This window comes from Kluyvera ascorbata (assembly GCF_023195735.1).
Taxonomy (GTDB): domain Bacteria; phylum Pseudomonadota; class Gammaproteobacteria; order Enterobacterales; family Enterobacteriaceae; genus Kluyvera; species Kluyvera ascorbata.
The window spans coordinates 4,652,054-4,709,375 of the sequence record NZ_CP096201.1; the positions used below are offsets into that span (position 1 = coordinate 4,652,054).

54 protein-coding genes and 1 pseudogene (2 of these 55 cut by a window edge) are annotated in these 57,322 nt (G+C 56.1%); 23 read left to right on the plus strand and 32 right to left on the minus strand.

Translation table 11 applies throughout. The features are described from left to right. The 4 genes in view from phnM to phnP are tightly spaced (at most 9 nt apart) and all read left to right on the plus strand, a layout consistent with a single transcriptional unit that may run on beyond the window. Positions 1-160: the final stretch of an alpha-D-ribose 1-methylphosphonate 5-triphosphate diphosphatase gene (gene phnM, locus MY052_RS22255; RefSeq protein ID WP_248537879.1), read on the plus strand. It extends 977 nt beyond the left edge of the window; only the last 160 of its 1,137 coding nucleotides appear in the window; its start codon lies off the left edge, out of view; the stop codon is at positions 158-160. Beyond that, positions 160-717, plus strand: coding sequence for a ribose 1,5-bisphosphokinase (gene phnN / locus MY052_RS22260; RefSeq protein WP_035896841.1), 558 nt, complete (start codon positions 160-162; stop codon positions 715-717). Before phnM ends, phnN begins: the two co-directional genes overlap by 1 nt. Beyond that, positions 704-1,138: an aminoalkylphosphonate N-acetyltransferase gene (phnO, locus tag MY052_RS22265; RefSeq protein ID WP_035896843.1), complete on the plus strand. Its 435-nt coding sequence runs from the start codon at positions 704-706 to the stop codon at positions 1,136-1,138. The genes phnN and phnO overlap by 14 nt, the downstream gene beginning before the upstream one ends. A 9-nt stretch (positions 1,139-1,147) precedes the next feature. Continuing rightward, on the plus strand, positions 1,148-1,906 hold the full coding sequence (gene phnP, locus MY052_RS22270) for a phosphonate metabolism protein PhnP (protein WP_248537880.1): 759 nt from the start codon (positions 1,148-1,150) through the stop codon (positions 1,904-1,906). Here phnP and yjdP read toward each other — a convergent pair. Then, positions 1,903-2,241: a DDRRRQL repeat protein YjdP gene (yjdP, locus tag MY052_RS22275; RefSeq protein ID WP_202216738.1), complete on the minus strand. Its 339-nt coding sequence runs from the start codon at positions 2,239-2,241 to the stop codon at positions 1,903-1,905. The two genes, phnP and yjdP, sit on opposite strands and share 4 nt — an antisense overlap. Before the next feature lie 278 nt (positions 2,242-2,519). Here yjdP and fdhF point away from each other — a divergent pair, with 278 nt between their 5' ends. Both fdhF and MY052_RS22285 read left to right on the plus strand, forming a co-directional pair. After that, positions 2,520-4,667, plus strand: coding sequence for a formate dehydrogenase subunit alpha (gene fdhF / locus MY052_RS22280; RefSeq protein WP_081918588.1), 2,148 nt, complete (start codon positions 2,520-2,522; stop codon positions 4,665-4,667). Positions 4,668-4,759: 92 nt separating this feature from the next. After that, positions 4,760-5,449 carry a tetratricopeptide repeat protein gene (locus MY052_RS22285; RefSeq protein ID WP_123652253.1) on the plus strand — a complete coding sequence of 230 codons (690 nt, stop codon included), beginning with the start codon at positions 4,760-4,762 and terminating at the stop codon, positions 5,447-5,449. Between the two features lie 96 nt (positions 5,450-5,545). Here the strand turns inward: MY052_RS22285 and gltP are convergent, their stop codons facing one another. Continuing rightward, the gene (gene gltP, locus MY052_RS22290; protein WP_035896852.1) at positions 5,546-6,859 is read right to left on the minus strand and encodes a glutamate/aspartate:proton symporter GltP; all 1,314 of its coding nucleotides are present in this window, start codon (positions 6,857-6,859) and stop codon (positions 5,546-5,548) included. Positions 6,860-7,273: 414 nt separating this feature from the next. Between gltP and acs the strand changes: the two genes are divergently transcribed. From acs to actP, 3 genes are all read left to right on the plus strand, one after another. Next, the gene (gene acs / locus MY052_RS22295; protein ID WP_035895959.1) at positions 7,274-9,232 is read left to right on the plus strand and encodes an acetate--CoA ligase; all 1,959 of its coding nucleotides are present in this window, start codon (positions 7,274-7,276) and stop codon (positions 9,230-9,232) included. Positions 9,233-9,405: 173 nt separating this feature from the next. Next, positions 9,406-9,720 (plus strand): DUF485 domain-containing protein, encoded by a 315-nt coding sequence (locus MY052_RS22300; RefSeq protein WP_035895957.1) that lies wholly within the window; start codon positions 9,406-9,408, stop codon positions 9,718-9,720. Next, positions 9,717-11,366, plus strand: coding sequence for a cation/acetate symporter ActP (gene actP, locus MY052_RS22305; protein WP_035895955.1), 1,650 nt, complete (start codon positions 9,717-9,719; stop codon positions 11,364-11,366). The genes MY052_RS22300 and actP overlap by 4 nt, the downstream gene beginning before the upstream one ends. A 206-nt stretch (positions 11,367-11,572) precedes the next feature. On the opposite strand, the gene MY052_RS22310 is transcribed toward actP, so the two are convergent. Next, complete coding sequence (locus MY052_RS22310; RefSeq protein ID WP_248537881.1) at positions 11,573-13,138, minus strand: hypothetical protein; 1,566 nt, start codon at positions 13,136-13,138, stop codon at positions 11,573-11,575. A 47-nt stretch (positions 13,139-13,185) separates the two neighbouring features. Here MY052_RS22310 and MY052_RS22315 point away from each other — a divergent pair, with 47 nt between their 5' ends. Then, complete coding sequence (locus MY052_RS22315; protein WP_123652249.1) at positions 13,186-14,481, plus strand: Gfo/Idh/MocA family protein; 1,296 nt, start codon at positions 13,186-13,188, stop codon at positions 14,479-14,481. Between the two features lie 108 nt (positions 14,482-14,589). Next, positions 14,590-15,873 carry an ABC transporter substrate-binding protein gene (locus MY052_RS22320; protein WP_420828649.1) on the plus strand — a complete coding sequence of 428 codons (1,284 nt, stop codon included), beginning with the start codon at positions 14,590-14,592 and terminating at the stop codon, positions 15,871-15,873. Positions 15,874-15,958: 85 nt separating this feature from the next. Here the strand turns inward: MY052_RS22320 and MY052_RS22325 are convergent, their stop codons facing one another. Both MY052_RS22325 and MY052_RS22330 read right to left on the minus strand, forming a co-directional pair. Further along, entirely contained in the window at positions 15,959-16,648 is a 690-nt protein-coding gene (locus MY052_RS22325; protein ID WP_035895947.1) for an LrgB family protein, read from the minus strand. Next, positions 16,641-17,051 (minus strand): CidA/LrgA family protein, encoded by a 411-nt coding sequence (locus MY052_RS22330; protein ID WP_035895946.1) that lies wholly within the window; start codon positions 17,049-17,051, stop codon positions 16,641-16,643. Before MY052_RS22330 ends, MY052_RS22325 begins: the two co-directional genes overlap by 8 nt. A 102-nt stretch (positions 17,052-17,153) precedes the next feature. Between MY052_RS22330 and MY052_RS22335 the strand changes: the two genes are divergently transcribed. Continuing rightward, positions 17,154-18,038, plus strand: a complete 885-nt coding sequence (locus tag MY052_RS22335) for a LysR family transcriptional regulator (RefSeq protein ID WP_035895944.1) — start codon at positions 17,154-17,156, stop codon at positions 18,036-18,038. 103 nt (positions 18,039-18,141) lie between these two features. Here the strand turns inward: MY052_RS22335 and MY052_RS22340 are convergent, their stop codons facing one another. From MY052_RS22340 to soxR, 3 genes are all read right to left on the minus strand, one after another. Further along, on the minus strand, positions 18,142-19,788 hold the full coding sequence (locus tag MY052_RS22340) for a Na+/H+ antiporter (RefSeq protein WP_035895943.1): 1,647 nt from the start codon (positions 19,786-19,788) through the stop codon (positions 18,142-18,144). Between the two features lie 193 nt (positions 19,789-19,981). Next, complete coding sequence (locus MY052_RS22345; RefSeq protein WP_248537883.1) at positions 19,982-21,331, minus strand: NCS2 family permease; 1,350 nt, start codon at positions 21,329-21,331, stop codon at positions 19,982-19,984. A 409-nt stretch (positions 21,332-21,740) separates the two neighbouring features. Then, positions 21,741-22,199, minus strand: coding sequence for a redox-sensitive transcriptional activator SoxR (gene soxR, locus MY052_RS22350; protein WP_035895941.1), 459 nt, complete (start codon positions 22,197-22,199; stop codon positions 21,741-21,743). 87 nt (positions 22,200-22,286) lie between these two features. On the opposite strand from soxR, the gene soxS reads away from it, so the two are divergent. Both soxS and MY052_RS22360 read left to right on the plus strand, forming a co-directional pair. Beyond that, complete coding sequence (gene soxS / locus MY052_RS22355; RefSeq protein ID WP_035895940.1) at positions 22,287-22,616, plus strand: superoxide response transcriptional regulator SoxS; 330 nt, start codon at positions 22,287-22,289, stop codon at positions 22,614-22,616. A gap of 251 nt (positions 22,617-22,867) precedes the next feature. After that, entirely contained in the window at positions 22,868-23,149 is a 282-nt protein-coding gene (locus MY052_RS22360; protein WP_035895939.1) for a YjcB family protein, read from the plus strand. Positions 23,150-23,196: 47 nt separating this feature from the next. On the opposite strand, the gene MY052_RS22365 is transcribed toward MY052_RS22360, so the two are convergent. The 5 genes from MY052_RS22365 to ssb1 form a co-directional block, all read right to left on the minus strand. Further along, entirely contained in the window at positions 23,197-23,940 is a 744-nt protein-coding gene (locus MY052_RS22365) for an IclR family transcriptional regulator (RefSeq protein ID WP_035895938.1), read from the minus strand. Between the two features lie 267 nt (positions 23,941-24,207). Beyond that, positions 24,208-24,912: a GntR family transcriptional regulator gene (locus MY052_RS22370; protein WP_248537884.1), complete on the minus strand. Its 705-nt coding sequence runs from the start codon at positions 24,910-24,912 to the stop codon at positions 24,208-24,210. Positions 24,913-24,926: 14 nt separating this feature from the next. After that, positions 24,927-26,243, minus strand: a complete 1,317-nt coding sequence (gene oxlT, locus MY052_RS22375) for an oxalate/formate MFS antiporter (RefSeq protein WP_416337396.1) — start codon at positions 26,241-26,243, stop codon at positions 24,927-24,929. A gap of 34 nt (positions 26,244-26,277) precedes the next feature. Next, complete coding sequence (locus MY052_RS22380; RefSeq protein WP_248537886.1) at positions 26,278-27,885, minus strand: gamma-glutamyltransferase family protein; 1,608 nt, start codon at positions 27,883-27,885, stop codon at positions 26,278-26,280. Positions 27,886-28,123: 238 nt separating this feature from the next. After that, positions 28,124-28,651 carry a single-stranded DNA-binding protein SSB1 gene (gene ssb1, locus MY052_RS22385; protein WP_035896752.1) on the minus strand — a complete coding sequence of 176 codons (528 nt, stop codon included), beginning with the start codon at positions 28,649-28,651 and terminating at the stop codon, positions 28,124-28,126. Positions 28,652-28,905: 254 nt separating this feature from the next. On the opposite strand from ssb1, the gene uvrA reads away from it, so the two are divergent. Next, entirely contained in the window at positions 28,906-31,731 is a 2,826-nt protein-coding gene (gene uvrA / locus MY052_RS22390) for an excinuclease ABC subunit UvrA (RefSeq protein ID WP_123652245.1), read from the plus strand. Here the strand turns inward: uvrA and MY052_RS22395 are convergent, their stop codons facing one another. The 5 genes from MY052_RS22395 to dnaB all read right to left on the minus strand — a co-directional run bounded on the left by MY052_RS22395 (position 31,732) and on the right by dnaB (position 37,026). Further along, the gene (locus MY052_RS22395; RefSeq protein ID WP_123652258.1) at positions 31,732-32,085 is read right to left on the minus strand and encodes an MmcQ/YjbR family DNA-binding protein; all 354 of its coding nucleotides are present in this window, start codon (positions 32,083-32,085) and stop codon (positions 31,732-31,734) included. Between the two features lie 132 nt (positions 32,086-32,217). After that, positions 32,218-32,931, minus strand: a complete 714-nt coding sequence (aphA, locus tag MY052_RS22400; RefSeq protein WP_035896755.1) for an acid phosphatase AphA — start codon at positions 32,929-32,931, stop codon at positions 32,218-32,220. A gap of 199 nt (positions 32,932-33,130) precedes the next feature. Continuing rightward, positions 33,131-34,324 carry an amino acid aminotransferase gene (tyrB, locus tag MY052_RS22405; protein ID WP_248537887.1) on the minus strand — a complete coding sequence of 398 codons (1,194 nt, stop codon included), beginning with the start codon at positions 34,322-34,324 and terminating at the stop codon, positions 33,131-33,133. 169 nt (positions 34,325-34,493) lie between these two features. Beyond that, on the minus strand, positions 34,494-35,573 hold the full coding sequence (gene alr, locus MY052_RS22410; protein ID WP_248537888.1) for an alanine racemase: 1,080 nt from the start codon (positions 35,571-35,573) through the stop codon (positions 34,494-34,496). 37 nt (positions 35,574-35,610) lie between these two features. Beyond that, positions 35,611-37,026 carry a replicative DNA helicase gene (gene dnaB / locus MY052_RS22415; protein ID WP_035896759.1) on the minus strand — a complete coding sequence of 472 codons (1,416 nt, stop codon included), beginning with the start codon at positions 37,024-37,026 and terminating at the stop codon, positions 35,611-35,613. Between the two features lie 66 nt (positions 37,027-37,092). On the opposite strand from dnaB, the gene MY052_RS22420 reads away from it, so the two are divergent. Next, positions 37,093-38,076: a quinone oxidoreductase gene (locus MY052_RS22420; RefSeq protein ID WP_202216745.1), complete on the plus strand. Its 984-nt coding sequence runs from the start codon at positions 37,093-37,095 to the stop codon at positions 38,074-38,076. A gap of 172 nt (positions 38,077-38,248) precedes the next feature. Here the strand turns inward: MY052_RS22420 and pspG are convergent, their stop codons facing one another. Continuing rightward, a complete protein-coding gene (pspG, locus tag MY052_RS22425; RefSeq protein WP_035896763.1) occupies positions 38,249-38,488 on the minus strand; it encodes an envelope stress response protein PspG in 240 nt (79 codons plus the stop codon). Between the two features lie 139 nt (positions 38,489-38,627). Further along, entirely contained in the window at positions 38,628-39,623 is a 996-nt protein-coding gene (gene dusA / locus MY052_RS22430) for a tRNA dihydrouridine(20/20a) synthase DusA (RefSeq protein WP_248537889.1), read from the minus strand. A gap of 144 nt (positions 39,624-39,767) precedes the next feature. Between dusA and MY052_RS22435 the strand changes: the two genes are divergently transcribed. The 3 genes from MY052_RS22435 (at position 39,768) to MY052_RS22445 (ending at position 41,627) form a co-directional block, all read left to right on the plus strand. Then, positions 39,768-40,031 carry a type II toxin-antitoxin system HicA family toxin gene (locus MY052_RS22435; RefSeq protein ID WP_202216747.1) on the plus strand — a complete coding sequence of 88 codons (264 nt, stop codon included), beginning with the start codon at positions 39,768-39,770 and terminating at the stop codon, positions 40,029-40,031. Then, positions 40,028-40,363: a type II toxin-antitoxin system HicB family antitoxin gene (locus tag MY052_RS22440; protein WP_248537890.1), complete on the plus strand. Its 336-nt coding sequence runs from the start codon at positions 40,028-40,030 to the stop codon at positions 40,361-40,363. Before MY052_RS22435 ends, MY052_RS22440 begins: the two co-directional genes overlap by 4 nt. A 112-nt stretch (positions 40,364-40,475) precedes the next feature. Further along, positions 40,476-41,627, plus strand: coding sequence for an integrase core domain-containing protein (locus tag MY052_RS22445; RefSeq protein ID WP_202215917.1), 1,152 nt, complete (start codon positions 40,476-40,478; stop codon positions 41,625-41,627). Between the two features lie 136 nt (positions 41,628-41,763). Here the strand turns inward: MY052_RS22445 and MY052_RS22450 are convergent, their stop codons facing one another. Next, the gene (locus MY052_RS22450; protein WP_248537891.1) at positions 41,764-43,011 is read right to left on the minus strand and encodes a conjugal transfer protein TraF; all 1,248 of its coding nucleotides are present in this window, start codon (positions 43,009-43,011) and stop codon (positions 41,764-41,766) included. Positions 43,012-43,183: 172 nt separating this feature from the next. Beyond that, a complete protein-coding gene (locus MY052_RS22455; RefSeq protein ID WP_035897345.1) occupies positions 43,184-43,672 on the minus strand; it encodes a cupin domain-containing protein in 489 nt (162 codons plus the stop codon). Positions 43,673-43,798: 126 nt separating this feature from the next. Here MY052_RS22455 and zur point away from each other — a divergent pair, with 126 nt between their 5' ends. Further along, positions 43,799-44,314, plus strand: coding sequence for a zinc uptake transcriptional repressor Zur (gene zur / locus MY052_RS22460; RefSeq protein WP_035897338.1), 516 nt, complete (start codon positions 43,799-43,801; stop codon positions 44,312-44,314). 55 nt (positions 44,315-44,369) lie between these two features. On the opposite strand, the gene MY052_RS22465 is transcribed toward zur, so the two are convergent. The 4 genes from MY052_RS22465 to MY052_RS22480 all read right to left on the minus strand — a co-directional run bounded on the left by MY052_RS22465 (position 44,370) and on the right by MY052_RS22480 (position 47,180). Further along, positions 44,370-44,579: a CsbD family protein gene (locus MY052_RS22465; protein ID WP_035897337.1), complete on the minus strand. Its 210-nt coding sequence runs from the start codon at positions 44,577-44,579 to the stop codon at positions 44,370-44,372. Between the two features lie 136 nt (positions 44,580-44,715). Beyond that, entirely contained in the window at positions 44,716-46,035 is a 1,320-nt protein-coding gene (dinF, locus tag MY052_RS22470; RefSeq protein ID WP_248537892.1) for an MATE family efflux transporter DinF, read from the minus strand. Between the two features lie 68 nt (positions 46,036-46,103). Beyond that, positions 46,104-46,712, minus strand: coding sequence for a transcriptional repressor LexA (lexA, locus tag MY052_RS22475; protein WP_035897335.1), 609 nt, complete (start codon positions 46,710-46,712; stop codon positions 46,104-46,106). A gap of 99 nt (positions 46,713-46,811) precedes the next feature. Then, on the minus strand, positions 46,812-47,180 hold the full coding sequence (locus MY052_RS22480; RefSeq protein ID WP_035897343.1) for a diacylglycerol kinase: 369 nt from the start codon (positions 47,178-47,180) through the stop codon (positions 46,812-46,814). Positions 47,181-47,308: 128 nt separating this feature from the next. Here MY052_RS22480 and plsB point away from each other — a divergent pair, with 128 nt between their 5' ends. Continuing rightward, on the plus strand, positions 47,309-49,738 hold the full coding sequence (gene plsB, locus MY052_RS22485) for a glycerol-3-phosphate 1-O-acyltransferase PlsB (protein WP_115074758.1): 2,430 nt from the start codon (positions 47,309-47,311) through the stop codon (positions 49,736-49,738). Positions 49,739-49,837: 99 nt separating this feature from the next. Here plsB and ubiA read toward each other — a convergent pair whose 3' ends face one another. The 5 genes from ubiA to malK form a co-directional block, all read right to left on the minus strand. Next, positions 49,838-50,710 carry a 4-hydroxybenzoate octaprenyltransferase gene (gene ubiA, locus MY052_RS22490; RefSeq protein ID WP_248537893.1) on the minus strand — a complete coding sequence of 291 codons (873 nt, stop codon included), beginning with the start codon at positions 50,708-50,710 and terminating at the stop codon, positions 49,838-49,840. 14 nt (positions 50,711-50,724) lie between these two features. Beyond that, a complete protein-coding gene (ubiC, locus tag MY052_RS22495) occupies positions 50,725-51,222 on the minus strand; it encodes a chorismate lyase (RefSeq protein WP_123652237.1) in 498 nt (165 codons plus the stop codon). A 198-nt stretch (positions 51,223-51,420) separates the two neighbouring features. Next, the gene (gene malM / locus MY052_RS22500) at positions 51,421-52,365 is read right to left on the minus strand and encodes a maltose operon protein MalM (protein WP_248537894.1); all 945 of its coding nucleotides are present in this window, start codon (positions 52,363-52,365) and stop codon (positions 51,421-51,423) included. 115 nt (positions 52,366-52,480) lie between these two features. Continuing rightward, a complete protein-coding gene (locus MY052_RS22505) occupies positions 52,481-53,839 on the minus strand; it encodes a maltoporin (RefSeq protein WP_248537895.1) in 1,359 nt (452 codons plus the stop codon). A gap of 101 nt (positions 53,840-53,940) precedes the next feature. Beyond that, entirely contained in the window at positions 53,941-55,050 is a 1,110-nt protein-coding gene (gene malK, locus MY052_RS22510; RefSeq protein ID WP_248537896.1) for a maltose/maltodextrin ABC transporter ATP-binding protein MalK, read from the minus strand. Between the two features lie 371 nt (positions 55,051-55,421). Between malK and malE the strand changes: the two genes are divergently transcribed. Then, positions 55,422-56,612, plus strand: a complete 1,191-nt coding sequence (malE, locus tag MY052_RS22515; RefSeq protein ID WP_035896867.1) for a maltose/maltodextrin ABC transporter substrate-binding protein MalE — start codon at positions 55,422-55,424, stop codon at positions 56,610-56,612. Between the two features lie 15 nt (positions 56,613-56,627). Here malE and MY052_RS24360 read toward each other — a convergent pair. Beyond that, positions 56,628-56,702, minus strand: a pseudogene (locus MY052_RS24360) (hypothetical protein); the annotation flags it as partial. Positions 56,703-56,744: 42 nt separating this feature from the next. Between MY052_RS24360 and malF the strand changes: the two are divergent. Further along, positions 56,745-57,322, plus strand: the beginning of a protein-coding gene (gene malF / locus MY052_RS22520; RefSeq protein ID WP_035896865.1) for a maltose ABC transporter permease MalF. The gene runs 967 nt beyond the window's last position; 578 of the gene's 1,545 nt are visible here — the first part of the coding sequence; its start codon is at positions 56,745-56,747; the stop codon falls past the right edge of the window.

The following is a 57,322-nucleotide window of genomic DNA, read 5'->3' on the forward strand; positions in this document are numbered from 1 at the left end:
GGCCATCACGCTGGTGACGAAAAATCCGGCACGAGCGCTGAATCTGCACGACCGCGGGGTGATTGGTGAAGGGAAACGGGCCGACCTGGTGCTGGCGCACCGTAAAGGCGAGCACATTCATATCGACCACGTCTGGCGTCAGGGGAAAAGGGTGTTCTGATGAAAGGAAAACTGGTCTGGTTAATGGGGCCCTCCGGCTCCGGTAAAGACAGCCTGCTGGAAGTGCTTCGCCAGCAGGAGCTTTCGCAACTGTTAGTGGCTCACCGCTATATCACTCGCCCGGCCAACGCCGGGTGTGAAAACCATATCTCGCTGAGCGAACAGGAATTTTTCACCCGCGCCGGGCACAATCTGCTGGCATTAAGCTGGCACGCTAACGGCCTGTATTACGGTGTGGGCGTAGAGATTGACCTCTGGCTGCACGCCGGGTTTGACGTGGTGGTGAACGGTTCCCGCGCGCACATGGCGCAGGCCAAAGCCCGCTACGCCGATGCGCTGCTGCCGGTCTGTTTGCAGGTTTCACCAGAGATCCTTCGACAGCGGCTGCACGCCCGCGGGCGGGAGAATGGCGTCGAAATTGCCGCCCGGCTGGAACGCGCCGCGCGCTATACGCCCTCGGAATGCCATACGCTCAATAATGACGGCAGTCTGCTACAGTCGGTAGAGAAGCTCCTCACGCTGATGGGGAGAAAGGAGCCACGCTATGCTTGTCTGTGAACTACGCCATGCCACCTTCGAGGACATCGAGGACGTTTACGCGCTCATGTGCGAGCTGAAGCAGGCCGAATACGACAGAGACGCCTTTTATACCGGCTTCGCCGCCAATCTTCAGGATAGGAACCTGCACTATCAGCTGGCCGTGCTCGACGACGAGGTGGTGGGTATGGTGAGTTTGCATTTGCAGTTTCATCTGCATCACGCCAACTGGATTGGCGAGATTCAGGAACTGGTGGTGATGCCACAGGTGCGCAGCACCGGGATTGGCAGCCAGCTGCTGGCATGGGCGGAAGAGACCGCACGCGAAGCAGGCGCAGAGATGACCGAGCTTTCCACCAGCACGAAGCGCCTTCATGCCCATCGTTTTTACCAGCGTGAGGGCTATGCCCCAAGCCACGTTCGTTTCACCAAAGCGTTATGAAGATGCTGTATGAGTTTGAGCCTCACCCTCAGCGGTACCGGCGGCGCACAGGGCGTGCCCGCCTGGGGCTGCGACTGTCTGGCCTGTACGCGGGCCCGTCGCGCCCCGAAGTATCGGCGTAAACCCTGTAGCGGCGTGGTCCGCTTTAACGACGCCATCACCCTGATCGACGCCGGGCTGCACGATCTCACCGATCGCTGGCCCGCCGGATCTTTCCAGCAGTTTTTGCTCACCCACTACCATATGGATCACGTGCAGGGGCTGTTTCCGCTGCGTTGGGGCGTGGGCGACACCGTTCCGGTTTACGGCCCGCCGGATGAACAGGGCTGCGACGATCTGTTCAAACATCCCGGCCTGCTGGATTTCAGCCACACCGTGGAACCGTTCGTGGTCTTTGATTTGCAGGGATTACAAGTGACGCCCGTGCCGCTCGAACACTCGAAGCTCACCTTTGGCTACCTGCTGGAAACGCCGCACAGCCGCGTCGCCTGGCTCTCGGATACCGCCGGGCTGCCGGAGAAAACGCTGACCTTTTTAAGCAATAATCGCCCGCAGGTGATGGTGATTGATTGCAGCCACGCTCCGCGGGATCAAACGCCGCGCAACCATAGCGACCTGGCGACGATTCAGGTCCTTAACGACGAGATCCGCTGCCCGCGCGTTATCCTGACCCATATCAGCCACCAGTTTGATGAATGGATGATGACCCACCTGCTGCCACCCGGCATTGAGGCAGGCTACGACGGCATGGAAATCCGTCTGGATTAACGGTCGTAATCGTCGTCGAGACGCTGTTCGTCGTCCGATAGCTGACGGCGCTCCTGGTCTAACTGACGCTGGCGATCGTCAAGCTGGCGGCGGCGGTCATCAAGCTGCCGACGACGATCGTTATATTGCTGACTGCTCTGCGTGCTGCGGCGATCGTTATAGGATCGATCGTCGTCATCACGATCGCGGCTGGAACGATCGCTGCTGCCTGGGTTATAGGCATCGTTGATCGCCTGCTGAATGTTGCCGATGGCGTCATCAATAATGTCGGCGTGGGCGAGCTGGCTGGTCAGCGACAGCGCGCAGAAGAACACGGCGGTGAGGTAGCGTTTCATAGGGCCAGTCTCGTCAGGGGGCTGGCTGTAGGTTATGCAAGTATCTCCTACCGATGTAGCGGAGGAATCCCAATCCTGCCCGATAAAAATCGCGTGATAAATGTCACCCCGTTTTTCCCATCGACACGTCAAATATGACGACAGCCTGTTTTTCGTCAGCGTTTTGTCCAAAAATCAGCCGTATTATCAGGGAATGTCCACAATAAAAAAGTGGCATAAAAGATGCATACTGAGGGCGACAGCGCGTATGCGCGATTTGATTAACTGGAGCGAGACCGATGAAAAAAGTCGTCACGGTTTGCCCGTATTGCGCATCAGGTTGCAAAATCAACCTGGTGGTCGATAACGGAAAAATCGTCCGGGCAGAGGCGGCTCAGGGGAAAACCAACCAGGGTACCCTGTGTCTGAAAGGCTATTACGGCTGGGATTTCATTAACGATACCCAGATCCTGACGCCACGCCTGAAAACCCCAATGATCCGTCGCCAACGTGGCGGCAAGCTGGAATCCGTCTCCTGGGACGAAGCGCTGAATTACGTGGCTGACCGCCTGAGCGCTATCAAAGCGAAATACGGCCCGGATGCCATTCAGACTACCGGTTCCTCACGCGGAACGGGTAACGAAACAAACTACGTCATGCAGAAATTTGCGCGTGCGGCGATTGGTACTAACAACGTCGACTGCTGCGCACGCGTCTGACACGGCCCTTCGGTTGCAGGTCTGCACCAATCGGTCGGTAACGGCGCCATGAGCAATGCCATCAACGAAATTGATGACACTGACTTAGTGTTTATTTTCGGGTACAACCCGGCAGACTCCCACCCTATCGTGGCGAATCACGTGATTAACGCCAAACGTAAAGGGGCGAAAATCATCGTCTGCGATCCGCGTAAAATTGAAACCGCGCGTATTGCTGATATGCATATTGCATTGAGAAACGGCTCGAACATCGCGCTGCTCAACGCCATAGGTCATGTCATTATTGAAGAAGATCTGTACGACAAAGCGTTCGTCGCTACCCGTACCGACGGTTTTGAAGAGTATCGTAAGATTGTCGAAGGCTACACGCCGGAGTCCGTCGAAGATATTACCGGCGTCAGCGCACAGGAAATTCGTCAGTGTGCGCGTATGTATGCCGGTGCGAAAAGCGCGGCCATCCTGTGGGGCATGGGTGTCACCCAGTTCTATCAGGGCGTGGAAACCGTACGTTCACTGACCAGCCTCGCAATGCTGACCGGTAACCTCGGTAAGCCACACGTGGGCGTGAACCCGGTTCGCGGTCAGAACAACGTTCAGGGCGCCTGCGATATGGGCGCATTGCCGGATACCTATCCGGGCTATCAGTACGTGAGCAACCCGGCTAACCGCGAGAAATTCGCCAAAGCCTGGGGCGTGGAAAGCCTGCCAGCACATACCGGCTATCGCATCAGCGAGCTGCCGCACCGTGCCGCGCATGGCGAAGTTCGCGCCGCGTACATTATGGGTGAAGATCCATTACAGACCGATGCAGAGCTCTCTGCGGTCCGTAAAGGCTTTGAAGATCTGGAGCTGGTCATCGTCCAGGATATCTTCATGACCAAAACCGCTGCTGCCGCAGACGTCATTCTGCCGTCTACGTCATGGGGCGAGCATGAAGGGGTGTTCACGGCCGCAGACCGTGGTTTCCAGCGCTTCTTTAAAGCCGTTGAACCGAAGTGGGATCTGAAAACGGACTGGCAGATCATCAGCGAAATCGCCACCCGTATGGGCTACAAAATGCACTACAACAACACCCAGGAAATCTGGGATGAGTTGCGCGGCCTGTGCCCTGATTTCTACGGTGCCACCTATGAGAAAATGGGTGAGCTTGGCTACGTCATGTGGCCATGCCGCGATGAGTCCGACGCTGACCAGGGGACGTCTTACCTCTTCAAAGAGAAGTTCGATACCCCGAATGGTATGGCGCAGTTCTTCACCTGCGACTGGGTAGCGCCAATCGACAAGCTCACCGACGAGTTCCCAATGGTACTGTCGACGGTGCGTGAAGTTGGCCACTACTCTTGCCGTTCGATGACCGGTAACTGTGCGGCGCTGGCAGCACTGGCGGATGAACCGGGCTATGCCCAGATCAACACCGCAGATGCCGCGCGTTTAGGCATTGAAGATGAAGCGCTGGTGTGGGTGAACTCCCGCAAAGGCCGCGTCATCACCCGTGCCGCGGTGAGCGATCGTCCAAACAAAGGCGCGATTTACATGACCTACCAGTGGTGGATTGGGGCATGTAATGAACTGGTAACCGAGAACTTAAGCCCGATTACCAAAACGCCTGAGTATAAATACTGCGCCGTAAACGTTGAGCCGATTGCCGACCAGCGTGCCGCAGAGCAGTATGTTATTGATGAGTATACGAAGCTGAAGGCCGGACTGCGCGAAAGCGCAATGGGCTAAGCGGACTCGTTTCAACGCCTCCATTCGGGGGCGTTTTTTTATCCTGCCGATCTCTTTATACTGCCCCCTTCCTCGACAACCTACATAATAAGATGAAACGAATTTTTGCATTGTTATGGTTATGCCTGACGGCGCTATTCGCACATGCCGATGAGCCGGGCAGTCAATACCTGGAAGCCGCCGAAGCGGGAGACGCACGGGCGCAATACTATCTGGCCGATACCTGGTTTAGCTCCGGCGACCTGAGTAAAGCCGAATTCTGGGCGCAAAAATCTGCCGATAGCGGCGATGCCGATGCCTGCGCGCTGCTGGCACAGATTAAAATCACTAACCCGGTAAGCCTCGACTATACCGAAGCCAAAGCGCTGGCTGAGAAAGCTGCGAAAGCGGGAAGCCGGGCCGGTGAAGTTATCCTGGCGCGCATTCTTATCAACAGCCAGGCGGGCCAGACCGACTACCCGCGGGCGATTACGCTGCTCCAGCAAGCGTCGATGAACGCCGAGAGCGATTTCGCGGTAGACGCGCAAATGCTGCTGGGGTTGATTTATGCCAACGGCGTAGGCGTGAAGGAAGATGACGAGAAGGCGACGGACTACTTCAAAAACAGTTCCGCGCTCTCCCGCACCGGCTACGCCGAGTACTGGGCCGGGATGATGTTCCTGAGCGGCGAGAAAGGGTTTATCCCGCAGAACAAGCAGAAAGCATTGCAGTGGTTGAACCTGAGCTGTACGGAAGGGTTTGATACCGGGTGTGAAGAGTTTGATAAGGTGAGCGCGGAGTAGCTTTTTCCCATGGTCGCCCGGCCAAGCGAAGCGCCGCCGGGATCTGCACCTAAACCAAAAAAATAATGCCGGGCAAGCCCGGCATTATTGTTCTATTTATTGATCGGCAGTTTTATCAAACCTGCCCAGCACCTCGCGCTCATACGCCAGCGCTTTCTTGCGGTCAAACTTGTGTTCCCACTTAGCAATAACCAGCACCGCCAGCGCGTTACCCACCACGTTCAGCGCGGTACGCGCCATATCGAGGATACGGTCAACGCCGGCAATAAATGCCAGGCCTTCCAGCGGAATACCAACGCTGCCGAGCGTCGCCAGCAGTACTACGAACGATACGCCCGGCACGCCCGCGATCCCTTTTGAGGTCACCATTAGCGTCAGCACCAGCACGATTTCCTGCCAGATAGAGAGGTCGATACCGTAAAGCTGCGCGATAAAGATAGCCGCGATGCTCTGGTACAGCGTTGAACCGTCGAGGTTAAATGAATAACCGGTCGGCACCACGAAGCTGGTGATAGACGCCGGTGCGCCATAGGCTTCCATCTTCTCAATAATACGCGGCAGCACGCTCTCGGAGCTGGCGGTGGAGTACGCCAGAATCAGCTCGTCTTTCAGGATACGAATCAGGATCCAGATGCTCAGCCCGCAGATGCGCGCCACGATGCCCAGCACCACCAGCGCGAAGAACAGAATCGCGAAGTGCACCAGCAGCACCAGCTTCGCCAGCGGCCACAGCGAAGCGAAGCCGAAGTTAGCGACCGTCACCGCGATCAGCGCAAACACACCCACCGGCGCGTAACGCATCACCATATGGGTGACTTTAAACATGGTTTCAGAGATAGAACGGAACACCGTAACCAGCGGTTCGCGGTGAGCAGCAGGCAGCGAGGAGAGCCCCAGACCAAACAGCACCGAGAAGAAGATAATCGGCAGCATGTCGCCTTTCGCCATCGACGCAATGATATTGGTTGGTACCAACGACAGAATAGTACCCATCAAGCCATGCGCGTGGCTTTGTACTTCCGCGGTGGTGCTCTGATATTTCGAAATGTCCACCGTCGCCAGCTGCGACATGTCGATCCCGGACCCTGGCTGGAAGACATTCGCCATGGTAATACCGATGATAATCGCTATCGTGGTGATCACTTCAAAATAAATGATGGTTTTTGCGCCAATACGCCCTAACTGTTTTGCATCGCCCACACCGGCTATTCCAACGACCAGCGTGGAAATAACGATCGGCACAACAATCATTTTAATCAGGTGGATGAATATATCGCCAGCGGGAGATAACAGATTCATAACCAGCCAGTCGCGGCTATCGCTATGATAATGCAGGTAACTACCGAGAATAATACCTAGCACGAGGGCAATGAGAATTTGCCACGCCAGGCTGATTCGTGTTTTCTTCATAACTGCAGACTTCCTCAATGAAAAATACCATGCCAAACAGGAATGGTATCCATTTGAAAGGGGGTGATTTGTGTTGCGTTTACTTTTAGAGGTTTTTAACGCGCATTATCAGTACCATCTGCACGGTGTCTCGCGCAAGCCTTTCAGAACAGGGCTTTTCACTAAGAAATTCCATATTACTACTGATTTCTACCAGTAATTATTTATAAGTTTTTGTTATAAAAAAAGAAAAAACCCGTCTTTTTCTATAAATCCCTCTCCGTAATTATTTTTGTTCAAAGATTCAAATGAACGTTATTTGAACAATTCCAATATTGCGTGATCTGCCGCGCAAATAGTAAACAAAGCGTCTTCTCCCTCTGTTATTAACTTTTATGAGACATATTATTAACATCTTACAAGGAGAAAAAAAGCATGAGCCAAATTCACAAACACCCTATTCCTGCAAATATTGCAGAACGCTGCCTGATAAACCCGGAGCAATACCAGACCAAATATCACCAGTCAGTCACTAACCCGGATGCATTCTGGGGTGAAGAGGGAAAAATCCTCGACTGGATGCAGCCTTACACCAAAGTGAAAAACACCTCCTTTGCGCCTGGCAATGTCTCCATCAAATGGTATGAAGACGGCACCCTGAACCTGGCAGCAAACTGCCTGGACCGTCATTTAGACACCCGCGGCGACCAGACCGCAATCATCTGGGAAGGCGACGATGCGTCCCAAAGCAAACATATTACCTACCGCGAACTGCACCGCGACGTTTGTCGCTTCGCCAATACCCTGCTGTCACTGGGCGTGAAAAAAGGCGACGTGGTGGCTATCTATATGCCGATGGTGCCGGAAGCGGCGGTAGCGATGCTGGCCTGTGCCCGTATCGGCGCCATTCATTCCGTTATCTTTGGCGGCTTCTCACCGGAAGCGGTCGCGGGTCGTATCATCGACTCAAATTCCCGTCTGGTGATCACCTCTGACGAAGGCGTTCGCGCCGGGCGCAGCATTCCGCTGAAGAAAAACGTCGACGATGCGCTGAAAAACCCGAACGTTAAAACCATCGAAAACGTGGTCGTATTGAAGCGCACCGGCGGTAACGTCGAATGGCACGAAGGCCGCGACCTGTGGTGGCACGACCTGATGGAAAAAGCCAGCGACCAGCACCAGCCAGCCGAGATGAACGCGGAAGACCCGCTGTTTATCCTTTATACCTCCGGTTCCACCGGTAAGCCTAAGGGCGTGCTGCACACCACCGGCGGTTATCTGGTGTATGCCGCGACCACCTTTAAATACGTCTTCGACTACCATCAGGGCGACATCTACTGGTGTACCGCCGACGTGGGCTGGGTCACCGGTCATAGCTATCTGCTGTACGGCCCGCTGGCCTGCGGCGCGACGACGCTGATGTTCGAAGGCGTACCAAACTGGCCAACCCCGGCGCGTATGTGCCAGGTGGTGGACAAGCACAAGGTCAACATTCTCTATACTGCACCGACGGCGATTCGTGCGTTGATGGCGGAAGGCGATAAAGCCACCGCGGGCACTGACCGCTCTTCCCTGCGCATTCTGGGCTCCGTCGGCGAGCCGATTAACCCGGAAGCCTGGGAGTGGTACTGGAAGCAGATCGGCAACGAGAAGTGCCCGGTGATGGACACCTGGTGGCAGACCGAAACCGGCGGCTTTATGATCACCCCGCTGCCGGGCGCTATTGAGCTGAAAGCGGGCTCCGCCAGCCGTCCGTTCTTCGGCGTACAGCCCGCGCTGGTGGATAACGAAGGCCATCCACAGGAAGGGGCGACCGAAGGCAACCTGGTTATCACCGACTCCTGGCCGGGTCAGGCGCGTACGCTGTTCGGCGACCACGAGCGCTTTGAGCAAACCTACTTCTCCACCTTCAAAAACATGTACTTCAGCGGCGATGGCGCGCGTCGTGATGAAGATGGCTACTACTGGATCACCGGCCGCGTCGATGACGTGCTGAACGTCTCCGGCCACCGCTTGGGTACCGCAGAAATCGAGTCGGCGCTGGTATCACACCCGAAAATTGCCGAAGCGGCCGTAGTTGGTATTCCGCACAACATTAAAGGCCAGGCGATTTACGCCTACGTCACGCTGAACCACGGCGAAGAGCCGACGCCAGCGCTGTATACCGAGGTGCGCAACTGGGTCCGTAAAGAGATTGGCCCACTGGCAACCCCGGATGTGCTGCACTGGACCGACTCGCTGCCGAAAACCCGCTCAGGCAAGATCATGCGCCGCATTCTGCGCAAGATTGCCGCTGGTGACACCAGCAACCTGGGCGATACCTCTACGCTCGCCGATCCGGGCGTGGTGGACAAACTGCTGGAAGAGAAGCAGGCCATCACGATGCCGTCATAAGAGCAGGCTTTCCCCTCTCCTGTTCACCGGGAGAGGGCCGGGGTGAGGGTGCACCGCCGTACACCGCCCCTCGCCCGATCCTTTTTCCGCTCGGAGAAAGGAACAGTACGGTGTTCTGGTTCTGATTTGCACAACAAAAAACACTACGTAAGAAAACCTCTGGAGACTCTGTGATGAATGATCAAATTTGTCAGCAGATAGAAGATAGTGCGCATTTCAGGGAGCTCGTCCAAAAACGGCAACGGTTTGCCACCTTCTTATCGCTGATTATGTTAGTGGTGTACGTCGGTTTTATTTTACTCATCGCTTTTGCCCCTGGCTGGCTCGGCACGCCGCTGCATCCGGGCACCAGCGTCACGCGCGGTATCCCGATTGGGATCGGCATTATCGTCATTTCCTTTTTGTTGACCGGCATCTACGTCTGGCGGGCCAACAGTGAATTCGATCGCCTGAACAAGGCCGTACTGCGTGAGGTAAAAGCATCATGAAGAAAGTCCTGACGGCGCTTGCCGCCACACTTCCTTTCGCAGCCAACGCGGCCGACGCGATCAGCGGGCACGTGGAACGTCAGCCAACCAACTGGCAGGCGATTATCATGTTCCTGATTTTCGTCATGCTGACGCTGTATATCACCTACTGGGCCTCGAAGCGCGTGCGTTCGCGCAGCGATTACTACACCGCTGGCGGCAACATCACCGGTTTCCAGAACGGGCTGGCGATTGCCGGTGACTTTATGTCAGCGGCCTCGTTCCTCGGTATCTCCGCGCTGGTGTACACCTCCGGCTACGACGGCCTTATCTACTCACTCGGCTTCCTCGTCGGCTGGCCAATCATTCTGTTCCTGATTGCCGAACGCCTGCGTAACCTCGGCCGCTACACCTTTGCTGACGTCGCGTCATACCGACTAAAGCAGGGGCCAATCCGCATGCTTTCCGCCTGCGGCTCACTGGTGGTGGTAGCGCTGTACCTGATAGCCCAGATGGTCGGTGCCGGTAAGCTTATCGAACTGCTGTTCGGCCTCAACTACCACGTCGCCGTGGTGCTGGTTGGCGTGCTGATGGTGATGTACGTGCTGTTCGGCGGCATGCTCGCCACCACGTGGGTACAAATCATCAAAGCGGTACTGCTGCTGTTCGGCGCCAGCTTCATGGCCTTTATGGTGATGAAACACGTCGGCTTTAGCTTCAATAACCTGTTCACCGAAGCGATGGCGGTACACCCGAAAGGCGCAGCCATCATGAGCCCTGGCGGGCTGGTGAAAGACCCGATATCGGCGCTGTCGTTGGGTCTCGGCCTGATGTTTGGTACCGCTGGTCTGCCGCACATCCTGATGCGTTTCTTCACCGTAAGCGACGCCAGCGAAGCGCGTAAGAGCGTGTTCTACGCCACCGGCTTTATGGGTTACTTCTACATTCTGACCTTTATCATCGGCTTTGGCGCGATCATGCTGGTGGGGGCGAACCCGGCGTTTAAAGACGCAGCGGGCGCGCTGATTGGTGGCAACAACATGGCGGCGGTTCACCTGGCCGATGCCGTGGGCGGTAACCTGTTCCTGGGCTTTATCTCTGCGGTTGCTTTCGCCACCATTCTGGCGGTGGTCGCCGGTCTGACGCTGGCCGGGGCTTCAGCGGTCTCTCACGACCTGTACGCCAACGTCTTTAAGAAGGGCGCAACCGAACGTGAAGAGCTGAAGGTCTCGAAAATCACCGTACTGGTACTGGGCGTGGTGGCGATCCTGCTGGGCATTCTGTTCGAGAATCAGAACATCGCGTTCATGGTGGGCCTGGCGTTCTCCATCGCGGCAAGCTGCAACTTCCCTATCATCCTGCTCTCCATGTACTGGTCGAAGCTGACCACCCGTGGCGCGATGATTGGCGGCTGGTTGGGCCTGCTGACGGCGGTCGTGCTGATGATCCTCGGCCCAACCATTTGGGTGACGATCCTCGGTCACGAGAAAGCTATCTTCCCGTATGAATACCCGGCGCTGTTCTCTATTGCCATCGCCTTTATCGGTATCTGGTTCTTCTCTGCCACCGATAACTCTGCCGAAGGTAATCTCGAACGCGAGCAGTTCCGCGCGCAGTTCATCCGTTCGCAGACCGGTCTCGGCATCGACCAGGGCCGCGCGCACTAAAATCCCCTCCCCGGCCTCTGGTCGGGGATCACATTTTTTCCCCCTTCAGGTGACGTTTATCACGTCGCCAAAACGAAAAAAGCCGATGCGCATCACAAGCTTTATCTACGATTCGCAAAGGCCATCACACTTTTCCCGTTTTCACGCCTATCCCCGGTTTTACCTCTACGACGTTTACAGACAACCCGCGCCGCGCTTTTTATTCTTTACTCAAGGCTTCTGGCAAAACGAGTTAAGCGCTCCGGGCTTAACAGCAGCGGCAGAAACAGCGGGCCGCTGACGGGCGGATTCACAAGCCAGCGTTCCAGCGTATCGGCATAGCGAAGCAACTGCTGTTGATGCTTTTGCAACGAGCCAGCAGGCAGGCTTTGCGGGCCGTAGTGATCAAGCCACAGGGCATCGGTCACCGCCGCCGCCACGCGAGAGAACATCTGGCTGTAGATTTCCGCGCTGCGCCAGGCGGCCAGCAGCACCTCCAGCGTGTCATCCGGGCAGGTAATCCGCGGCATCAACTCCCGCAGGTTTTGTACCGTGCGAGTGGCAAGGAAGCAGGCGGCCTCTTTTTCCAGCGTGACCCGCTCGCGCTGCTCTTTGCCAAGCACCGGGTCGTCGGTCGGCATTAAGGGCTGCCAGGCGTGCATCCAGTTGGCACTGCGGGTGTCCATGTGCAGCAGCTGCTGCGCCTGGGAGAGGCTCTCTGGGATCTGGCTTTGGTAGTGCAGCCGTCGCCCGAGAAAGTTTGGCGTTTTACACAGCCAGTCGTAGCTGGCGTGAACGATAGTAGAAAGCCGGTGTTTATCCTGCGTCGAGCGAAAGCCAAGCTGCTGATGCTCGGCCCAGCGTTCAAAGGCCGACGGCGCGGAATCGTCGACCTGATTAGCGGCGGAAAGGCCAAAGAGATTAATGGCGTTGGCGGAGTCCATGACCCGGCTATCGGGCAACCACTGCCAGCTAACGCGAGAGGTAATGGCCTCAATTTCGTTTTCGGCGGCGCTCAGCGCCCAGCTCAGACGGCCGCTGATTTCATCGGCCAGATAGCACGGCAGCGCGGTCCAGCCGTAGCCGGTGCCGAAGAGGTCGTACTCGATCCATTTTTTATGCCCCGGCAGCGTTGCGATGTGCGGGTGGTTGGCAAAACCGGGGTGATAGTCCAGCTCGGTGGCTTTGATAGAGGCGCGAACGTCGTCCGAGAGCCGAGCAAGGATGTTGGAAAGCTGCTGGCGCGGCCAGCTGTCATCAATAAAGTCGCGCGGCACCAGCTTTTTCCCCTGGGCGCGCAGCAGGCTCCAGACATCGTGCAGGCTCTGCTGCCAGCGAACAGTCTGAAAGTCCGGCGTGGTCAGGCTCAGAATCATGCCGCTGAGGTGCGGCAACGACGGCAATAACGAGTGCAGTATTGCGGCATAAAACTGCTGCCAGAAATCCGGCGCGCTTTTTTCGTCGAAGGTCAGCTCGGGAAATTTACGCTTAATAATATCGTCATTAGGCGCCGCTTCCCCCTGAAGCCAGAACGAAAGGTTATTTTCCGCCAGATAACGGTCAACGCGTTTTAAATACTGCAACGCGTAGTTTTGCTGATGAATTAAGTTCTCGACGTGGAGTTTCTGACTTAACGGCGAGGGCGTCGCAAGAATAGAAAGCAGTTCCTGCTGGTGCAGGATGATGCCGGTGAAACCGTGCTGTTTCGCGCTTTTAACACCCTGAATAAACCAGGGCCAGTGCCAGATAAAAGTGCTGTTCAGCTCCATCAATTGATGCGGAATACGTTTCATTGCGTCGCCTTGCGGATTTTGGTGTTGATATATTAATCGAGGATGTCATGAAAAAATATGCGTTGGTCGGAACTGGGGGTCGTGCAGGTTTATATATTTCCGCTATTGGTGGCACCTGGCGTAATAACGCCAGAATGGTCGCCTTTTGCGATACCAACCAGACGCGAATGAACTACGCCAATACGCTGCTGCAAAAAGAGGGAGCCGAGCCGGTCTCCACCTGGAAAGCGGCGCAGTTTGAAGAGATGATCCGCGAAACGCGTCCGGATATCGTCATCGTTACCACCATGGACCGCACCCACGACGACTATATCGTGCGGGCACTGCACGCGGGCTGCGATGTGATCACCGAAAAGCCGATGACCATCGACGAAAAGCGCGCGCTGCGTATTCTGGACGCCATCGAAGAGACCGGGCACACCGTGCGCGTGGCCTTCAATTACCGTTATGCGCCGCACCACAGCAAGGTGCGTGAACTGCTGATGCAGGGCGTGATAGGCAACGTCACCTCCGTTCACTTCGAGTGGCTGCTCAACACCGAACACGGCGCAGATTATTTCCGTCGCTGGCACCGCGAAAAACGTAACAGCGGCGGCCTGCTGGTGCATAAATCCACCCACCATTTCGACCTGATGAACTTCTGGCTGGCGAGCTATCCGGAGCGCGTGTACGCCGAAGGCAGCCTGCAATTCTACGGCAAAGAGAACGCCGAGAAGCGCGGCGTCAGCCAGTTCTACCCGCGTACCCATGGTTATGCCGAAGCCAAAGACGATCCGTTCGCGTTGAATATGGCGGACAACGAACAGCTGAAAGCGCTGTATCTGGACGCCGAGCATGAAGATAACTACTTCCGCGACCAGAGCGTGTTCAGCGATGGCATCACCATCGAAGACACCATGTCAGTGCTGGTGAAATATCAGAACCAGGTGCAACTCACCTACTCGCTTAACGCCTATCTGCCGTGGGAAGGGCTGAACGTGGTGTTTAACGGCACCGAAGGCCGCCTGGAGATGAAAATCGTTGAGAAATCCTACGTTAACGCCGGTGGCAAGCGCGAAAACGAAGGCAGCCTGGAGCAGTGCGATATCACCGTCTTCCCGATGTTTGCCGAACCGTGGAAAGCCGAATTTAATCTCGGCGAAGGCGGCCACGGCGGCGGCGATAACGCCATGCTGGCGGATCTGTTTGGCGAACCGGGCAACGACCCGCTGCAGCGCGCCGCCGACCACCGCGCGGGGGCAATGTCTATCCTCACCGGCATTGCGGGCAACATTTCGATGCAGCAGCAGCGCCCGGTGAACTTTAAGGAGTTTGAACTGGTTTCCCGTCTGACAAAACGTTAAGCCGCACGCCTTCCGGTGCGGCAGGAGGCTGCGCCGGAGCGAATGGTCAGTATTTTGCTGTTACTCACCTGTTTAATAACGCTATTTATGCCTCTATCCTGGAGACAAATAATGAATAAACTCGTTTCAGGTGTCATCGCATCGCTGTTATTTTCCTGTGCCTCTGCCTGGGCGCAGCAGCCCGTTGAATTACGCATGTCGTGGTGGGGCGGCAATAGCCGTCACCAGGCCACGCTCAAGGCGCTGGAAGCCTTCGAGAAAAAGTATCCCGATATCAAAGTGAAAGCCGAATACACCGGCTGGGACGGGCACCTTTCGCGCCTGACAACCCAGATGGCAAGCGGCACCGAGCCGGATGTGATGCAGACCAACTGGCCGTGGCTTATCATTTTCTCCAAAAACGGCGAAGGCTATTACGATCTCAATAAGCTCAAGAGCGAGCTCGATTTCAGCCAGTATCAGGCCAAAGATTTGCAGTCCACCACCGTCAAAGGCAAGCTCAACGGCCTGCCTATCTCGGTTAACGCGCCGGTCTTTTACTACAACGATGTCACCTGGCAGAAAGCCGGGCTGGCCTATCCTAAAACCTGGGACGAATTCTTTGCCGCCGGGAAGGTGTTCCAGCAGAAGCTCGGCAACAACTACTACCCGTACACCATGGTCGATCAGGATGTGATTCTGCTGCTTAACGCCTACATGATGCAGAAACACCAGAAGCCAATGTTCAACAGCGACGGCAAGTTTGCCTGGAACGACGCGCAGTGGATTGAAGCCTTCAACTTTGTGAAGCGGCTGAGCGATGACCACGTGCTGCCGTCACCGAAAACGCTCTCCGCCTACGGCAAGGGCAATCTGTATGAGATGAAACCGTGGATTAACGGCGAATGGGGTGGCCTGTTCACCTGGAACATTACCATCCGGATGTTTGCCAACAACATGACGCCACCGGCGAAGCTGGTGCTCGGCGACTACGTAATGCAGCCGGGAACGGACGAGTCCGGCGTTTACTTTAAAACGTCACAGATGTTCTCGATAGCGAAGTCCACCAGGCATCCGAAAGAGGCGGCGATACTGCTGAACTTCCTGGTCAGCGACCCGCAGTCGGTCGAGGCATTAGGGCTGGAGCGCGGTATTCCGCTGAACAAGGCGGCAGAAACGCTGCTGACCGAAAAAGGGGTGATTGATCCGAATGACCCGGTCGTCGCCGGATTGCGTCAGGCGCAGTCGCTGCACACTACCGCTATCGCCACGCCGTATATTGAGGATTTGCAGGTTATCGATCAGTTTACCTCGGCCCGCGAGAAGCTGGACCTCGGTAAGCAGACGACCGCTGAAGTGGTCGCCGATTTCCGCCAGCAGGTGGAACGCATTGTGCGGCGGTTGAATCGCTAATGTTGCCTGACGGCGCTTTGCTTATCCGGCCTACGGGATTGCACCCTTGTAGGCCGGGTAAACGCTGCGCCACCCGGCAACGGCGTCAAAACATAATCCAGCCCACTAACGGTGCCACCAGCACCATCACCACACCGGACAGCATCATCACCAGGCTTGCCACCACACCTTCCTGCGGCCCTAGCTCATAGGAGCGCGCCGTCCCGGCACCGTGCGAGGCCGCACCAAAGCCCGCGCCCTTCGCCATCCCTTCACGGATCGCTAAGCGCAGGAACAGCACGTCGCCAATCGCCATACCGAATACGCCGGTCACCACCACAAACAGCGCCACCAGCTCAGGCTGGCCGCCGAGGGATTTCGCCGCCGCGAGGGCAAACGGCGTGGTGATGGAACGTACCGCCAGGCTACGCTGAATTTCATCCGACAGCGTAAACAGACGCGCCAGCCATACTGAACTGGTTACCGCCACCACCGTCGCCGTGATCACGCCCGCGGAGAGCGACATCCAGTGGCGCTTGATGATCGCCAGGTTGTCGTACACCGGCACCGCAAACGCGATAGTCGCCGGGCCAAGCAGCCACAGCAGCCAGTGCGCTTCGCCCATGTAGTTCTGATAGGAGATATGGCCGAACACCAGCATCAGCACCAGCAGCACCGGGGTCAACACCAGCGGCATCAGCGGCAGCTTGCGAAAGCGGCGATACAGGCGTTTGTTGGCAAAGTAGAGCACCAGCGTAATCGCCAGGCACAGCACGCTCAGCTGAAAGTTACTCATGACGCATCCGCTTTAGCTCGTAACGATAGACCTTATCGACCACCCACGCGGTCGCCGCCAGCACCATCATCGTGCTCAACGCAATTACCACAAAAATCCGCCAGCCGTCGACCATCAGCAGTTGGGCATAGTTCACCACCGCCACCACCGCAGGCACAAAGAACAGCAGCATTTCCGCAAGCAGCCAGCGAGACCCGGCGCGTACCCACTTCAGCGGCACAATATGGCAGACGATCAGCGCCAACAGCAGCACCATGCCAACCAGGTTAGCGGGAAGCGGCAAATGCCACCAGCTCACCAGATATTCAGCAAAAACAAACAGTCCCGCGTACAGCACGACCTGTACTGGAACCTGGAGACGGTTTAAAACGGAGGGCACAACGCGCCCTAAGGCCTCAGCCATGGAGGGATGTCCAGAAAAAATGAGAGAGGCACAGTATAGTGAGACAACGATGATGACAAAAATGAATTAAACTCATCGGTAGCATAGTTTAGAGGCATAATCATGGACATCAGAACGCTGCGCTACTTCGTCGAAGTTGTTCGTCAGCAGAGCTTTACCCGCGCGGCGGAGAAGCTCTTCGTGACGCAACCCACCATCAGTAAAATGCTCAAAAACCTGGAAGATGAGCTGAACTGCACCCTGCTTATTCGCGACGGCCGCAAGCTGTTAATGACCGATACCGGGCAGGTCGTGTTCGACCGCGGGCTGGCTATCCTCGACGAATTCCGCCAGCTAGAAGCGGAGCTCAGCGATATTAACCATCTCAATAAAGGCGTACTGCGACTCGGCATTCCCCCGATGGTCGGCATGCTGATGGCCGGGCCCATTAGTCTGTTTCGCCAGCGCTACCCCGGCGTAGAGCTGAAAATCTCCGAGGGCGGCGGGCTAACCGTGCAGCAGGCGGTCATGAACGGCGAGTTGGATCTGGCGATGACGGCGCTGCCGGTGGAAGAAGAAAGCGCGCTGACCACCCGGCTCTTGTTCAGCCACCCACTTTGCGTGCTGGTGCCGCGTTCCGGCGACTGGCTGGAGCAAACGTCGGTATCTCCACAGCAGCTTGCCGCGCATCCTTTGCTTATCTACAACGAAGATTTCGCCCTTAGCCGCCAGCTGATGCAGCTGTTTACGCGCCATCACGTGAAGCCGCGTATTGCGGTGCGCAGCGGGCAATGGGATTTTCTCGCCGCAATGGTCCAGGCGGGCGTCGGCGTGGCGATTCTGCCGGAGCCGATTTGCCGCAGGCTCGATGAGAAAACCCTGCGCTGGCTGCCGCTGGAGAGCGATTTGCGCTGGCAGTTGGGGATGATTTGGCGGGAAGGGGTTTATTTGTCTCACAGCGCTCAAGCGTGGCTGAAGTGCTGTGAGGGGTTTACGCTGCCAGAGTAGATATGGTGCCATTCCCGGGGTCGGCGTAAACGCCTCGCCCGGGCTACGATACACGACCGTAGCCCGGCCAAGCGCAGCGCCGCCGGGGCAGCACCGGACTTAACTACGCATCCTCAATCAACAGCGCTTCCAACAGGTCGAGGTCATGCAGCAGCTTCTGCAAGGTCTCGTTGCTTATCTGACGCGTCGCGCGCAGGTGATACAACTCCCCACGCTCAGAGCGCAGCGCCGCGAGGCGGAAGCGGCGTTCAAGCTGCTCTTCCAGCATCGAGGTCTCTACGTCGTTACGCCCATCGACGCGGCGACGCAGGTTACCAATCACGCGCGAACTGACCTCGGTCAGCAGCTGATTATCGATGTTCTCGGTGGTATCCGCGGCAAGACGCTCCTCCATTTTCTGAATAGCGACAATCGCCACGTCCGCCGTCGCAGCCCGCGCCAGGCGCTCTTCTTTACGCTGCTGCACGTTATCGGTTGATTCGATATGACGCAGCAAAATCGGCAGCGCAATCACCCCGACAAACAGCGAGAACAGAATCACGCCCGCGGCCAGGAAGATAAGCTCATAACGCGCCGGGAAGGCATCACCAGAAGGCAGCAGCAGCGGAATGGAGAGCACACCGGCCAGGGTAATCGCCCCGCGCACGCCGGCAACGGAGGAGATCAGCAGCTCACGAGTGGTCCATGAGCCAAACTCCATCGGTTTCTTTTTCAGGAAGCGCTGGCTCAGCTTACGCATCGTCCACAGCCAGCCAAAACGCACCAGCATCAGCGCCGCGTAAATCAGGATGATATCGGTAAACAGCATCCAGGTTTCGACGTTCGGGTCAGCCTCTGCCGCCACCAGCGAGCTTTCGAGAATATCCGGCAGCTGTAGACCTAACAGCAGGAACACCATGCCGTTAAACACAAACTCCAGCATCGCCCAGGTGCTGTTGGCACGCAGACGCATCGCCAGCGGCGCGGTGCGCATCACGCCGGAACGGGTGATGGTCATCCCGGCCGCTACCGCCGCGAGGATACCGGACACCCCGATATGTTCGGCAATGAGATAAGAAGCGAACGGCAGCAGGAACAGCAGCACAATCTGCGTGGCCGGTTCATCACCACCCCAGCGGCTCAGGAAACGCATCGAGCGACCGTACGACCAGCTGACCACAAAACCTGCCAGAATGCCGCCGATTGCCACTTTGAGGAATTCCATCGTCGCACCGCCGACGGTAAAGACCATCGTGCCCATCGCCACCGCGACGGCAAACTTCAGCGACACCAGGCCAGAGGCGTCGTTCATCAGCGCCTCGCCTTGCAGAATCCCCATGATTTTTTTCGGAATGCGCCCCTCACCGACAATCCCGGATAGCGCCACGGCATCGGTCGGCGAGAGTACAGCCGCCAGCGCAAAGGCTGGAATCAGCGGTATACCTGGCACAATCCAGTAGATCAGGAAGCCAATCCCTACGACCGTCACCAGCACTAATGCCAGCGCCAGCCCGAGGATCTCTCGCCCGTGCTCAATAAACTCGCGCGTCGGCGTTTTCCAGCCGTCGGCAAACAGCAGCGGCGGAATGAACAGAACGAGGAACAGTTCCGGGTCAAATTCAACGTGCAAACCAAACGTTGGCCACGCCAGCAGCGCGCCGATGGCGATTTGCATTAAAGGTAGTGGGATCTGGAAGGGCATTACGCGCGTAACCACCCCGGAGAGCGAAACCACGAGGGTCATGATGAGTATAGTGAAGAATATTTCCATGCGTTCCCTGTTTACAGCGTTGTCTTATTATTCAAAACATGAAGCGTCGTGCTTCCGAGTTTACGTTACCCAGATTAACGCAAAAGGAAACGAGAGGTGGCTGAAAATAGAAAAAAAGTCCAGACCTGTAGCCCGGCCAAGCGACAAACAAAAAACCCGCCATCAGGCGGGTTTTTTCTGCGAGGGTAGGAGATTAAATCGCCCAGCCGCCCGCATAGAAGATAACCAACGCCGCCGCAATCACTACGGTGCCGATGTTCAGCTTGCGCCATTCGCCTGAAACCACGCGGCCAACCACCAGCGTCGCGAAGCCAATCATGATGCCGGTAACGATGTTACAGGTCAGCACGATCATCACCGCGGTGATAAGACCAGACATCGCGTCAACGAAGTCGTTGAAGTCGATACGCGCCACGTTGCTCAGCATCAGCAGGCCGACGTACATCAGCGCAGGTGCGGTCGCATAGCCTGGAACCAGGTAAGAGAGCGGAGAGAGGAACAGAATCAGCAGGAACAGGATGCCAACGGTGATTGCCGTTAAGCCGGTTTTACCACCTGCCGCCGTACCCGCTGCGGACTCGATGTACACCGCCGCCGGGGATGCACCCACAACCGCAGAGAACACGCTGCTCAGGGAGTCAGTGGTCAGCGCTTTGCCGCCGTTAATGATCTGGCCGTCTTTATCCAGCAGGTTTGCCTGACCGGCTACCGCGCGGATAGTACCGGTGGCGTCAAACACGGCGGTCATCACCAGCGCCAGTACGCTTGGCAGTACAACCGGGTTCAGCGCGCCCATAATATCGAGGCTACCAATCAGCGAGTTGCCCTGGTCATCGCTCAGCGATGGCATGGCGAACACGCCGGAGAAGTGCACGTTTGGATCGAAAATCAGACCCACGATGGAGACACCAATGATGGTCAGCAGAATGCCGCCCGGTACCTTCAGTTTCTCCAGACCGATAATCATCGCCAGACCGACCAGCGTCATGATAACCGGGAAGCTATCGAACTGACCCAGCGCAACCGGCAGGCCGTCCAGTGGGTTTTTCACCACCATGCCAACGCCGTTCGCGGCGATCAGCAGCAGGAACAGGCCGATACCAATGCCCGTACCGTGCGCAATGCCCTGCGGCAGATTGCGCAAAATCCAGCTACGAATACCGGAAGCAGAGATGATGGTAAACAGTACACCCATCAGGAATACCGCGCCCAGCGCAACCGGAATGCTGATGTGCTGGCCCAGCACCAGGCTAAAGGCGGTAAAGGCGGTCAGTGAAATCGCACAGCCGATAGCCAGCGGCAGGTTTGCCCACAGGCCCATCACGATAGAACCGACACCGGCCACCAGACAGGTTGCCACGAAGACCGCAGCCGGTGGGAAACCGGCTTTACCCAGCATGCCCGGCACCACGATCACCGAGTAAACCATCGCCAGGAAGGTAGTAAGACCGGCGACAATCTCCTGACGAACGGAGCTACCACGTGCAGAAATTTTAAACCAGGCGTCTAACGAACCGCCGGTACGCGCTGAAGGCGTAGACATAGAAAACATCCCCTGAGAGTTTTTATCATTCGTTCGTCTGCGTGGTGGAACATCCACTGCCAGCTAAGCGTCATCTCCATGTGCTACTTGCGGCAATAGGGGAGCCACAAAAAAGCAAACGATTAACTCCGCGCAGACAAAACGATATTCGGAATTCCTTATCCTCGGCGTGTGCGAGATAAGGTTGACCCGCTCATTTCCGGCGTAAGATGCGTCCGAAATTTGAAGGCAAACGATTATCTGGCTTTTATGCCCCTTTTTTCAACAGAAGTTTGCCCTGGTTTATGAAAATTAACGAATGCCGATGGAGAATTGGTCAACCCATGCGCAAACGTTATCGTTCATGCGCAATCCAGCAACATTTCTATGGCAAAAATGTCGCAATTATCAGAGGAAGAATGAATAAGGATTACTCATCTTCCAGCAAACGAGCGCCGGTCCCCTCTTCCCCCAGTTTATCGCCGGGATTACGCAGCGGGCAGTCGCGCAACGACATGCAGCCGCAGCCGATGCAGCCGTTCAGTTGGTCGCGTAAGGCTTCCATCGCGTGGATGCGTTTATCCAGTTCTTCGCGCCATTGGGTGGTGAAATGCTTCCAGTCTTTCGGCCCCAGCGTGTGGTTTTCCGGCAGAACGCTCAGCGATTCACCGATAGTGCCGAGCGGGATCCCTAACCGCTGGGCAATTTTGATAATCGCCACGTAACGCAAAACATCACGCTTATAGCGTCGCTGATTACCACTATTTCTCGTGCTACGAATTAGCCCTTTGCTTTCATAAAAATGCAGCGCTGAGACCGCAACGCCAGTTCGTTTCGCTACTTCACCCGGTGAAAGCAGCGTTTTTATTCTCGTCGATTTTTTTTCCATAATCCGCTTTACCTCAAGTTAACTTGAGGAATTATACTCGCCGACAGAACAGAAATCGACGCGAAAATAGACAACGGGGAGAGCCTTATGTCCCATCGGGAAATTATTCAGACGCTAATTGAATGGATAGATGAACATATCGATCAACCGCTTAATATCGATATCGTGGCCCGCAAGTCCGGCTACTCTAAGTGGTATCTGCAAAGAATGTTCCGCACCGTGATGCATCAGACGCTAGGCGACTATATCCGCCAGCGACGCCTGCTGCTTGCCGCAGAAGCGTTGCGCACCACCCAGCGTCCCATCTTTGATATCGCCATGGATCTCGGCTACGTCTCGCAGCAGACCTTCTCGCGCGTATTCCGCCGCGAGTTCGATCGCACGCCGACGGACTACCGTCACCATATCTCCGCCTAATACGCATTCAGGCTGCCACACCGGCTGTGGCGGCCTTATCCATGCTTTGATCGGGGTTATTGAATTGACAAAAATCCTGCGTTTACCTCTGGTGAATAAAACAGCAAACGTGATATAGTTCACACTATGATATGAAACAGAAACGCTGTTTCACTCAATTTGTGAATGCCTTCAGATAGCCAGAGCGCCCAGTGCCTCATACACAAGTGCTGTCCGGGCAGCTTGTTGTTTATCTCTGAGGAAAAGGTCCCATGCTTTCACTTACCGCAGGCGTTACGCTGTTACGTTGGCCATTAACCAGCGCGGTGCTGATGTTCGTTGCTAGTACCCTGAAAATCAAACTTCGTAAAGCCGATTACATCGGTCTGGGCGCTATTTGCAGCATGCTGGGTCTTGCGGCCGCCTGCTGGTTCGCAACCAGTTTGCTCGGTATCACCCTGGTAGAAATCTCCACTATCTTTAACAATATCAAAGATGTGATGGTTGAAGTGATGAGCCAGACGCCGCCAGAATGGCCGGTTGCGCTCTACTAAATACAAAAAACCCCGCCGCGGCGGGGTTTTTTATTATCAGGGCGCGGCTATTCCCCGCCTAAGGCCAACGCAATACGCCGGGCCGCTTTTTTGAGTTTGTCCTGCCACTCCCCCACGTTGCTTTGCGCAAAATGTTGGGTCGATGACACCAGTGCCAGCGCGGCGCAGTGTTCTTTCGGCGCAAAACGCACAGGCACCGACAGCGACGATACCCCGACCGCCAGCTCCTCATCGGCGCGGTAGCAGCCCGCTTTGCGAATCTGCTGCATCCGCTTAAGAAACGCCTCTTCCGTTTCACCCAGACCTGCGGCCAGAACCTCTTCACGACAACGTTCGAACAACCCACGCTGCTGCTTCGAGGTTTGGTTGGCTATCACCACTTTTGGCGCGCTGCCGGAAAACATCGGGCGCGGGCGACCGCGGCCATAAATCAGCGCAATCTCCTGATTCGAACATTCGTGGTGCAGGTCGAGAAACACATCGCCATCAAGTCTGGAGAGTGTGCAGTGGCAGCCTGTCAGCGTCACCAGTTCACGCATCTGCGGGATACTCGCCGCCAGCAGCGGGTCAGTGCTGCGAATAACATAATCCAGCAGCGTGATACGCGGGCCAAGGGCGTAGAAACCGCCGTTAAAACGCTGCAACAGACCAGCCAACATCAGCTCTTTCAGGTAGCGGTAGCCAGTGGGAGTTGAACATCCCAGCGCTTCGACGATGCGGTCGGCTTCCCATACGGGGCGTGCGGCAGTGAACAAATCCAGTACCGACAGCATTCGATTCAGGCTGGTCATGATGTCTCTCCATGGCAAAACGCGCATTGTAGCGGTTGCCATCGACGCGAGCCAGATGGCGGCTTCCACCGGCTTGAAAAAGCCCTACCGAAGCCAGGTTTTTTAGCAGTATTTGATTAAATGAGGATGTCGTGCTGCGCTACCTCAAGAGTGCGAAATATGTGCAGAACGTAGCGGCGGACTCTCGACGAAATGAATTGGAAGCGGGCGGCGACGGGAAAACCGCCGATTATGCCCACCTCCGATAAAAATGACGGATAGCCTCGGTTACAAAATTTGCTTAACCCGCACATCCTGCAAGCGTCGCAGAGTGATAGTGCTGGCACCTTTGTAGGCGTCCTGAATATGCGCGACGATCAGCGCTACTGCTCGCACTTCGTCACGCTGTTCAATGGCCTCCAGCAGCTCAGCATGCTCTTTGTAAGTCTGGGTTATTCGGGTTTCATATTCAAAATCGAGCCGCCGCATAATGCGAATGCGGTTGGTGATATTGGTCAGAATCGCCGTCAATTCCCGATTGCCTGCTGCCTCGGTTAGCGCCAGGTGAAACTGCTCATCCAGCGAAGCGATATCATCACACGCCAGCTCGATTTCCGGCGCAACCTGCCAGATAGCCTTCAGTCTGGTGAGCACCTGCCGGTTCACTTTTGCTGACGTCGAGCTGCACAAACTGCGCACCGAATTGGCTTCAATCAGCGCGCGCGTTTCGTACAGGTCTTCGTAGACATCGAAATCAATGGGGAACACTTCCCAGCCGTTACGCAGGCAGCGTCTGACCAGCCCCTCGTTTTGCAGCAACAGCAGCGCCTCGCGAACCGGCGTGCGGGAACATCCCAGCCGCCGGGCGATCTCCACCTCCGTAAAGCGATCGCCGGGTAGCAGGATAAACTGATAAATCTCCTGCCTCAGTTGCTGAAATACTCGTTCCGAATGCGCAAGAAGCGGCGTGGGTTCCGATGTCGTGACCGTCATAGAGTGCTCCGCAATTAACTGTGCTGGCGAATAAAGCGCGCACGCCAGGGTTTCAGCACCCACAGTGCCAGCCCAGCCGTGATGAAATCAAGAGCAATCGCACAGCCAAAGACGACATGCCACCCTTGAGTGTGCTGATACAGCAACGCGGCCAGCGGCCCACCGAAAATGGAGCCAATCCCCTGCGAGATATACAGCCAGCCGTAGTTCGAAGCGGCATTTTCGCTGCCAAACGTGTCAGTCAACGTAGAAGGGAACAGCGAAAAGATCTCGCCCCAGCCGAAGAATACGACCCCGGAAAGCAGCACAAACAGCATCGGATCGTCTCGACAGGCCAGCCACAGCATCATCGCTCCCCCTTCAAGGGCAAAGGCGATAAACATGGTTTTTTCACGGCCATAGCGGTCGGAAATAAAACCAAACAACGGGCGAGTCAAGCCGTTGGTAAAGCGGTCGATGGTCAGTGCCAGCGGCAGCGCGGCCATGCCGAATACCACCGCTTTACTGATGCCAAAATCTTCAGCAAAGATAGCCATTTGCGAGGTCACCATAAGCCCGGAGGTCGACATCATCGCCATCATGGCAAACATCAGCCAGAACAGAGGCTGGCGCAGCATTTCACGAGAGGTAAACTGACGCGTCCCCTGCACGATTTTCCGGCTAACCGGCAGCGCAGTCGAGTTGGGTGGCAGGCTCAGCCCTTGGCTGGCCAATAGCCCTACGATAGCGAAGACGATACCAAACACGGTCATGGTCTGCTCCAACCCATAACTGCCCAGCGAAATCGAGATCGGGAAGGTAGTCAAAATCGCCCCCATACCGTAGCCCGCCGCCACAGCCCCTGCGGCAAAGCCTCGGTTTTGCGGGAACCACTTAACCATCAGCCCAACGACGCCAATGTACACAATCCCGGTGCCCAATCCGCCGATACAGCCATAGACCAGGTATAGCGCCATCAGACCATTGATGTGCGCGGAGAGCACCCAGCTTAGCCCGGCCATCACCGTGCCGATTGAAATCAACAGCCGGGGGCCAAATCGTTCAACCAGCCGCCCCTGAAAAGGAGAAAAGAAGGTCTGCAGAATAATCAGCAGCGAAAAGGTTACCTGCAGCTCCGGTAGGCCGACACCCAACTTCTCGGTCAGCGGTTTGGTCAGCAGCGTCCATACATACTGCGGGCTGGAGATTGAGGCCATACAGATAAGCCCCAACACCAGCTGCGCCCATTTGCCAAATTTTGGTGCTACCAAAGGTTCTCTGAGAACGGTCATTTTACGCTCCAATAGACGAAAAAATGTCGTCAGAACGCGGGCGCGCCCAGCGCGCCTCATCATTCCGCGAATGTTTCATTTGGAAAATGCTGGGTTACCAGCGGGCAACGCCACCATCGCTACGAGGGTCGCTGCCGCCTTCCAGCATGCCGTTGCAGTGCCGGAGAATAGCCCCGGCATGCCCCATGAGGTCGTCATAAGGGGGATAAATATCGACGTCATGGCCGTACTGTTTGAGGGTGTCGGTAGTCGCCGCTCTGAGGCGGCTTTCAATCTTAAGCGTGTCGCTGCTTTCTCCCCAGGTGCGCCCTAATAGCCAGCGCGGAGCGGCCACGGCCGCCTGCGGGGTCATTTTCTGGTGGAGGATGCGGTCAAAGACCGCCGCCAGCGTTTGTGGCTGGCCGTCTCCGCCCATGCTGCCGTACACCAGCACATCGCCGTTGGCCAGATGCGCCAGCCCGGGGTTGAGAGTATGGAACGGTAGGCGGCCCGGCTGTAATGGGTTGGTGGCATTTGGGTCAAGCGAAAAGCTGCTGCCACGGTTTTGCCAGATGATGCCGCTGTCGGCGAGGATCACCGCACTACCAAACTCATGATAAATGCTCTGAATAAAGCTGACGGCGGTGCCAGAACCGTCGATAACGCCCATCCAGATAGTATCCGCAGGCCCACGCCCTTTGCCCCAGGCCTGTGCCCGGTCGGGCACAATCTGCGCGCTGAGCTGAGCGATACTCTCTGCCGTCAGCAGCGACTGCGGGTCAAGGGTCATATGGGCCGGGTCGGTGATATGGCGATCGCGCAAGGTGAACGCCAGCTTAGTCGCTTCAACACAAAGGTGGACAAAATCGGCTTCGTCAGCAATAGCGCCCTTTTTACGCTGCTGTTCGATAATGCCGGTCATCAGCAGCGAGACCAGGCCCTGAGACGGTGGCGGCAGGTTATATACCGTCCCACTCTCCGTTTCCAGCGCCAGCGGCTTCACCCGTGCCGCGCGATAAACATCAAAGTCGCTAAAGCGCAGCAGGCTTCCGGCCGTCTCAAGTTCGCTAGCGATCAGTCGGGCCGTTTCACCGTGGTAAAAATCACTCAGCCCGTGAGTTGCCAACCGCTCCAGAGTGTTGGCGAGCGCAGGTTGAAGCAGCAGATCGTCGGGATCGAGCGCCTGACCTGTTGGCGCAAACAGGCCGCCAAAGCCAGGGTACTGGCCGAGCTGCGGCAAGCGTGCGGTGATTTGTTGATGCAGCCCTGCGCTCACCGGTACGCCATGACGCGCATAGTAGATGGCATCGTTCAGCAGACGCGTTAACGGCAGCGGCGCGTTGGCCATCTGCTCTCCTGCCCACTCCAGCGCACGTTCCCAACCGCCCACCGTGCCGGCGACAGTATTGGCTGCCAGCGGGCCGCGCACCGGAACCTGCTCATATCCTGCCTGGCGATAAAAATCGATATTTGCTTTCTCCGCTGCAAAGCCACAGGCCTGAATCGCCACCGGCGCTTCACCCGGTTTTGAGATTAACCAGAATCCATCGCCGCCGATGCCATTCATATGCGGGTAAATCACCGCGATGGTCGCCGCCGCCGCCACCATCGCCTCAACCGCATTACCGCCATCGCGCAAAACGGCCACCGCACTTTCTGCGGCCAGCGAGTGCGGCGCAACGGCCATGCCCTGCATACATTTAGCTGATTGGATTTGAGTCATCGTCTGCACCTTGCCTACATGAGTGTATACACAGATGTAGGCACAAAGCGTGCCAACTGTTATTTTTGTTAATTATCTTGTGGTTATGTGAATAAAACAGAAAAGGCGGAGATTAACGCGGAGCAATGTTCGCACCGAAGCGGTGCCGATGTGGCCTGATGGTGCGCACTAAAAAAGCAAAAACCCTGCCGAAGCAGGGTTTTTGTCGTCTTGATAAATGCGCCGGGACGGCGATGAATCAGAACGGGATATCGTCATCGAAGTCCATCGGCGGTTCGTTAGACGGTGCCGGAGCGGACTGCTGCTGCGGGCGAGACTGCGCGCCGCCGCTGAACTGATTGCCGCCCTGTGGCTGCTGAGGCTGACCCCAACCGCCCTGCTGCTGCTGGCCGCCACCTGCCGGTGCGCCGCCGCCCTGACGGCCACCCAGCATCTGCATGGTGCCACCTACGTTAACCACGACTTCAGTAGTGTATTTTTCAGCGCCGGACTGATCGGTCCATTTGCGGGTACGCAGCTGGCCTTCGATATAAACCTGAGAGCCTTTACGCAGGTATTCGCCTGCTACTTCCGCCAGCTTGCCGAACAGCACAACGCGGTGCCATTCAGTCTGCTCTTTCATTTCACCGGTCGCTTTGTCACGCCAGGATTCGGAAGTAGCCAGCGTAATGTTGGCAACTGCGCCACCATTCGGCATGTAGCGTACTTCCGGGTCCTGGCCCAGGTTACCGACGAGAATCACCTTGTTTACGCCTCTGCTGGCCATGTTTGTCTCTCCTGAAAAATGAATCTTGATTAAGTGTAAACGCGCCAGTGTATCATTTCCAGACGGTATTTTGGTAGCTGCGAGACAGATTCCACTAAACATCTTATCCCGCTGCAATTTTCATCGGCATCCGGAATCGGCATTCCAATACTGTATATTCATTCAGGTTAAGTTGTGTCATAATTAGCCGTTTCTGCCGTTTGTCCTTCTAACAAACCAGGCAATCCGTGTATCTCCTCTACCGGGAAAGGTGAATGGATAAGATCGAAGTTCGGGGCGCCCGCACCCATAATCTCAAAAACATCAACCTCGTCATCCCTCGCGACAAACTGATTGTCGTGACCGGGCTGTCCGGGTCTGGCAAATCCTCACTGGCTTTTGACACCCTCTACGCCGAAGGGCAGCGTCGCTATGTAGAATCGCTTTCTGCCTATGCGCGCCAGTTCCTGTCGCTGATGGAAAAGCCGGATGTCGATCATATTGAAGGGCTGTCGCCTGCGATCTCTATCGAGCAGAAGTCGACGTCACACAACCCGCGTTCGACGGTCGGTACCATTACCGAAATTCACGACTACCTGCGTCTGCTATATGCCCGCGTAGGCGAGCCGCGCTGCCCGGATCACGACGTGCCGCTGGCGGCGCAAACCGTCAGCCAGATGGTCGATAACGTACTGTCGCAGCCAGAAGGCAAGCGCCTGATGCTGCTGGCCCCGATCATTAAAGAACGTAAGGGCGAGCACACCAAAACGCTGGAGAACCTGGCAAGCCAGGGCTATATCCGCGCGCGTATAGACGGCGAGGTCTGCGATCTGTCCGATCCACCAAAGCTGGAACTGCAGAAGAAACACACCATCGAAGTGGTGATTGACCGCTTTAAAGTACGCGATGACCTGACGCAGCGTCTGGCGGAATCGTTTGAAACCGCACTGGAGCTCTCCGGCGGCACGGCGGTGGTCGCCGATATGGACGACCCGAAAGCGGAAGAGCTGCTGTTCTCCGCCAACTTCGCCTGCCCGATTTGCGGCTACAGCATGCGCGAGCTTGAGCCACGCCTGTTCTCGTTCAACAACCCAGCGGGCGCATGCCCAACCTGTGACGGCCTGGGCGTGCAGCAGTATTTCGATCCTGACCGAGTTATCCAGAACCCTGAGCTGTCGCTGGCCGGTGGCGCGATTCGCGGCTGGGATCGTCGTAACTTCTATTACTTCCAGATGCTGAAGTCGCTGGCAGAACACTACGAATTCGACGTTGAAGCCCCGTGGGAAAGCCTTGATGCCGCCGCGCAGAAAGCCATTCTTTACGGCTCCGGCAAAGAGTCGATTGAATTCAAATACATCAACGACCGTGGCGATACCTCCGTGCGTCGCCATCCGTTTGAAGGCGTATTGCACAACATGGAGCGCCGCTATAAAGAGACGGAATCCAGCGCGGTGCGCGAGGAGCTGGCGAAGTTCATCAGCAACCGTCCGTGCGCCAGCTGCGACGGCACCCGTCTGCGTCGCGAAGCACGTCACGTCTACGTTGAAAATACGCCGCTGCCGACCATCTCCGACATGAGCATCGGTCACGCGATGGACTTCTTCAACAACCTGAAGCTCTCCGGCCAGCGCGCGCAGATTGCGGAAAAAGTACTGAAAGAGATCGGTGACCGCCTGAAGTTCCTGGTCAACGTTGGCCTGAACTACCTGACCCTCTCCCGCTCCGCAGAGACCCTCTCCGGCGGCGAGGCGCAGCGTATCCGTCTGGCAAGCCAGATTGGCGCGGGGTTGGTTGGCGTGATGTACGTGCTGGATGAGCCGTCTATCGGCCTGCACCAGCGCGACAACGAACGTCTGCTCGGCACGCTGATTCACCTGCGTAACCTCGGTAACACGGTAATTGTGGTCGAGCACGACGAAGACGCCATTCGCGCCGCCGACCACGTTATCGACATTGGCCCTGGCGCGGGTGTCCACGGTGGCCAGGTAGTCGCTGAAGGGACGCTGGACGACATTATGGCGGTGCCAGAGTCGTTAACCGGGCAGTTCATGAGCGGGAAGCGCAAAATTGAAGTGCCGAAAAACCGCGTTCCGGCGAACCCGGAAAAAGTGCTTAAGCTAACGGGTGCTTCGGGTAACAACCTGAAAGACGTGACCCTGACGCTGCCGGTCGGCCTGTTTACCTGCATCACCGGCGTGTCCGGCTCCGGTAAATCAACGCTGATTAACGATACCCTGTTCCCGATTGCGCAGACGCAATTAAACGGCGCAACTATCGCGGAACCGGCGCCGTACCGCGACGTTCAAGGGCTGGAGCATTTCGATAAAGTTATCGATATTGACCAGAGCCCGATTGGCCGTACTCCGCGTTCCAACCCGGCCACCTACACCGGCGTCTTTACGCCAGTGCGTGAGCTGTTTGCCGGCGTGCCAGAATCACGTTCACGCGGCTATACGCCGGGCCGCTTCAGCTTTAACGTCCGCGGCGGGCGCTGCGAGGCCTGTCAGGGTGATGGCGTTATCAAAGTCGAAATGCACTTCCTGCCGGATATCTACGTGCCGTGCGATCAGTGCAAAGGCAAACGCTATAACCGCGAAACGCTGGAGATTAAGTACAAGGGCAAGACCATCCACGAAGTGCTGGATATGACCATTGAAGAGGCGCGTGAGTTCTTCGATGCCGTTCCGGCGCTGGCGCGTAAGCTGCAAACGCTGATGGACGTTGGCCTGACCTACATCCGTCTTGGCCAGTCGGCAACGACGCTTTCCGGCGGCGAAGCCCAGCGCGTGAAGCTGGCGCGCGAGCTGTCAAAACGCGGCACCGGTCAGACGCTCTATATTCTGGACGAACCGACCACCGGCCTGCACTTTGCCGATATCCAGCAGCTGCTGGAAGTGCTGCATCAGCTCAGAGATCAGGGCAACACCATTGTGGTTATCGAGCACAACCTGGACGTGATTAAGACCGCGGACTGGATTGTCGATCTCGGTCCGGAAGGCGGTAGCGGCGGCGGTGAAATTCTCGTCTCCGGGACGCCAGAAACGGTGGCTAACTGCGAAGCCTCGCACACCGCCCGTTTCCTGAAGCCTCTGCTGGGCTAATCACGAGTACATCTGCTGTCGGAGCGTTTCCGGCAGCAGATCCACCGCCAGCTGATAGGACGCATCCACCAGATAGTAAATTTGCGAACTTGGCAGCGAACCATCCAGGTAGACGGTGCTCCAGTGTGCTTTGTTGAGGTGTCGGCTTGGACGAACGTCTTTGTGCTGCTGACGCAGCAGCTCTGCCAGTTCGGGGCTGGTTTTCAGCGACACCGCCGGGCGGTCTTCGACATCCTTCACCATCGCAAACAGCACGTCGGCCACTTTAATCTGTGTTGCCTTCCAATCGCTGTGCACGCTCTGTTCCGCGCCACGCTTCGCCATGCAGTACAGCAGAAGATCCGAACTGGTCATCATTTTATACTCCTCAGTCTCGCAAACCACGTTGTGCAAAAAAGCATCATTTCAGTGTGCAACAAGACGCCGAAAGGATAAACCTTTCAGCGCCTGATTTTGACTAAAAAAGCATCATTTATTGATAGGGCGTTAGTACTCGGAGTTAACGATCACTTCTTCATTAAACGCACCGGCCTGCGGCAACGGGCGATAGGTCGAGTTAGAGGCGCGCAGGACGCGGATACCGCGGGCTCCCACTTCACGCGCGGCGGTGATGTCGTTATCGGAATCACCGTAGAACACCCTGATGTTCTTCTCTTTCAGCCACTGAGTCTTCGTGTTCTGGCCCGGCTCATCACCGGCAAAAATCACCGGATTCATGTTCGCCCCGGGGATCAGGAAATCATCCTGCAGCGTTTTAGAGACGGTTTCGGTTTTGGTCTGGCTACGACCGGTCACGAAGTAGATGCTGTCGCCGCGCTTCACGTGCATTGCAATCAGCGAACGGGCCACTTCTTTCGGGATACTGAACGCGTCCCAGCCGTTATTCATTTTTTCCCAGAACTCGGGGTTCTTCAGGTAGTCCTGGCTATCCGGCGAGTAGGTTCTTTGCCCGCGCCAGAAGCCTGGGCTTGAGAACAGGACGGTATCGTCGATATCAAAACCGACCGCCATTGGCGGATGGCCCATCAGGCTGTTTTCAATTTGCGCCACGGAAACCCAGTGGATAGGAGCCTGTTCGGCCAGCTTCGCAACGTCGGTACCAGGGTAGAGTGGAGAAGGTGATGAGGCGTGAGCCGTCACCGAAGCATTCAGTGCAAATAACAAGCAGACGGCACTGAGAGCTTGCGTGATCTTGCGCATGTTTTCCCTTAATTCGTCGAGTCGTTATTGTAATAAAGTGAGTGTTGCTTCAAATAAAAGCACTGCGACCTTACCGTCTGAGGGATACGATTGAAAGGTTTATCTCAGAATAATCCTGAAAAAAGTAAGGGGATCACAGTTTAGTGCTTTGAAAGCACGCTGGCTCAGCATATACCTCCGAGCCAGCGTGAGCACTTACTTACATGACTGCAGCAAAGGCTTTTGCCACACGCTGTACGTTGCGGCTATTGAGGCCCGCTGCGCACATACGACCGCTGGCAATCAGGTAGACGCCAAATTCATCGCGCAGACGATCGACCTGCGCGGCGCTCAGGCCGGTATAGCTGAACATTCCACGCTGTTTGAGCAGGTAGTCGAAGTTACCGTTCGGCATCTCTTCTTTCAGCACGTTCACCAGCGCCTGACGCATGTCCAGAATGCGAGTGCGCATCCCTTCCACTTCCGCCAGCCACATGGCTTTCAGCTCAGCATCACCGAGAACGGCAGCCACAATCTGCGCGCCGAAGTTTGGCGGGCTGGAGTAGTTGCGACGGACAGTCGCTTTCAGCTGACCCAGCACGCGCAGCGCGGTCTCGTTATCTTCACAGATAATCGACAGGCCGCCGACGCGTTCGCCGTACAGGGAGAAGATTTTGGAGAATGAGTTGCTGACCAGCGCCGGCAGGCCAGCATCGGCGATGGCGCGAATGGCATATGCATCTTCTTCCATACCTGCGCCAAAGCCCTGGTAGGCGATATCGAGGAACGGAATAAGATCGCGTGCTTTCAGTACCTCAACCACGCCATCCCACTGTTCATTTGTGAGATCGGCACCAGTTGGGTTATGGCAGCACGGGTGCAGCAGCACGATGCTGCGCGCTGGCAGTGTGTTCAGCGTTTCCAGCAGCGCATCATAGCGTACGCCGTTGGTTTCGCTATCAAACCAAGGATAGGTGCCAACCTTGAAACCAGCGCCTTCAAAAATCGCGATATGGTTTTCCCAGGTAGGGTCGCTGACCCATACGCCGGAATCCGGGAAGTAGCGCTTGAGGAAATCTGCGCCCACTTTCAGCGCGCCGGAGCCACCCAGTGTCTGGATAGTCGCCACGCGCTGTTGCTGGAGAACCGGGTGATCGGCGCCAAACAGCAGCGGTGCTACTGTGTGACGATAACTGTTCAGCCCTTCCATCGGCAGGTACAGCGACGCGCCGTGCGGCTGCGCGTTGAGTCGCGCTTCGGCCTCCGCCACCGATTTCAGCTGCGGAACAATGCCGTTTTCGTCATAAAACAGGCCGATGCTGAGGTTAACTTTGTCGCTGCGCGGATCTTCTTTAAAGCGTTCCATTAAGGAAAGAATCGGGTCGCCCGCATAGGCGTCAACTTTTTGAAACACGCGATGGTTCTCCAGGTTTACAGAAGGCAGGAAATAACACAATAAACTGGATGGGGAGGAAGGTCGAGCGGTAGTTGGTGAGTTTTTCCCGGCGTCGCAAAGCTCTGCCGGGCTACGTTTACATTGTAGCCCGGCCGAACGCAGTGACGCCGGGAATAGCGGCGTAAAACTAATCGATATACTTCATCGCCACCCGCGACGTCAGGCGCGTAATAAGTTCGTAAGCACTCACTTTTGTGATTTCAGCAATGCGTTCAACCGGCAGGCCATCGCCCCACATGATCACTTCATCACCGGTTTTATCCTGGGCATTCGGGCCCAGATCGACGCAGACCATGTCCATCGCCACGCGGCCCACAATTGGCACTTCGCGGCCGTTAACCAGCACTGGCGTGCCGGACGGTGCCGCGCGCGGGTAGCCGTCGCCGTAGCCCATCGCGACCACGCCGAGGCGGGTATCGCGTTCGCTGACCCAGGTGCCGCCGTAGCCAACCGGCTCACCGGCTTTGTGCTCGCGTACGGCAATCAGGCTGGAGGTCAATGACATCACCGGCTGCATGCCGAAGTCTGGGCCCCACGGTTTCTGTTCCAGCGGGGATACGCCGTAAAGAATGATACCTGGGCGCGCCCAGTCGAAGTGCGATTGTGGCCACAGCAGAATGCCGCCGGATGCCGCGATAGAACGTAGACCCGGTTTGCCCTCGGTGAAGGCGGTGAAAATCGCGAGCTGTTTTTCAGTCGCGCCGCATTCCGGTTCGTCGGCACGGGCAAAGTGGCTGACCACGTTAACCGGCTGGCGCACGTTTTTGCACTGGCTCAGACGCTGATAGAACGCATCGGCATCTTCCGGGAGTACGCCCAGACGGTGCATACCGGTGTCGAGCTTCATCCAGACGGTGACCGGCTCGCTGATGTCAGCGGTTTCCAGCGCTTCAAGCTGTTCGATGTTATGCACGGCGGTATGCAGATGCTGGGCAGCTATCGTCGGCAGATCGGTCGCGTTGAAGAAGCCTTCCAGCAGCAGAATTGGCTGAGTGATCCCACCCTCGCGCAGGCGCAGCGCCTCTTCAAGACGTGCAACGCCAAAAGCATCGGCGTCGGGGAGCGTTCGCGCGGTCTCGAGGAGGCCGTGTCCGTAAGCGTTCGCTTTCACCACCGCAACCAGCTTGCTGGCAGGTGCCAGCTCACGCAGACGTTGCAGGTTGTGTCGCAGAGCGCGGCGGTTAATGACTACAGTTGCCGCTTGCATTTGTGTTCCTTGATATGAATTTGCTGATTCAGCGTTGTTATTCGTCGTCGTACTGCGGACCGGCGTAGTTATCGAAGCGCGACCATTGACCGTTAAACGTCAGGCGCACCGTGCCGATTGGGCCGTTACGCTGTTTACCGATAATAATCTCGGCGATGCCTTTTAAGTCACTGTTTTCGTGATAAACCTCATCACGATAGATGAACATGATTAAGTCGGCATCCTGCTCGATGGAGCCGGATTCACGCAGGTCGGAGTTGACCGGGCGTTTGTCCGCGCGCTGTTCCAGGGAGCGGTTAAGCTGCGACAGCGCCACCACCGGCACGTGCAGCTCTTTGGCTAACGCTTTGAGCGAGCGGGAAATTTCGGCGATCTCCAGCGTACGGTTGTCGGAAAGCGACGGCACGCGCATCAGTTGGAGGTAGTCGATCATGATAAGGCCGATGCCGCCGTGTTCACGGGCGATACGGCGCGCGCGGGAGCGCACTTCCGTCGGCGTCAGGCCGGAGGAGTCATCGATATATATGTTTCGTTTTTCCAGCAGAATGCCCATGGTGCCAGAGATACGCGCCCAGTCCTCATCATCGAGCTGGCCGGTACGAATACGGGTCTGGTCAACGCGCGACAGCGATGCCAGAGAACGCATCATAATCTGTTCGGATGGCATCTCGAGACTGAAGATCAGTACCGGTTTATCCTGCAACATCGCCGCGTTTTCGACGAGGTTCATCGCAAAGGTGGTTTTACCCATCGACGGACGCGCCGCCACGATGATCAGGTCCGACGGCTGTAGACCGGCGGTTTTCTTGTTGAGGTCGTCATAACCGGTGTTCACCCCGGTGACGCCGTCATGCGGCTGCTGGAAAAGCTGTTCGATGCGCGCGACGGTAGCGTCGAGCACTTCGGTAATATTTTTCGGGCCTTCGTCTTTGTTAGCGCGGCTTTCAGCGATTTTAAAGACGCGGGACTCGGCGAGATCCAGCAGGTCTTCACTGGTGCGCCCCTGCGGGTCGAAACCGGCTTCGGCAATCTCGTTAGCCACCGCAATCATTTCACGAACAACGGCACGTTCACGGACGATATCGGCATAAGCGCTAATGTTCGCCGCACTTGGCGTATTTTTGGAGAGTTCTGCCAGATAGGCAAACCCGCCGACGCTGTCCAGTTGCCCCTGTCGCTCCAGCGATTCCGCGAGCGTAATCAGGTCAATCGGGCTGCCGCCTTCCTGCAAACGACCCATCTCCGTAAAGATGTGACGGTGCGGACGGGTATAAAAATCTTCCGCCACCACGCGCTCGGCAACGTCGTCCCAGCGCTCGTTGTCCAGCATTAGCCCGCCCAACACCGATTGTTCCGCTTCAATCGAGTGCGGCGGTACTTTCAGCCCGTCTACCTGAAAATCGCGGACGCGAGGTTCGGTTTGCGGTTTGTTGAAGGGTTTATTTGCTGCCATAGTGAATGGTATTACCGAGATAAAGAGTGGGTCGAAAGATTACCACATAATCGTTCTGGAGGAAGCATGGCAACCCGTATTGAATTTAGCAAACATGGCGGCCCGGAAGTGCTTAACGCGGTCGAGTTCACTCCATCAGCCCCTGGCGAAAACGAAGTGCAGGTGGAAAACAAAGCTATCGGTATCAACTATATCGACACCTATATTCGCAGCGGGCTGTATCCGCCACCGTCAATGCCCAGTGGTTTAGGCACAGAAGCGGCTGGCGTGGTGAGCCAGGTGGGCAGCAACGTGAAGCACATCAAGGCGGGCGATCGCGTAGTCTACGCGCAGTCCGGGCTCGGTGCGTATAGTTCGGTGCATAACGTCCCGGCGGATAAGGTCGCCCTGCTTCCGGCGGCTATCTCCTACGAGCAGGCCGCCGCCTCTTTCCTCAAAGGCTTAACCGTCTTCTATCTGCTGCGCAAAACCTACGAAATCAAACCCGGAGAACTGTTCCTGTTTCATGCTGCCGCAGGGGGCGTAGGACTGATTGCCTGCCAGTGGGCAAAGGCGCTGGGGGCGAAGCTTATCGGTACCGTCGGCAGCGCGGAGAAAGCACAGCGTGCACTTCAGGCCGGTGCCTGGCAGGTGATTAACTATCGCGATGAGAATATTGCCGAGCGCGTCAAAGAACTAACCGGCGGGAAAAAGCTGTCGGTGGTGTACGACTCGGTGGGGAAAGACACCTGGGAAGCGTCGCTGGACTGCTTAAAGCGCCGTGGGCTGATGGTCAGCTTCGGTAACTCTTCCGGCCCGGTCACCGGGGTTAACCTCGGCATTCTCAATCAAAAAGGCTCACTGTTCGCCACCCGCCCTTCCCTTAACGGCTACATCACCAACTATGATGAGCTGAAAGAAGCTAGCCACGAACTGTTCTCGCTGATTGCGAGCGGGATTATCAAAGTGGACGTGGCGGAGAGCCAGAAGTATCCGTTGAAGGACGCGCGGCGCGCGCATGAGATTCTGGAGAGTCGGGCTACGCAGGGGTCAAGCCTGCTGATTCCGTAACGTTCCTGCCGCACAAAAGACTAGGGCTTCCCGTAGGAAGCCCTTTCTTTTTTTAGTTCGGCTGTATGTAGGGTACAGCTCGATGAATTCTTTAACGGCGGCAATAGTGACAGATTTATTACGCGAATCCTATGAGGTTTTATGCAAAATGATTGAGGTTGTGACGAGTACCTCAATACCTCCGATAATTGCCGCGATATGGCCGTTCTTTCGGTGAATTAATCGCCCGGATAATCCACACCGCCGCGACCGCCAGGATAAGCCATGGCAGTAACTTAATCATAATAGCAAACAGCCCGCCAACGAACATTAATACGGTGGCCACCACCAGCGCGGCAATAATGCCGAGCAGCGAAATCCCGGTGACCAGCAGCATCACAAAAAATCCAATCACAAATAACAGTTCCAGCATTGTGGTTCTCCCAGAAATCATACGTAGCTGTCTGAACTATTACAAAAAACGTGCCAAAAATAACTTATTGATTATCAATAAAAAAGCCCTGCAACGTTGTGCAAGGCTTGGTGAATTTGACCAGGATTTAGCGAAAAAATTAACGCTTATCCGCGACCAGCTTTAACGCGTGTTCCAGTACGTTGATATCGGCGCCCGCTTTGTGAGCGTTCTCACTCAGGTAGCGACGCCACTGGCGCGCGCCCGGGATGCCCTGGAACAGACCCAACATATGACGGGTGACGTGGCCCAGATAGGTGCCGTTGCTCAGCTCGCTCTCAATGTACGGATACATGGCACGCACTACGGCGACAGGGTCGGCATCAACATCGGCGGCACCGAAGATTTCGCGGTCGACCGAGGCCAGAATGCCAGGGTTCTGATAGGCTTCGCGGCCCACCATCACACCGTCCATATGTTCCAGATGCGCTTTGGCCTCTTCCAGCGACTTAATGCCGCCGTTGATGGACATGGTCAGGTGCGGGAAATCACGTTTGAGCTGGTAGACACGCGGGTAATCCAGCGGCGGAATTTCGCGGTTCTCTTTCGGGCTTAAGCCGGAGAGCCAGGCTTTGCGGGCGTGAATAATAAACATCTCGCACTCGCCGCGACCGGAGACTGTGTCGATAAAATCGCAGAGAAATTCGTAGCTGTCCTGGTCGTCGATACCGATACGGGTTTTCACCGTCACTGGAATAGACACCACGTCGCGCATCGCCTTCACACAATCCGCCACCAGCTGCGCGTTGCCCATCAGGCAGGCACCAAACATGCCGTTCTGCACGCGGTCGGACGGGCAGCCGACGTTGAGGTTAATTTCATCGTAACCGCGTTCTTGCGCCAACTTCGCGCAGTGCGCCAGCGCCGCCGGGTCGCTGCCACCCAGCTGTAATGCGACCGGATGCTCTTCTTCGCTATAGGCCAGATAGTCGCCCTTGCCGTGAATAATCGCCCCGGTGGTCACCATTTCGGTATACAGCAGCGTGTGCTGCGAAAGAAGACGCAGGAAGTAGCGGCAGTGTCTGTCGGTCCAGTCGAGCATGGGCGCGATGGAGAAACGGTGAGCGGGGAAATTGAGTTGTGATTCTGAAGGCATGGCGAAGTTTTGAGCATCTGGTGAATTGGGGGCGCTACTATAGCACAGGCCGCAATTGGATACGATTCGCCTTGATGTGATATCATAAAATGATATCATTAATGCACTTTGGCGGATGCAATACACAACGGAATGGAAGCATAAATGAAGTCATTAAACGCCAGGCACCAGAAAACACTGCATCTGATATTTTCGTTACCCACTCCTGCCACCCTGGAATGGCGAAAAATTGAGTCTCTGCTTGTAGCGTTAGGTGCAAAAGTATCGGAAGGAAACGGTTCCCGGGTACGGTTCGAAATCAATCAGATTGTGGCTTCTTTCCACCGACCTCACCCCGATAAAGAGGCAAAGGTTTACCAGGTTCGTGATGCAATGGCATTTCTTATCGCAGTAGGAGTAACTCCATGATGAATACCATGACGTATAAAGGCTATGCCGCAAAGATTGATTACAGCGACGAAGACTTATGCTTTGTTGGGCGAGTTGCAGGCATCAGGGACGTGATTGGCTTTCACGCCGATAACGTTACAGACCTTCGTACAGCCTTCGAAGAAGCCGTTGACGATTATATTGCCTACTGTGCAGAACAAGGGCGTGAACCACTGCGGCCAGCCAGTGGCAAAATCAGCCTGCGCATCTCTCCAGAGGTTCACTCTGCCATCAACGTTGCGGCAGAGGTCTCGGGGAAAAGCGTCAATCAGTGGATTAACGATACGCTTTCCAGAGCGGCTCACGGCTAACAAGAGTTGGGAGATCCCCGGCGGCGCTTCGGTACAAACCGGAAACATAGGTAACACTTTAGACCGGATACATGGGTAACAGTTATAACTGGCATAGAAGAGGAGACTCGCTATGCCCTGGACTGAGACCCGACCTATGCAACGCCTTGATTTTATCCGTGCCAGCCAGACTGGCACGATGTCTTTCTCTGCACTCTGCCGTCTCTTCGGCATCAGTCGTAAAACGGGCTATAAATGGCTCGGGCGTTTTGAACCCTCAGAGCCTGCGACGCTTTTTGACCGCTCACGCGCACCACACTCACATTCCCGCACCATCCCGCCAGATATTGCTGCCCATCTGATGGCGTTACGACAAAAACACCCTGACTGGGGGCCGAAAAAGCTGCGGATGTGGCTCCTTAATCATCAGGTCGACTTCCCGGTCCCGGCTGCCAGCACCATCGGTGACATCCTCAAACGCCAGGGGCTGGTTCCGGACAGAAAACGCAAACACAGAACCCCCGGTAATCGTCAGCCGCTGACCACTGTCCAGAATATTAATCAGGTCTGGAGCGCTGATTTTAAAGGGAAGTTCAGACTGCTGAGCCGGGAATACTGCCATCCGTTTACGCTGACAGATAACCACAGCCGATACCTTCTGAGCTGCCGGGGTAACCATCACGAGAACACCGCGTTCGCCCGGCAGTGCCTCACTGATGCCTTCCTTGAATATGGTCTGCCGGATGTACTGCGAACCGATAACGGGCAGCCCTTTGCAGGTGTCGGGGTAGCGGGTCTCAGCCGTCTGTCAGTCTGGCTTATCAAGCTGGGCGTCAGACCCGAGCGCATCAGGAAGGGACATCCGGAAGAAAATGGTCGTCATGAACGCATGCACCGCTCGCTGAAAAGTGCGCTGAAGCACGGGAATATCTTCAGAACGCAGGAGGAGCAACAGGCCTGGTTCAGTCATTACAGAGAGGAGTTCAACCAGGAGCGTCCGCATGAGGCGCTGGGAGGAAGTACGCCGGGCCAGGTATGGCGGCCTTCATCGCGTCGCTGGGATGGAAAGGTCCCTGAATATGAGTGGCCTGAGGGGGCACGGCTGTACAGGGTGATGTCGAAAGGAGTAATACACATCGGTAAGGAAGTGTTCCTGAGCGAGGCGCTGCTGGGAGAATACATCATGCTGGAAGAAAAAGATGATGGCGTTGAGGCCATCATCTTTAACGGGATAACGCTGGCTTACTATGACCGGAAAAGCCGTAGTATTATCCGGATAGACTAGGAAAGTGTTACCTATGTTCCCGGTCTGAAGTGTTACCTATGTATCCGGTCGTACATTCGCTTTGCCGGGCTACAGGATAGTATGGCCCTGTAGCCCGGACGAGGTGCGCAGCACCGCCCCCGGGAAGGGAGCTACGTTAGAACGTAACGCTCAGCTGCGCCCCCGCACCCCAGGTTTGGTTTTCGCCGTACAGCCCCATCAGGTCGACGTGGACCCGGTTGAACGGCGCAAAGCCAACCCCGCCGGTGAAGACGTTGCTGTCGTTGTTTTTCACATCAGCACGATAGCCCGCACGCACCGCCAGCCAGTCGAGAGGACGCACTTCGGCACCTACGCCAACGTACTGCGAGGTGTATTCGCTTTTAAACCCTTTCGTTTCGGTGAGGTCGCCATCGGCGCTGAGGGTCAGCATATCGGTGTGCCAGGCGACCCCGGCGGTGACCAATGGGCGAATCTGGTAGGTATCGCGCACGCCGTCGACCTCTTTGGTGTCGATGTCGCGAGAGAACAGGTTTTGTCCGCTCAAGCCCACCGTCCAGTTATCGCCAAAATCAGCGGCCAGACCGGCATCAATGTTGAAACCGGTGTCGTCATTGCGATAACGGCTGCTGTTGATGTCGTCGCTGCTGAAGTTGTAGATGGAGACGGTGTAATTATAGAGCCAGGTTTGCTGAAGCTTTGGCGTAATGCCCAGCGACACCGGCACACCGCCGAAGTCAAACTGGCGCGCGATAGCCACGCCGTAGTCACTGACGATTGCCGCGCGGCCATAGCCCTTCGATTTCAGATCCTGTGGATTCACGCCAAGCGCGCTTATCGGCGCCGCTTCAACGCCGCGCAGCAGGTTGATATCGCCCTGATCGATATACGAGCTGACCCGCGCCCTGGCGCTGGCTTTCGTGACAAACGCCACGTCCAGCACATCGTTAGGTATACTGATGGCCAGCCCTGCGCCCGCTTTGGCGTTAGCCGTCTTTCCTTTCAGCGAGGAGAGTTGATCCGCCAGATCGCCTGCCGCCGCAGAAACCTGACGAGAAGAAGCGCTGTTTGGATTGGCAAGATCGGCAAGGTTAATCGTGCTCAGTACCCGCCGGTAGTTGTTCACATCGTCGCTGATGTCATCAATTTTGCTGCGCAGATCGTCCTTATCGGAAATCTGCGCACCAATGGTCGGCACAATAAGCGTGATATCGTCGTCCGGCTTCGCCTTCGCCAGCAGCGCCGGGTTGATGAGTACGCCGCTGCCATAATTCGCAGAAGCCACCCCCGTGCCCCCCATCGCGTCGTTACGCGCTTCCGTCCAGCCATTTGCCGCCCCTGCCTGTCCCGCCACGAAAAAGGAGACAGCGACCCCCATTAGCGAAAATTTGTCTTTTTTATTCACAGTTTGCTCGTCTTATTGTCGGTAATGAAACAACCCTCCATCCGTTATCGCCTGGATGGAGACGAACTGTTGCTGTGAATAGCGAGGAAAAAAGCGGTTTGTTCCCCTAACTGAAATTTTCTACGGTTATCGTTATTTTTAATAAGCACCCTAATCTTTATAGAAGAAGATGCTAATTTCGCCCAGGTTTTCCGTCGTGAGGGCCAAAAAACTGCGGCGGGTGATCGACCCAGCGATCCTCACGCGTCACGGCATACGAGGCGTTCAGCGGGTAATAGATGCGGTTGTGTTTTTTATTCGCCTCGCCCACCACCAGCAGCCGCACCTCTTCGGAGGTGTTGTTGATGAAGGTATGGCACACGCCGGTTCCGGCGGGAAAACCGACGCTATCTCCCGGCTGGAGCTTCCACAGATAGCCGTTGATCCACGCCTGCGGGTAGCCCTCCAGCACGTAGATAAATTCCTCTTCGTCACTCTCCGCATGCGGGTAAGAGGTGCGACGGCCCGGCGGCAGTCGTTCGTGGTGAATACCGAGATGCCGTAGCCCCAGCGCGCGGGCCAGCGGCGCGCCGATGGCAAAAAGCTCGTTACTATCGGGGTAAGTCGAGTCATCCGGTCCTTCAACATCATGCCAATGGCGAATGCAATCGGGTCTTTTCATCATTTTTCATCCTGAGTGTGAAGTACGCCTGCTATAACACACCTATAGCACACCGGTGGAAACTCGGTGTTTCCGGCATAACATGGTAAAGTAGGAGTTTGTTTCACCCGTAACCCGAGGACGCCAATGGATAAGACCACTACGCAAGAACTGTTAGCGCAGGCTGAAAAGCTGTGCGCGCAACGCGGCGTGCGCCTGACTCCGCAACGTCTGGAAGTGTTGCGCCTGATGAGCCTGCAAGAAGGGGCGATTAGCGCCTACGACCTGCTCGACCTTCTGCGCGTCAAAGAGCCACAGGCTAAACCGCCAACCGTCTATCGCGCGCTGGAGTTTTTGCTCGAACAAGGCTTCGTGCATAAGGTGGAATCGGCGAACAGCTACGTGCTTTGTCACCTGTTCGATCAGCCAACTCATACCTCCGCGATGTTTATCTGCGATCGCTGCGGGGTGGTAAAAGAAGAGTGTGCGGAAGGGGTGGAAGACATCATGCACGCGCTGGCGGCCAAAATGGGCTTCGCTCTGCGTCATAACGTGATTGAAGCGCACGGCCTGTGCTCGGCCTGCGTAGAAGTAGAAGCGTGCAGCGCACACGAGCACTGCCATCACGACCATACCATTCAGATTAAAAAGAAATCCCGCTAGCGGGCGCTAAGCAGGGGGAGCGTACGTCCTTGTACGCACGGGCAGGAGGACGTTACTACCAGCGGTGGTTGTGGCGTTTATCCCAGCTATCCACCTCTTTTTCGGCCTGATCTTTCGCGTAGCCGTAGCGTTCCTGAATTTTACCGACCAGCTGATCGCGTTTGCCTTCGATCACCGTCATATCATCATCGGTCAGTTTGCCCCATTGCTCTTTCACTTTACCTTTAACCTGTTTCCAGTTACCGCCGACTTCATCTTTATTCATCATTGAATCCTCGATCGTCAGTGAGTGAATAGCGAAAACGATGCTTCAGGAAAGACATCTTTTTTGCTAAGCGTGAGGTTAATTGTAGTCAGTCATTCTGGCGCCATTTCATTATTCGGAATCTTTAACCATTTCGTCAGGCAAACCAGCTGTTGTTTTTCCAGTGACGACGCCAGATAACGGCCAGCGACAGCCCGCGCAGCGCAAGGAATACGGCAAGCGCCAGCCACAGCCCATGGTTGCCCAGCAGCGGTAACGCCAGCATGGTAAGCGCAAACCCGGCGGCAGCCACCGCCATGCTGTTACGCATCTCCGCGCCGCGGGTGGCGCCGATAAACATGCCGTCGAGCAGGTAGCACCATACGCCGATAACCGGCAGCACCGCCTGCCACAGCACGTAGCGGTCGGCAAGCTGACGCAGTTCAGGTAGCGAGGTCAGTAGCGCCACAATATGTTCTCCCAGGAGCGCGTAAATCAGCGCAAAAGCCAGCGCCACAACCCCCGCCTGACGGCATGCGGCACGCCATACTTCCAGCAGCTTGCTGCCGTCGCGCGCGCCATAGGCCTGTCCGGAATGCGCTTCTACCGCGTAGGCAAAGCCGTCCAGCGCATAGGCAGTGAAGGTCAGCATCGTCATCAGCACCGCGTTCACCGCCACCACTTCGCTACCCAGCCGCGCGCCGAAGACGGTTATCGCGCCAAAGCAGAGCTGGAGCAGCAGCGAGCGCAGCATGATGTCGCGGTTGAGCGCCAGCAGGCGGCGAAAATCGCCCTGCCAGGCCGTTTTCAGCATCGCCCACGAGATCCCGCGCATCACCAGCACCTTACGCGCCATTCCCAGCCCGACCAGTAACGTAGCGTATTCCGCAATCGCCGTTGCCAGCGCCGCGCCCTGCACGTTCATGTGCAGCCCCATCACCAGCCATAGATCAAGAACGATATTCAGCACGTTGCCGACGATGAGCAGTACCACCGGAGCCCGCGCGTACTGTACGCCCAGCAGCCAACCCAGCAACACCAGGTTCGCCAGTGCGGCTGGCGCGCTAAGCCAACGAATAGCGAGGAAGCGCCGGACCTGTTCCAGCACCTCGCCGCTGCCGCCAACGATAGAGAGCGCCAGATTTATCAACGGTGTTTTAAACAATACGATAAGCAGCCCTGCGCCCAACGCCAGAAGCAGTGGCTGCACCAGCGCGCGAGCCAGCGCCTGCGGATTTTTCGCACCGAACGCCTGCGCCGTGAGCCCGGTAGTGCTCATTCGCAGGAACAGCAGCAGCATAAACAGGAAGCTGGTTGCCGTAGCACCAATGGCGACGCCGCCCAGATAGACGGGGCTATCGAGGTGGCCAATAACGGCGGTATCGACCAGGCCCAGCAGCGGCACGGTGATGTTGGAGAAGATCATCGGTAGCGCAAGGCGCCACAGCGCCTTATCGGCGTGAGTAAGTAGCGGCATGAGTATCGACCAGAACGAAAAAAGGCTGCGATAGCGGAAGTATCGCAGCCATTAGAATCAGGGGAGAGTTACAGCCATTCGCCGTTGCGGATAACGCCAACGGCCAGCCCTTCGATGGAGAAATTCTGCTGGCGCAGATCGACCACGATAGGTTTAAATTCGCTGTTTTCTGGCAGCAATTCGACGACGTTGCCCTGTTTTTTCAGGCGTTTTACCGTCACTTCTTCATCAATACGCGCCACGACAACCTGGCCGTTACGTACATCCTGGGTTTTATGTACGGCAAGCAGGTCGCCATCCATAATACCGATGTCTTTCATCGACATGCCGCTGACGCGTAGCAGGAAATCCGCGCTTGGCTTAAACAGAGACGGGTCAACCTGATAGTGACCTTCGATGTGCTGCTGCGCCAGCAGCGGTTCACCCGCCGCCACGCGGCCCACCAGCGGCAGGCCCTCTTCTTCTTCCACCAGCAGGCGGATACCGCGAGAAGCGCCTGAGACAATCTCAAGCACGCCTTTACGTGCCAGCGCTTTCAGGTGCTCTTCAGCCGCGTTTGGGGAACGGAACCCCAAGCGTTGAGCAATTTCCGCACGCGTTGGCGGCATGCCCGTCTGGCTGATGTGATCCCGGATGAGATCAAACACCTCTTGCTGCCTGGTCGTTAACGCTTTCATTCCGCCCCCTGGGTGTATATACAGTTATGCTGTGAGTATATACAGCTACTGGCTATTTTGGAACCGTAAAACTCACGAAATCAGGCAGTTTTCGCAGGTTTAGTGAAAATGAGCCCACAGTAAGATGACCCAGGTGATTACCGCCACGAAAATGGACAGCAGCACCGCCGCCGAACCCATGTCTTTTGCCCGGCCAGACAGCTCGTGATACTCGGAGCCGATGCGGTCAACCACCGCTTCCAGTGCACTATTGAGAATTTCCACTATCATCACCAAAAGGACCGATCCGATGAGCAGGACACGGGTGATGGCATCGACATCCAGCCAGCAGGCGATAATAATCGCGATAACAGAGGCTACCCCTTCCTGGCGGAATGCCGCTTCATTGATCCACGCCGCGCGGAATCCTTTCCAGGAATAACCCGCAGCTTTGATGATTCGGGTAATCCCAGTGGTATTATTGGCCATCTCAAGAACCTTTTTCGTTTTTACGTCAATGACAATGCGTGATATGAGGCGGTAGAACAGAAATTTCACCGACTTTCTGATATTCTTGCCGCGCATTTGCATGATTAACCAGAGGCTTTACATCGTTTATGTCCGGCTGGCCACGAATTTACTACAAATTACTGAATTTACCATTAAGTGTTCTGGTAAAAAGCAAGTCTATTCCGGCACAACCTGCCCAGGAATTGGGGCTTGATACGTCGCGCCCTATTATGTACGTCCTGCCTTATAACTCTAAGGCTGACTTGCTGACGCTGCGCGCTCAGTGCCTGGCGCACGATTTACCCGATCCGCTTGAACCCCTGGAAATCGACGGTACGCTACTGCCGCGCTACGTCTTTATCCACGGCGGCCCGCGCGTGTTCACCTACTACACGCCGAAAGAAGAGTCGATCAAACTGTTCCACGACTACCTCGATCTGCACCGCAGCAATCCAGAACTGGATGTGCAAATGGTGCCAGTGTCGGTGATGTTTGGTCGTTCGCCGGGTCGTGAGAAAGGCGAAGTGAACCCACCGCTGCGCATGCTGAACGGCTTCCAGAAGTTCTTTGCCGTTTCCTGGCTCGGTCGCGACAGCTTTGTGCGTTTCTCGCCGTCCGTCTCCCTGCGCCGCATGGCTGACGAACACGGTACCGATAAAACTATCGCTCAGAAACTGGCGCGCGTCGCGCGTATGCACTTTGCTCGTCAGCGTCTGGCCGCGGTCGGCCCACGTTTACCGGCGCGCCATGACCTGTTCAAGAAGCTGCTGGCGTCAAAAGCCATCGCCAAAGCGGTAGAAGACGAAGCGCGCAGCAAGAAAATTTCCCACGAGAAAGCCCAGCAGAACGCTATTGCGCTGATGGAAGAGATCGCGGCGAACTTCTCCTACGAGATGATTCGTTTGACCGACCGCATCCTCAGCTTTACCTGGAACCGTCTGTACCAGGGCATTAACGTGAACAACGCCGAGCGCGTACGCCAGCTGGCGCACGACGGGCATGAAATTGTCTATGTGCCGTGTCACCGCAGCCACATGGACTACCTGCTGCTCTCTTACGTGCTTTATCACCAGGGGCTGGTGCCGCCGCATATCGCTGCCGGTATCAACCTGAACTTCTGGCCAGCGGGCCCGATTTTCCGTCGCCTGGGCGCCTTCTTTATTCGCCGTACCTTTAAGGGCAACAAGCTCTACTCCACCGTGTTCCGCGAATACCTCGGCGAGCTGTTCAGCCGTGGTTACTCCGTTGAGTACTTTGTGGAAGGCGGGCGTTCCCGTACCGGCCGTCTGCTGGACCCGAAAACCGGCACCCTGTCGATGACCATCCAGGCGATGCTGCGCGGCGGTTCACGTCCGATCACCCTGGTGCCGATTTACATCGGCTACGAGCACGTGATGGAAGTGGGGACCTACGCCAAAGAGCTGCGCGGTGCGACCAAAGAGAAAGAGAGCCTGCCACAGATGCTGCGCGGCTTGAGCAAGCTGCGTAATCTGGGCCAGGGCTACGTCAACTTCGGCGAACCCATGCCGCTGATGACCTACCTGAACCACCATGTGCCGGAGTGGCGCGAGTCTATCGACCCGATCGAAGCCGTACGCCCAGCCTGGCTGACGCCGACCGTCAACAAGATGGCGGCCGAGCTGATGGTGCGTATCAACAACGCAGGCGCGGCGAATGCCATGAACCTGTGCTGTACCGCGCTGCTGGCTTCGCGTCAGCGTTCGCTGACCCGCGAGCAGCTGACTCAGCAGTTGGATTGCTATCTGGCACTGCTGCGTAACGCGCCGTACGCGCCGGATGCAACGGCACCGACCTCCTCTGCCAGCGAGCTTATCGATCACGCGCTGCAGATGAACAAGTTCGAAGTCGAGAAGGATACCATCGGCGATATCATCATTCTGCCGCGCGAGCAGGCGGTGCTGATGACCTACTACCGCAATAACATCGCGCATATGTTGATCATGCCGTCGCTGCTGGCGTCAATTATGACTCAGCATCGCGAGATTTCCCGCGAGCAGGTGCTGAGCATTATCGATACGCTGTATCCAATGCTGAAAGCGGAGCTGTTCCTGCGCTGGGATCGCACAGAGCTGCCAGCGGTTATCGATACGCTGATTGCGGAGATGGTTCGTCAGGAGATGATTAGCGAGCAGGACGGTGAGCTGCGTATCAACGCCTCTCACTCCCGCACCCTGCAGCTGCTAGCTGCCGGTGCGCGCGAGACGTTGCAGCGCTATGCGATCACCTTCTGGCTGCTGAGCGGCAACCCGTCGATGAACCGCAGCACGCTGGAGAAAGAGAGCCGCACGCTGGCTCAGCGTCTCTCGGTACTGCACGGTATCAACTCGCCGGAGTTCTTCGATAAGGCGGTGTTCTCTTCCCTGGTGTTAACCCTGCGCGATGAAGGCTATATCAGCGACAGCGGCGACGCCGAGCCGGAAGAGACGATGAAGGTATACCAGATGATGGCAAGCCTGATTACCTCGGACGTGCGCTTGACGATTGAGAGCGTGACGCAGGAAGAGGCGGCGCAGTAAAAAAACAAAAATCCCCGGCTGAAACCGGGGATTTTTTTATGTATTGATATTGTAGCCCAGACGAGGCGGCACGCCGCCGTCCAGCAATGAATGCGCGTATCAAAACTGCCAGTAGCTCATCGCCAGCCCAATAAACAGCACCAGTCCCACGTAGTTATTGTTCATAAACGCCTGGAAGCACGGCCCGCGTTCGCGCTGGCGAATCAACTTTTGCTGGTAAACAAACAGCGCACCGGCAATCAGAATTGACCAGTAAAATTCCCAGTGCAGGCCATTGAGCCAGCCGATAATCGCCATCAGCCCCAGCACGCAAGCTTGCAGGATACCGATAATCAGGCGGTCATTATCACCGAACAGAATCGCCGTCGATTTAATACCGATTTTCACATCGTCGTCGCGGTCAACCATCGCATATTGCGTATCGTAAGCCACCGCCCACAGAATATTGGCCAACAGCATCAGCCAGCAGCTCAACGGCAGCGTTTCGCTGACGGCGGCAAAGGCCATAGGGATAGACCAGCCGAACGCCGCACCAAGCACCACCTGCGGCAGATGGGTGTAGCGCTTCATGAACGGATAAATCCAGGCAAGCGCCAGCGCGGCAATCGATAGCAGGATGGTCATGGTGTTGAGGGTCAGCACCAGCACGAAGGAGAGCAGCACAAGTACGATAAACAGCGTCCGCGCTTCTTTCTCCGTCACCGCGCCGCTTGGCAGCGGCCGGTTGGCGGTGCGCTTTACGTGGCCGTCGAATTTACGATCCGCGTAATCATTGACTACACAACCTGCGGCACGCATCAACCAGACGCCAGCGACAAATACCGCCAGGATCCACAGCGGCGGTACGCCAGGGGAAGCAACCCACAGTGCCCACAGCGTCGGCCACAGCAGCAATAGCGCGCCAATCGGTTTGTCCGTTCGCATGAGCCGATGGTAAGCGAGCAGCTTATTCGACCTAAGACTCCACTCCATTTTTCTTCTTCCTCTTAGTACAGCGGCGATGCGGGCAAAAAAAGCTCCGTCAGCAGCAGCGGTTTGCCGCTCAGACGCAGGCGGGAACGTCGCCCCCACAGCGCATCATGACACCCTATTTCAATAAAATCCCGGGTCAACGTCGATGACGTAAACAGATAGCGCCCGAGTGGCGTTTGCCCCAGCTGCTGTAGCGCCAGTTCCGGGCCGCAAAGCGTCGACTCCGGCACCACGGTACGCCCAGCAAGCCAGGGTTCGTCGCCCACGCACAATAATATTTCTCTCAGCCAATAGCGAGGTTCGTCCGGCAGCAAATGCTGCTCGCCTTCCAACGCATCACGGGTGACAAAGGCTTCGTTCAGCAGCGTGACGCTAACGGGCTTCCCGAACTGCTCAAACCGTTTGGTCATCGAATCTTCCAGCATCAGCCAGTCGCGCTGTGCCGATTCAAGCGGGGGGATAACGTCAAAATAGCGCAGCGCGCGAAGCTGCGTCAGTGCAGAGTGCGACATGCCTGTCTCTCCAATACATAACTTCTGGCTATTGTATCGCAGAACACAGCGGGAGGGGGTGCAGGAATGGTCAAATACGATCATTAGCGCAACAGCAGTGCAACAGTTTGTTGTCGCGCAATGACGTGTAGAAAAAAGGTGTGCCCATAAGGGCACACCGAAAGGCTTCGCCTAAACATCGGCGCTGCGGGGTAAAACTTACCCCTTGCCTTTTACAGCGCCGATAAAGGTGGAACGAGCAGATTTCGAGCCCAGGCGTTCGGCTTCATTCATCAGCTTCAGGGCTTTGTCGATATCCCCTTTGGCCACCGCCTGTTTAATACCGTTGTTGAAGTAGGTTTCCGTGTCATCCAGCATCGGCTCTGCTTTCGCGGCTGGAGCGGCAGCTGGTGCAACGACTGGAGCAGCGGCAGGCGCACTATAGGCTGGCGCAGCAGTGTTACCCACGGTGACCGGAGCCGGGCCGGAGGAGCCAAACAGTGGGCCGACCAGGACGCTAGAGCTGCTGTTGGTTTTGACTTTCAGCTTCACGAGACCGTCGGTGGTGTGTTTAGCCACCGGGTCTGGGATATCCGGAACCGCGTTGCCGGTGCCCTTGGCATAGGCTTTTGCTGGGTCCAGCAATGTTGTGGTCTGCTGGAGATCTTTTTCAGTGGTAAAGACCAGTACATAGAGTTTTTGCTGACCTAAGGCCGGGGTCAGGCGCATGACGCCTTCAAGACGGTCGGCGCTCATTACGCCAGGTGCCTGATAGGTAAAGTAGCTGCTTGGGAAGTAAGCAGATGGCGTCATGTTCTGATCGAGGATCAGCACGTTCGGCGCAAAAACATTAGTTTGTTTATTCACTTCGCTGGCTAGCGTCAGCGTCAATTCACCGATGTTAGCCGGTACGCTGTAGGCCGCGACGTTACCGGTGATGCCCGGTACGTTCAGGCTCTGACCACCGGTAGAAAGCTGGGTGGACTGCACTTTAGATTGATCGACCGGTGTCCAGGTCAGTTGCTGGAGGGCCGAGGTTGGGATAGTTGGCGCGGCGCTGGTGTTTTGCGGCACATAGTTGACGTCCGCAAGGCTGATACCCGGAACGCTCGCCAGTAATCCAGCGGATAAGCACAGAGCAACGAGACTTTTTTTCATTTTCATTATGATGACCTCAGAAATCGTCAGTCTAGCGGTAGCCAGGCAATAGCGCGCTAAACCTTACGGAACAGAGGGGCTCTCGCCCCTCGTCAGTTTATTGCTTCAGGTTAGTGCTGAATTACCACCAGATTTCCATCTGAGCACCGAAGGACCACTCATCGCTGTCGCCACGGCTATTTGTAGAGATTCCAGAATTATTAGACGCGGCATAACGCAGTGTTTTGTCGCCGTCTTTGATGTAACCCCAGTTTTCATCCCACTTCGCATAGGTAGCGAAGACACGGATTGCCGGACGAGACCAGATGCTGTCACCAGCCTGCCACTGTTGTGCCAGGGTGATTTTGTACTGGCTGTTGCGATCGCCAGTCTGCTGAGATTTCACGTTGTCATAGCCAACTTCCAGCAGGGTGCTCATGATAGGCGTCCATTTGTACATAGGACGAATACCTACAGTCCACCAATCGGTACCCAGATTGTTGTCCATATCAGTTTTCTGGAACATACCGACGTACATCAGATCAATGTTGTCAGTGACAGAGATTGCACCGTGGTCGAGCAGTCGCCACATTTTCCCGTTGTTGTTGATGTTGCTGTCAACATAATGGGTCGTTGTGTCAGTCGCATCATCTGTAACGGAGTAGGTTGCGCCGTAGGATCCTTGTGGGATGCCTTTACCTTGAGTGGTCATCGCATCGGTGGCGTACTGAACAACAAACTTGTTGTAGCCCTTCAGCATGCTCTGAGTGTGTTCAGCAGTGAACATCCAGCCGTCTTTCGAAGCGCCGTCAGCTAAACGATAGTCGTCTGTTGTATTAGCACGACCATAGTCAACACCCAGTTCCAGGACACCATCTGGGTTGGTCTGCAGGCCAGCTAAACGGACATCAAATACGTCGTTCGCGGTATCTTTAGAGGTATCGTAAATATTCTGGCTGCTGAACGTGTAAGAACCACCCGCTTCCTGAGAACGGGTTGCTGCCAGAGACAGTTTACCGAAGCCCAAGTCGATGTTCTCGATACCGGCACCAGGACCAGAGATATCCCAGTAGTAGAAGTCAATCATGTGAACGTCATGACGCTGGTAGAAGCGCTTACCAGCCCAGATGGTGGAGCCTGGCAGCCATTCAATCAGGTTTTTACCCTGGACGTTCGCTTCGCGGAAGGCTGGGTCGGTTGCTTCCCAGTCGTTCTGCTGCGCTACGGAGTAAGCCACGTTAGTGTCGAAGTAGAAGCTCTTATCGCCTTCTTTCCACACTTCCTGACCTAATTTAAGTTCGGCATAGGTTTCACATTCGTTACCGAGACGGTATTTACTTCCGGCACCGGTTGCCTGGAAGCACTGTTGTTCACCGCCGCTGCCCGTCCAGCCAATGCCGGAACGTGCGTAACCATGGAAATCTACGGCCATTGCCTGAACAGACATAATGCCTGCTGCTACGGCAACCGCCACGGGGAGTTTGCGCAGAGTAATCATCATTCTATCTCCTGAGATCATTGCTTTTCTTGAACATTCCACCCTTCTTGCCTTATCGCTGGCGACGTAAGAGCTTCATGCTTGTTTTGTTTTATGGGACTTCTTTAAACGCCTGGCTCTTTGTGCTGCCGACGACATGCGGTGCCATCTTCACGGAACAGATGGCAGCGCTCTGGCGGCAAGCCGATAGCGAATGTGGCTCCCTCTTCGACCAACACCACGTCGTTCTGGCGATAGACCTGGTTCTGACGGATGGCAGGGATCTGGATATGAATTTGCGTTTCGTGACCAAGCTGCTCGACAACATTGACCACCCCTTCCAGCGTCACATCGGCGATGTGGCTCGGCAGCAGGTGTTCCGGGCGAATGCCCAGCGACATGTTGGCACCAACCTGAACGTTGTTACTCTCGACCGGGAGCCAGATCTGCTGACGGTTCGGCAGCTCGACCTGCACCTGATCGATGGCGGTGGCGGTGACTTTGACCGGCAGGAAGTTCATCTTCGGCGAGCCAATAAAGCCCGCAACGAAGCGGTCTGCCGGATAGTGATACAGTTCCAGAGGCTTCCCGACCTGCGCCACGCGACCGGCGTCCAGCACCACGATTTTGTCGGCCAGCGTCATCGCTTCGACCTGATCGTGGGTGACGTAAATCATCGTGCGGCCCAGACGTTTGTGCAGACGGGAGATTTCAATACGCATCTGAACGCGCAGCGCGGCGTCCAGGTTAGACAGGGGTTCATCCAGCAGGAACACGCGCGGTTCGGCCACCAGCGTACGGCCAATCGCCACGCGCTGACGCTGACCACCGGACAACGCTTTAGGTTTACGTTCCAGAAGATGGGCTAACTGCAGAACTTCGGCGACCTGGGTAACGCGCTGGTTGATAAGCTCTTTTTTGGCACCCGCCAGCTTCAGGCCAAAAGACATGTTCTCGGCAACGGACAAATGGGGATACAGCGCGTAGGACTGGAACACCATGCCCACGCCACGTTCGGCGGGCGGGATATCGTTCATGCGGGTTTCACCGATGAACAGATCGCCGCTGGTAATCGTTTCGAGACCCGCGATCATACGCAGCAACGTCGATTTGCCGCAGCCGGATGGCCCGACAAACACCACGAACTCCCCTTCCTGGATATCGAGGTTGATATCTTTTGATACCACCACGTCGCCCCAGGCTTTCGTTACATTGCGTAGCTGTACGTTCGCCATGCCCTTCTCCCTCGTTACAACTTGTCACCGACAGAAACATTCAAGATGGGCTGACTATGCCGTACACATCAATTTGGTGAATCCTCCACCCCCCCGGTTTTTTATGGGGGAGGAGACGGGAGGATGAGAAGGCGCGCTCTGCCCCCGATGACATCTCATCAAAACGAAAATCGTGATGGGGCCGACAAAAAACGGCGCTTTTTTTTGTGCGCTAAGACGCATAACGGGGATTTATGTTACGGAGATCACACTACTGGCCCCGAGGGCGTAGACCTCAGGAGGATGGAAAGGGGTTGCTAAAAAAGGAAACTCATCGACGTTAAACCACCTCTGTGTATCCATAAGTACATAATCTGGAAAGGACGGGATATATGAAAATCAAAACTGGCGCTCGCATCCTCGCGCTGTCCGCATTGACCACGATGATGTTTTCCGCCTCTGCTCTGGCAAAAATTGAAGAGGGAAAGCTGGTTATCTGGATCAACGGCGACAAAGGCTATAACGGTCTGGCCGAGGTAGGTAAGAAATTTGAGAAAGATACGGGGATTAAAGTCACCGTAGAACACCCGGATAAACTGGAAGAAAAATTCCCGCAGGTTGCAGCGACCGGCGACGGCCCGGACATCATCTTCTGGGCACATGACCGCTTTGGCGGCTACGCGCAGTCTGGTCTGCTGGCTGAAATCACTCCGGATAAAGCGTTCCAGGACAAACTCTACCCGTTCACCTGGGATGCCGTACGCTACAACGGCAAACTGATTGCTTACCCAATCGCGGTTGAAGCGCTGTCGCTGATTTACAACAAAGACCTCGTGCCAAATCCACCAAAAACCTGGGAAGAGATCCCAGCGCTGGATAAGACGCTGAAGGCGAAGGGTAAATCTGCGCTGATGTTCAACCTGCAAGAACCGTACTTCACCTGGCCGCTGATTGCTGCCGACGGCGGTTACGCGTTCAAGTTTGAAAACGGCAAATATGACGTGAAAGACGTGGGCGTGGACAACGCTGGCGCGAAAGCGGGTCTGACCTTCCTGGTTGACCTTATCAAGAACAAACACATGAACGCGGATACCGACTACTCCATCGCAGAAGCGGCCTTCAACAAGGGCGAAACGGCGATGACCATCAACGGCCCGTGGGCGTGGTCCAACATCGACAAGAGCAAGGTGAACTACGGCGTAACGCTGCTGCCAACCTTCAAAGGCAAGCCGTCTAAACCGTTCGTTGGTGTACTGAGCGCCGGTATCAATGCCGCAAGCCCGAACAAAGAGCTGGCGAAAGAATTCCTCGAAAACTACCTGCTGACCGATCAGGGTCTGGATGAAGTGAACAAGGACAAACCGCTGGGCGCCGTGGCGCTGAAATCCTTCCAGGATCAGTTAGCGAAAGACCCACGCATTGCGGCCACCATGGATAACGCCCAGAAAGGCGAAATCATGCCGAACATCCCACAGATGTCTGCATTCTGGTACGCCGTTCGTACCGCGGTCATCAACGCCGCTAGCGGTCGTCAGACCGTCGATGCCGCGCTGAAGGACGCGCAGGGTCGTATCACCAAGTAATGCCGCTGAGCCTGTGCCGGATGGCGGCATAAATGCCTTATCCGGCCTACAACACACCGTAGGCCTGATAAGCGCAGCGCCATCAGGCACATCTCCGGCCAGGAAGTTTCAACGCTGTAGAGGAAGATCCCCATGGATGTCATTAAAAAGAAACATTGGTGGCAAAGCGACACGCTGAAGTGGTCAGTGGTTGGTCTGCTGGGCTTGCTGGTGGGTTACCTTGTAGTTTTAATGTACGCACAAGGGGAGTACCTGTTCGCCATCATGACGCTGATTTTAAGTTCAGCGGGCCTGTATATTTTCGCCAACCGTAAAACCTACGCCTGGCGCTACGTTTACCCTGGCATGGCCGGGATGGGGCTGTTCGTCCTGTTCCCACTGATTTGTACCATCGCCATCGCTTTTACCAACTACAGCAGCACTAACCAGCTTACTTTTGAGCGCGCTCAACAGGTGCTGATGGACCGCTCTTACCAGGCGGGCAAAAGCTACAACTTCAGCCTATTCCCGGCGGGTGATGAGTGGCAGCTTGCCCTCACCGACGGCGAGACCGGCAAAAATTATCTTTCCGACAACTTTAAGATTGGCGGCGAGCAGAAGCTGCAGTTGAAAGAGACTGAAGCGCTGCCGAGCGGCGAACACGCACAGCTTCGCGTGATCACCCAGAACCGTCAGGCGCTGAACCAGCTAACCGCCGTGTTGCCGGATGA

Coding starts and splice junctions, on each gene's coding strand:
- phnN (WP_035896841.1), top strand. CDS start 160: ATGAAAGGAAAACTGGTCTGGTTAATGGGGCCCTCCGGCTCCGGTAAA.
- phnO (WP_035896843.1), top strand. CDS start 704: ATGCTTGTCTGTGAACTACGCCATGCCACCTTCGAGGACATCGAGGAC.
- phnP (WP_248537880.1), top strand. CDS start 1,148: ATGAGTTTGAGCCTCACCCTCAGCGGTACCGGCGGCGCACAGGGCGTG.
- yjdP (WP_202216738.1), bottom strand. CDS start 2,241: ATGAAACGCTACCTCACCGCCGTGTTCTTCTGCGCGCTGTCGCTGACC.
- MY052_RS22285 (WP_123652253.1), top strand. CDS start 4,760: ATGAAACGAATTTTTGCATTGTTATGGTTATGCCTGACGGCGCTATTC.
- gltP (WP_035896852.1), bottom strand. CDS start 6,859: ATGAAGAAAACACGAATCAGCCTGGCGTGGCAAATTCTCATTGCCCTC.
- acs (WP_035895959.1), top strand. CDS start 7,274: ATGAGCCAAATTCACAAACACCCTATTCCTGCAAATATTGCAGAACGC.
- MY052_RS22300 (WP_035895957.1), top strand. CDS start 9,406: ATGAATGATCAAATTTGTCAGCAGATAGAAGATAGTGCGCATTTCAGG.
- actP (WP_035895955.1), top strand. CDS start 9,717: ATGAAGAAAGTCCTGACGGCGCTTGCCGCCACACTTCCTTTCGCAGCC.
- MY052_RS22310 (WP_248537881.1), bottom strand. CDS start 13,138: ATGAAACGTATTCCGCATCAATTGATGGAGCTGAACAGCACTTTTATC.
- MY052_RS22315 (WP_123652249.1), top strand. CDS start 13,186: ATGAAAAAATATGCGTTGGTCGGAACTGGGGGTCGTGCAGGTTTATAT.
- MY052_RS22325 (WP_035895947.1), bottom strand. CDS start 16,648: ATGAGTAACTTTCAGCTGAGCGTGCTGTGCCTGGCGATTACGCTGGTG.
- MY052_RS22330 (WP_035895946.1), bottom strand. CDS start 17,051: ATGGCTGAGGCCTTAGGGCGCGTTGTGCCCTCCGTTTTAAACCGTCTC.
- MY052_RS22335 (WP_035895944.1), top strand. CDS start 17,154: ATGGACATCAGAACGCTGCGCTACTTCGTCGAAGTTGTTCGTCAGCAG.
- MY052_RS22340 (WP_035895943.1), bottom strand. CDS start 19,788: ATGGAAATATTCTTCACTATACTCATCATGACCCTCGTGGTTTCGCTC.
- MY052_RS22345 (WP_248537883.1), bottom strand. CDS start 21,331: ATGTCTACGCCTTCAGCGCGTACCGGCGGTTCGTTAGACGCCTGGTTT.
- soxR (WP_035895941.1), bottom strand. CDS start 22,199: ATGGAAAAAAAATCGACGAGAATAAAAACGCTGCTTTCACCGGGTGAA.
- soxS (WP_035895940.1), top strand. CDS start 22,287: ATGTCCCATCGGGAAATTATTCAGACGCTAATTGAATGGATAGATGAA.
- MY052_RS22360 (WP_035895939.1), top strand. CDS start 22,868: ATGCTTTCACTTACCGCAGGCGTTACGCTGTTACGTTGGCCATTAACC.
- MY052_RS22365 (WP_035895938.1), bottom strand. CDS start 23,940: ATGACCAGCCTGAATCGAATGCTGTCGGTACTGGATTTGTTCACTGCC.
- MY052_RS22370 (WP_248537884.1), bottom strand. CDS start 24,912: ATGACGGTCACGACATCGGAACCCACGCCGCTTCTTGCGCATTCGGAA.
- oxlT (WP_416337396.1), bottom strand. CDS start 26,243: ATGAGGCGCGCTGGGCGCGCCCGCGTTCTGACGACATTTTTTCGTCTA.
- MY052_RS22380 (WP_248537886.1), bottom strand. CDS start 27,885: ATGACTCAAATCCAATCAGCTAAATGTATGCAGGGCATGGCCGTTGCG.
- ssb1 (WP_035896752.1), bottom strand. CDS start 28,651: ATGGCCAGCAGAGGCGTAAACAAGGTGATTCTCGTCGGTAACCTGGGC.
- uvrA (WP_123652245.1), top strand. CDS start 28,906: ATGGATAAGATCGAAGTTCGGGGCGCCCGCACCCATAATCTCAAAAAC.
- MY052_RS22395 (WP_123652258.1), bottom strand. CDS start 32,085: ATGACCAGTTCGGATCTTCTGCTGTACTGCATGGCGAAGCGTGGCGCG.
- aphA (WP_035896755.1), bottom strand. CDS start 32,931: ATGCGCAAGATCACGCAAGCTCTCAGTGCCGTCTGCTTGTTATTTGCA.
- alr (WP_248537888.1), bottom strand. CDS start 35,573: ATGCAAGCGGCAACTGTAGTCATTAACCGCCGCGCTCTGCGACACAAC.
- dnaB (WP_035896759.1), bottom strand. CDS start 37,026: ATGGCAGCAAATAAACCCTTCAACAAACCGCAAACCGAACCTCGCGTC.
- MY052_RS22420 (WP_202216745.1), top strand. CDS start 37,093: ATGGCAACCCGTATTGAATTTAGCAAACATGGCGGCCCGGAAGTGCTT.
- pspG (WP_035896763.1), bottom strand. CDS start 38,488: ATGCTGGAACTGTTATTTGTGATTGGATTTTTTGTGATGCTGCTGGTC.
- dusA (WP_248537889.1), bottom strand. CDS start 39,623: ATGCCTTCAGAATCACAACTCAATTTCCCCGCTCACCGTTTCTCCATC.
- MY052_RS22435 (WP_202216747.1), top strand. CDS start 39,768: ATGAAGTCATTAAACGCCAGGCACCAGAAAACACTGCATCTGATATTT.
- MY052_RS22440 (WP_248537890.1), top strand. CDS start 40,028: ATGATGAATACCATGACGTATAAAGGCTATGCCGCAAAGATTGATTAC.
- MY052_RS22445 (WP_202215917.1), top strand. CDS start 40,476: ATGCCCTGGACTGAGACCCGACCTATGCAACGCCTTGATTTTATCCGT.
- MY052_RS22455 (WP_035897345.1), bottom strand. CDS start 43,672: ATGAAAAGACCCGATTGCATTCGCCATTGGCATGATGTTGAAGGACCG.
- zur (WP_035897338.1), top strand. CDS start 43,799: ATGGATAAGACCACTACGCAAGAACTGTTAGCGCAGGCTGAAAAGCTG.
- MY052_RS22465 (WP_035897337.1), bottom strand. CDS start 44,579: ATGAATAAAGATGAAGTCGGCGGTAACTGGAAACAGGTTAAAGGTAAA.
- dinF (WP_248537892.1), bottom strand. CDS start 46,035: ATGCCGCTACTTACTCACGCCGATAAGGCGCTGTGGCGCCTTGCGCTA.
- lexA (WP_035897335.1), bottom strand. CDS start 46,712: ATGAAAGCGTTAACGACCAGGCAGCAAGAGGTGTTTGATCTCATCCGG.
- MY052_RS22480 (WP_035897343.1), bottom strand. CDS start 47,180: ATGGCCAATAATACCACTGGGATTACCCGAATCATCAAAGCTGCGGGT.
- plsB (WP_115074758.1), top strand. CDS start 47,309: ATGTCCGGCTGGCCACGAATTTACTACAAATTACTGAATTTACCATTA.
- ubiA (WP_248537893.1), bottom strand. CDS start 50,710: ATGGAGTGGAGTCTTAGGTCGAATAAGCTGCTCGCTTACCATCGGCTC.
- ubiC (WP_123652237.1), bottom strand. CDS start 51,222: ATGTCGCACTCTGCACTGACGCAGCTTCGCGCGCTGCGCTATTTTGAC.
- malM (WP_248537894.1), bottom strand. CDS start 52,365: ATGAAAATGAAAAAAAGTCTCGTTGCTCTGTGCTTATCCGCTGGATTA.
- MY052_RS22505 (WP_248537895.1), bottom strand. CDS start 53,839: ATGATGATTACTCTGCGCAAACTCCCCGTGGCGGTTGCCGTAGCAGCA.
- malK (WP_248537896.1), bottom strand. CDS start 55,050: ATGGCGAACGTACAGCTACGCAATGTAACGAAAGCCTGGGGCGACGTG.
- malE (WP_035896867.1), top strand. CDS start 55,422: ATGAAAATCAAAACTGGCGCTCGCATCCTCGCGCTGTCCGCATTGACC.